The 56,145-nt window shown below is 73.1% G+C and carries 51 protein-coding genes (1 of these 51 only partly in view); 21 read left to right on the forward strand and 30 right to left on the reverse strand.

Going from position 1 to position 56,145, the window contains the following annotated elements:
• Positions 1 to 1,182 carry the 3' portion of an acetyl/propionyl/methylcrotonyl-CoA carboxylase subunit alpha gene (locus ACF061_RS07150; protein ID WP_392265802.1) on the forward strand. The gene continues 594 nt to the left of window position 1, outside the view, so only the last 1,182 of its 1,776 coding nucleotides appear in the window; its start codon lies beyond the left edge, outside the window; its stop codon occupies positions 1,180 to 1,182.
• Between the two features lie 190 nt (positions 1,183 to 1,372).
• On the opposite strand, the gene ACF061_RS07155 is transcribed toward ACF061_RS07150, so the two are convergent.
• Positions 1,373 to 2,305, reverse strand: a complete 933-nt coding sequence (locus ACF061_RS07155) for a DeoR/GlpR family DNA-binding transcription regulator (protein ID WP_392265803.1) — start codon at positions 2,303 to 2,305, stop codon at positions 1,373 to 1,375.
• A gap of 205 nt (positions 2,306 to 2,510) precedes the next feature.
• Positions 2,511 to 3,959 (reverse strand): NAD(P)H-quinone dehydrogenase, encoded by a 1,449-nt coding sequence (locus tag ACF061_RS07160; protein ID WP_392265804.1) that lies wholly within the window; start codon positions 3,957 to 3,959, stop codon positions 2,511 to 2,513.
• Between the two features lie 148 nt (positions 3,960 to 4,107).
• On the opposite strand from ACF061_RS07160, the gene ACF061_RS07165 reads away from it, so the two are divergent.
• From ACF061_RS07165 to ACF061_RS07175, 3 genes are all read left to right on the forward strand, one after another.
• Positions 4,108 to 4,545: a gamma-glutamylcyclotransferase gene (locus ACF061_RS07165; RefSeq protein WP_392265805.1), complete on the forward strand. Its 438-nt coding sequence runs from the start codon at positions 4,108 to 4,110 to the stop codon at positions 4,543 to 4,545.
• 115 nt (positions 4,546 to 4,660) lie between these two features.
• Positions 4,661 to 5,485: a purine-nucleoside phosphorylase gene (locus tag ACF061_RS07170; RefSeq protein ID WP_392265806.1), complete on the forward strand. Its 825-nt coding sequence runs from the start codon at positions 4,661 to 4,663 to the stop codon at positions 5,483 to 5,485.
• A 359-nt stretch (positions 5,486 to 5,844) separates the two neighbouring features.
• Positions 5,845 to 7,476, forward strand: coding sequence for a phospho-sugar mutase (locus ACF061_RS07175; protein WP_392265807.1), 1,632 nt, complete (start codon positions 5,845 to 5,847; stop codon positions 7,474 to 7,476).
• 509 nt (positions 7,477 to 7,985) lie between these two features.
• Here ACF061_RS07175 and ACF061_RS07180 read toward each other — a convergent pair.
• Positions 7,986 to 8,702, reverse strand: a complete 717-nt coding sequence (locus tag ACF061_RS07180; protein WP_392265808.1) for a PH domain-containing protein — start codon at positions 8,700 to 8,702, stop codon at positions 7,986 to 7,988.
• Between the two features lie 241 nt (positions 8,703 to 8,943).
• Here ACF061_RS07180 and deoC point away from each other — a divergent pair, with 241 nt between their 5' ends.
• From deoC to ACF061_RS07195, 3 genes are read left to right on the forward strand one after another with little or no spacing between them, the layout of a single operon-like run.
• Positions 8,944 to 9,933 (forward strand): deoxyribose-phosphate aldolase, encoded by a 990-nt coding sequence (gene deoC / locus ACF061_RS07185; protein WP_392266171.1) that lies wholly within the window; start codon positions 8,944 to 8,946, stop codon positions 9,931 to 9,933.
• Positions 9,934 to 9,938: 5 nt separating this feature from the next.
• The gene (locus tag ACF061_RS07190) at positions 9,939 to 11,378 is read left to right on the forward strand and encodes an aldehyde dehydrogenase family protein (protein WP_392265809.1); all 1,440 of its coding nucleotides are present in this window, start codon (positions 9,939 to 9,941) and stop codon (positions 11,376 to 11,378) included.
• A complete protein-coding gene (locus ACF061_RS07195) occupies positions 11,368 to 12,273 on the forward strand; it encodes an aldehyde dehydrogenase family protein (RefSeq protein ID WP_392265810.1) in 906 nt (301 codons plus the stop codon). The genes ACF061_RS07190 and ACF061_RS07195 overlap by 11 nt, the downstream gene beginning before the upstream one ends.
• Before the next feature lie 148 nt (positions 12,274 to 12,421).
• On the opposite strand, the gene ACF061_RS07200 is transcribed toward ACF061_RS07195, so the two are convergent.
• Positions 12,422 to 12,820 (reverse strand): hypothetical protein, encoded by a 399-nt coding sequence (locus tag ACF061_RS07200; protein ID WP_392265811.1) that lies wholly within the window; start codon positions 12,818 to 12,820, stop codon positions 12,422 to 12,424.
• A 160-nt stretch (positions 12,821 to 12,980) separates the two neighbouring features.
• Between ACF061_RS07200 and ACF061_RS07205 the strand changes: the two genes are divergently transcribed.
• On the forward strand, positions 12,981 to 13,583 hold the full coding sequence (locus tag ACF061_RS07205; protein ID WP_392266172.1) for a uridine kinase: 603 nt from the start codon (positions 12,981 to 12,983) through the stop codon (positions 13,581 to 13,583).
• A 281-nt stretch (positions 13,584 to 13,864) separates the two neighbouring features.
• Here the strand turns inward: ACF061_RS07205 and ACF061_RS07210 are convergent, their stop codons facing one another.
• A complete protein-coding gene (locus ACF061_RS07210; RefSeq protein ID WP_392265812.1) occupies positions 13,865 to 14,638 on the reverse strand; it encodes a SigE family RNA polymerase sigma factor in 774 nt (257 codons plus the stop codon).
• Between the two features lie 193 nt (positions 14,639 to 14,831).
• Here ACF061_RS07210 and afsQ1 point away from each other — a divergent pair, with 193 nt between their 5' ends.
• The 5 genes from afsQ1 to ACF061_RS07235 all read left to right on the forward strand — a co-directional run bounded on the left by afsQ1 (position 14,832) and on the right by ACF061_RS07235 (position 18,849).
• Positions 14,832 to 15,509 carry a two-component system response regulator AfsQ1 gene (afsQ1, locus tag ACF061_RS07215; protein WP_392265813.1) on the forward strand — a complete coding sequence of 226 codons (678 nt, stop codon included), beginning with the start codon at positions 14,832 to 14,834 and terminating at the stop codon, positions 15,507 to 15,509.
• Complete coding sequence (locus ACF061_RS07220; RefSeq protein ID WP_392265814.1) at positions 15,506 to 17,125, forward strand: sensor histidine kinase; 1,620 nt, start codon at positions 15,506 to 15,508, stop codon at positions 17,123 to 17,125. The genes afsQ1 and ACF061_RS07220 overlap by 4 nt, the downstream gene beginning before the upstream one ends.
• A complete protein-coding gene (locus ACF061_RS07225) occupies positions 17,122 to 17,757 on the forward strand; it encodes a hypothetical protein (RefSeq protein ID WP_392265815.1) in 636 nt (211 codons plus the stop codon). The genes ACF061_RS07220 and ACF061_RS07225 overlap by 4 nt, the downstream gene beginning before the upstream one ends.
• A 239-nt stretch (positions 17,758 to 17,996) precedes the next feature.
• Entirely contained in the window at positions 17,997 to 18,578 is a 582-nt protein-coding gene (locus ACF061_RS07230; RefSeq protein WP_392265816.1) for a VanZ family protein, read from the forward strand.
• Between the two features lie 67 nt (positions 18,579 to 18,645).
• Complete coding sequence (locus ACF061_RS07235; RefSeq protein WP_392265817.1) at positions 18,646 to 18,849, forward strand: PspC domain-containing protein; 204 nt, start codon at positions 18,646 to 18,648, stop codon at positions 18,847 to 18,849.
• 132 nt (positions 18,850 to 18,981) lie between these two features.
• On the opposite strand, the gene ACF061_RS07240 is transcribed toward ACF061_RS07235, so the two are convergent.
• Both ACF061_RS07240 and ACF061_RS07245 read right to left on the reverse strand, forming a co-directional pair.
• Complete coding sequence (locus ACF061_RS07240) at positions 18,982 to 19,305, reverse strand: ATP-binding protein (protein WP_392265818.1); 324 nt, start codon at positions 19,303 to 19,305, stop codon at positions 18,982 to 18,984.
• A 129-nt stretch (positions 19,306 to 19,434) separates the two neighbouring features.
• Positions 19,435 to 20,598 carry an adenosine deaminase gene (locus ACF061_RS07245; RefSeq protein ID WP_392265819.1) on the reverse strand — a complete coding sequence of 388 codons (1,164 nt, stop codon included), beginning with the start codon at positions 20,596 to 20,598 and terminating at the stop codon, positions 19,435 to 19,437.
• 149 nt (positions 20,599 to 20,747) lie between these two features.
• Between ACF061_RS07245 and ACF061_RS07250 the strand changes: the two genes are divergently transcribed.
• Positions 20,748 to 21,509, forward strand: coding sequence for an alpha/beta hydrolase family protein (locus tag ACF061_RS07250; RefSeq protein WP_392265820.1), 762 nt, complete (start codon positions 20,748 to 20,750; stop codon positions 21,507 to 21,509).
• 178 nt (positions 21,510 to 21,687) lie between these two features.
• On the opposite strand, the gene ACF061_RS07255 is transcribed toward ACF061_RS07250, so the two are convergent.
• Positions 21,688 to 22,659: a LysR substrate-binding domain-containing protein gene (locus ACF061_RS07255; protein WP_392265821.1), complete on the reverse strand. Its 972-nt coding sequence runs from the start codon at positions 22,657 to 22,659 to the stop codon at positions 21,688 to 21,690.
• 62 nt (positions 22,660 to 22,721) lie between these two features.
• Here ACF061_RS07255 and ACF061_RS07260 point away from each other — a divergent pair, with 62 nt between their 5' ends.
• Together ACF061_RS07260 and ACF061_RS07265 are read left to right on the forward strand one after the other, a co-directional pair.
• Complete coding sequence (locus ACF061_RS07260; protein WP_392265822.1) at positions 22,722 to 24,032, forward strand: MFS transporter; 1,311 nt, start codon at positions 22,722 to 22,724, stop codon at positions 24,030 to 24,032.
• A gap of 182 nt (positions 24,033 to 24,214) precedes the next feature.
• Complete coding sequence (locus tag ACF061_RS07265; RefSeq protein ID WP_392265823.1) at positions 24,215 to 25,231, forward strand: sigma-70 family RNA polymerase sigma factor; 1,017 nt, start codon at positions 24,215 to 24,217, stop codon at positions 25,229 to 25,231.
• Here ACF061_RS07265 and ACF061_RS07270 read toward each other — a convergent pair.
• On the reverse strand, positions 25,115 to 25,507 hold the full coding sequence (locus ACF061_RS07270) for an STAS domain-containing protein (protein WP_392265824.1): 393 nt from the start codon (positions 25,505 to 25,507) through the stop codon (positions 25,115 to 25,117). The two genes, ACF061_RS07265 and ACF061_RS07270, sit on opposite strands and share 117 nt — an antisense overlap.
• Positions 25,508 to 25,655: 148 nt before the next feature.
• Here ACF061_RS07270 and ACF061_RS07275 point away from each other — a divergent pair, with 148 nt between their 5' ends.
• Positions 25,656 to 26,576, forward strand: coding sequence for an AEC family transporter (locus tag ACF061_RS07275; protein WP_392265825.1), 921 nt, complete (start codon positions 25,656 to 25,658; stop codon positions 26,574 to 26,576).
• 8 nt (positions 26,577 to 26,584) lie between these two features.
• Here ACF061_RS07275 and ACF061_RS07280 read toward each other — a convergent pair whose 3' ends face one another.
• From ACF061_RS07280 to ACF061_RS07340, 13 genes are all read right to left on the reverse strand, one after another.
• On the reverse strand, positions 26,585 to 27,169 hold the full coding sequence (locus ACF061_RS07280; RefSeq protein ID WP_392265826.1) for a Uma2 family endonuclease: 585 nt from the start codon (positions 27,167 to 27,169) through the stop codon (positions 26,585 to 26,587).
• A gap of 96 nt (positions 27,170 to 27,265) precedes the next feature.
• Entirely contained in the window at positions 27,266 to 28,549 is a 1,284-nt protein-coding gene (locus ACF061_RS07285) for a thymidine phosphorylase (protein ID WP_392265827.1), read from the reverse strand.
• A gap of 122 nt (positions 28,550 to 28,671) precedes the next feature.
• Positions 28,672 to 29,076 carry a cytidine deaminase gene (locus ACF061_RS07290; RefSeq protein ID WP_392265828.1) on the reverse strand — a complete coding sequence of 135 codons (405 nt, stop codon included), beginning with the start codon at positions 29,074 to 29,076 and terminating at the stop codon, positions 28,672 to 28,674.
• Entirely contained in the window at positions 29,073 to 30,335 is a 1,263-nt protein-coding gene (locus ACF061_RS07295; protein WP_392265829.1) for an ABC transporter permease, read from the reverse strand. The genes ACF061_RS07290 and ACF061_RS07295 overlap by 4 nt, the downstream gene beginning before the upstream one ends.
• On the reverse strand, positions 30,332 to 31,465 hold the full coding sequence (locus ACF061_RS07300; RefSeq protein ID WP_392265830.1) for an ABC transporter permease: 1,134 nt from the start codon (positions 31,463 to 31,465) through the stop codon (positions 30,332 to 30,334). Before ACF061_RS07300 ends, ACF061_RS07295 begins: the two co-directional genes overlap by 4 nt.
• On the reverse strand, positions 31,462 to 33,057 hold the full coding sequence (locus tag ACF061_RS07305) for an ABC transporter ATP-binding protein (RefSeq protein WP_392266173.1): 1,596 nt from the start codon (positions 33,055 to 33,057) through the stop codon (positions 31,462 to 31,464). Before ACF061_RS07305 ends, ACF061_RS07300 begins: the two co-directional genes overlap by 4 nt.
• A 246-nt stretch (positions 33,058 to 33,303) precedes the next feature.
• Entirely contained in the window at positions 33,304 to 34,356 is a 1,053-nt protein-coding gene (locus ACF061_RS07310) for a BMP family protein (RefSeq protein ID WP_392265831.1), read from the reverse strand.
• Positions 34,357 to 34,836: 480 nt separating this feature from the next.
• Positions 34,837 to 35,868, reverse strand: a complete 1,032-nt coding sequence (locus ACF061_RS07315; protein WP_392266174.1) for a BMP family protein — start codon at positions 35,866 to 35,868, stop codon at positions 34,837 to 34,839.
• Positions 35,869 to 36,244: 376 nt separating this feature from the next.
• Positions 36,245 to 37,501, reverse strand: coding sequence for an amidohydrolase (locus ACF061_RS07320; RefSeq protein WP_392266175.1), 1,257 nt, complete (start codon positions 37,499 to 37,501; stop codon positions 36,245 to 36,247).
• A gap of 320 nt (positions 37,502 to 37,821) precedes the next feature.
• Complete coding sequence (locus ACF061_RS07325; protein ID WP_392266176.1) at positions 37,822 to 38,976, reverse strand: hypothetical protein; 1,155 nt, start codon at positions 38,974 to 38,976, stop codon at positions 37,822 to 37,824.
• A gap of 293 nt (positions 38,977 to 39,269) precedes the next feature.
• Positions 39,270 to 40,205, reverse strand: a complete 936-nt coding sequence (locus tag ACF061_RS07330) for an N-acetylneuraminate synthase family protein (protein WP_392265832.1) — start codon at positions 40,203 to 40,205, stop codon at positions 39,270 to 39,272.
• 11 nt (positions 40,206 to 40,216) lie between these two features.
• Positions 40,217 to 41,539: a cytidylyltransferase domain-containing protein gene (locus ACF061_RS07335; protein ID WP_392265833.1), complete on the reverse strand. Its 1,323-nt coding sequence runs from the start codon at positions 41,537 to 41,539 to the stop codon at positions 40,217 to 40,219.
• 32 nt (positions 41,540 to 41,571) lie between these two features.
• Positions 41,572 to 42,942 (reverse strand): DUF6716 putative glycosyltransferase, encoded by a 1,371-nt coding sequence (locus tag ACF061_RS07340; protein WP_392265834.1) that lies wholly within the window; start codon positions 42,940 to 42,942, stop codon positions 41,572 to 41,574.
• 199 nt (positions 42,943 to 43,141) lie between these two features.
• On the opposite strand from ACF061_RS07340, the gene ACF061_RS07345 reads away from it, so the two are divergent.
• Together ACF061_RS07345 and ACF061_RS07350 are read left to right on the forward strand one after the other, a co-directional pair.
• A complete protein-coding gene (locus ACF061_RS07345) occupies positions 43,142 to 44,119 on the forward strand; it encodes a glycosyltransferase family 2 protein (protein ID WP_392265835.1) in 978 nt (325 codons plus the stop codon).
• Positions 44,116 to 45,453, forward strand: a complete 1,338-nt coding sequence (locus tag ACF061_RS07350) for an alpha-2,8-polysialyltransferase family protein (protein WP_392265836.1) — start codon at positions 44,116 to 44,118, stop codon at positions 45,451 to 45,453. Before ACF061_RS07345 ends, ACF061_RS07350 begins: the two co-directional genes overlap by 4 nt.
• Before the next feature lie 86 nt (positions 45,454 to 45,539).
• Here the strand turns inward: ACF061_RS07350 and leuE are convergent, their stop codons facing one another.
• Together leuE and ACF061_RS07360 are read right to left on the reverse strand one after the other, a co-directional pair.
• Positions 45,540 to 46,193: a leucine efflux protein LeuE gene (leuE, locus tag ACF061_RS07355; RefSeq protein WP_392265837.1), complete on the reverse strand. Its 654-nt coding sequence runs from the start codon at positions 46,191 to 46,193 to the stop codon at positions 45,540 to 45,542.
• Between the two features lie 88 nt (positions 46,194 to 46,281).
• Entirely contained in the window at positions 46,282 to 47,862 is a 1,581-nt protein-coding gene (locus tag ACF061_RS07360; RefSeq protein WP_392266177.1) for a methylmalonyl-CoA mutase, read from the reverse strand.
• Between the two features lie 256 nt (positions 47,863 to 48,118).
• Between ACF061_RS07360 and ACF061_RS07365 the strand changes: the two genes are divergently transcribed.
• Positions 48,119 to 49,003, forward strand: a complete 885-nt coding sequence (locus ACF061_RS07365; protein WP_392265838.1) for a peptidoglycan-binding protein — start codon at positions 48,119 to 48,121, stop codon at positions 49,001 to 49,003.
• A 247-nt stretch (positions 49,004 to 49,250) separates the two neighbouring features.
• Here the strand turns inward: ACF061_RS07365 and ACF061_RS07370 are convergent, their stop codons facing one another.
• The 6 genes from ACF061_RS07370 to ACF061_RS07395 form a co-directional block, all read right to left on the reverse strand.
• Positions 49,251 to 50,411 (reverse strand): extensin, encoded by a 1,161-nt coding sequence (locus ACF061_RS07370; RefSeq protein ID WP_392265839.1) that lies wholly within the window; start codon positions 50,409 to 50,411, stop codon positions 49,251 to 49,253.
• The gene (locus tag ACF061_RS07375; protein ID WP_392265840.1) at positions 50,411 to 51,073 is read right to left on the reverse strand and encodes an RNA polymerase sigma factor; all 663 of its coding nucleotides are present in this window, start codon (positions 51,071 to 51,073) and stop codon (positions 50,411 to 50,413) included. Before ACF061_RS07375 ends, ACF061_RS07370 begins: the two co-directional genes overlap by 1 nt.
• A gap of 298 nt (positions 51,074 to 51,371) precedes the next feature.
• Positions 51,372 to 52,121, reverse strand: a complete 750-nt coding sequence (locus ACF061_RS07380) for a hypothetical protein (protein WP_392265841.1) — start codon at positions 52,119 to 52,121, stop codon at positions 51,372 to 51,374.
• 40 nt (positions 52,122 to 52,161) lie between these two features.
• Positions 52,162 to 52,779: an RNA polymerase sigma factor gene (locus ACF061_RS07385; protein WP_392265842.1), complete on the reverse strand. Its 618-nt coding sequence runs from the start codon at positions 52,777 to 52,779 to the stop codon at positions 52,162 to 52,164.
• A 204-nt stretch (positions 52,780 to 52,983) separates the two neighbouring features.
• Positions 52,984 to 53,376, reverse strand: a complete 393-nt coding sequence (locus tag ACF061_RS07390; RefSeq protein WP_392265843.1) for a hypothetical protein — start codon at positions 53,374 to 53,376, stop codon at positions 52,984 to 52,986.
• Between the two features lie 274 nt (positions 53,377 to 53,650).
• Complete coding sequence (locus ACF061_RS07395; RefSeq protein WP_392265844.1) at positions 53,651 to 55,276, reverse strand: glycoside hydrolase family 20 protein; 1,626 nt, start codon at positions 55,274 to 55,276, stop codon at positions 53,651 to 53,653.
• Between the two features lie 180 nt (positions 55,277 to 55,456).
• Between ACF061_RS07395 and ACF061_RS07400 the strand changes: the two genes are divergently transcribed.
• Complete coding sequence (locus tag ACF061_RS07400) at positions 55,457 to 56,065, forward strand: 2-oxo-4-hydroxy-4-carboxy-5-ureidoimidazoline decarboxylase (RefSeq protein WP_392266178.1); 609 nt, start codon at positions 55,457 to 55,459, stop codon at positions 56,063 to 56,065.
• Positions 56,066 to 56,145 lie beyond the last annotated feature (80 nt).

Below are 56,145 nucleotides of genomic sequence, written 5' to 3' on the forward strand. Positions count from 1 at the left end.
GAGCGCTACCTCGACCGGCCCCGCCACGTGGAGACCCAGTGCCTGGCCGACAGCCACGGCAACGTCGTCGTCGTCTCCACCCGCGACTGCTCCCTCCAGCGCCGCCACCAGAAGCTCGTCGAGGAGGCTCCCGCCCCGTTCCTGTCCGAGGAGCAGGTCGCCGAGCTCTACCGCGCCTCCAAGGCCATCCTGAAGGAGGCCGGCTACGTCGGCGCGGGCACCTGCGAGTTCCTCGTCGGCCAGGACGGCACGATCTCCTTCCTGGAGGTCAACACCCGCCTCCAGGTCGAACACCCGGTCACCGAGGAAGTCTCCGGCCTCGACCTGGTCCGCGAGATGTTCCGCATCGCCGACGGCGAGGAACTCGGCTACGACGACCCGCCGCTGCGCGGCCACTCCTTCGAGTTCCGCATCAACGGCGAGGACCCCGGACGCGGCTTCCTGCCCGCCCCCGGCACCGTCACCCGTTTCGACGCCCCCACCGGCCCCGGCGTCCGCCTCGACGCCGGCGTCGAGGCCGGCAGCGTCATCGGCCCCGCCTGGGACTCCCTGCTCGCCAAGCTCATCGTCACCGGCGCCACCCGCGAACAGGCCCTCCAGCGCGCCGCCCGCGCACTGGAGGAGTTCCAGGTCGAGGGCATGGCCACCGCCATCCCCTTCCACCGGGCGGTGGTGCGCGACCCCGCCTTCGCGCCCGAGCTGACCGGCAGCACCGACCCGTTCACGGTCCACACCCGCTGGATCGAGACCGAGTTCGTCAACGACATCAAGCCCTTCACCGCCGTCGCCGACGCCGACGCGGACGAGGAGTCGGCCGGCCGCGAGACGGTGGTCGTCGAGGTCGGCGGCAAGCGCCTGGAGGTCTCCCTCCCCACCTCGCTCGGCATGTCCCTGGCCCGCACCGGCCTCGCCGCCGGCGCCAAGCCCAAGCGCCGCGCCGCCAAGAAGTCCGGCCCCGTGGCCTCCGGCGACACCCTCGCCTCCCCGATGCAGGGCACCATCGTCAAGATCGCCGTCGAGGAGGGCCAGGAGGTCAAGGAAGGCGACCTGATCGTCGTCCTGGAGGCCATGAAGATGGAACAGCCCCTCAACGCCCACAAGAACGGCACCGTCAAGGGTCTCAGCGCCGAGGTCGGCGCCTCCATCACCTCCGGCGCCGCGATCTGCGACATCAAGGACTGACACCTCACGCGACACGGCACAGCGCCGAGGCGCCCGGACGACCGCGACAGCGGATCGGCCGGGCGCCTCGGCGCTGTACGGGAAGTGGAGGTCCGTACCGCGCGGCACCCGGACGGGCCCGCGCACCGGAACCGCCCGGCGCGCGTCCCGCGGGACCTCCGCTCGCCCCGTCCGCCGTCCCGGAGCGGGCTCACCGCCTCCGCAGATCCGCCACCCGGGCCCCGCGCTCCGGTCCGGGCTGGTCGGCCGCGCCGAGTGACGTGGAGCGCAAGGGGGTGGCCGGGCCACCGGGGACCTGGCCGCGGCGCGGGCCGGGGAGGGGAACGTCCCGGCGGCGTTCGCCGCGGGCCGGGGGCTGGTCGGCCACCGGGTGGCCCGACGGGCCGGCCACGGCGATCTGGACCCCCTGGTCCGCCAGGGCCTGGAGCTCGGTGCCCGCGCGCTCGTCGTGGACCGGGGGCTCGTCGGTCACCAGCCGGGTGATGAGGTCGGTCGGCACCGTCTGGAACATGGTGTCCGCGCCGAGCTTGCCGTGGTCGGCGAGGACCACCACCTCCGCGGCGGCCTGGACCAGGGCCCGGTCCACCGAAGCCGACAGCATGTTCGACGTGGACAGGCCCCGCTCCGCCGTGAGGCCACTGCCCGAGAGGAAGGCCTTCGACACCCGCAGCCCTTGCAGCGACTGCTCGGCCCCCGACCCGACGAGGGCGTAGTTGGAACCGCGCAGGGTGCCGCCGGTCATCACGACCTCGACGCGGTTGGCGTGGGCCAGGGCCTGGGCGACCAGCAGGGAGTTGGTGACGACGGTCAGACCGGGCACCCGGGCGAGCCGGCGCGCCAGCTCCTGCGTGGTCGTACCGGCCCCGACGACGATGGCCTCGCCCTCTTCGACGAGGCCCGCGGCGAGGTCGGCGATGGCCGTCTTCTCCGCGGTCGCGAGATGCGACTTCTGCGGGAAGCCCGACTCCCGCGTGAACCCGCCGGGAAGTACCGCACCGCCGTGCCGGCGGTCGAGGAGTCCTTCTGCCTCCAGCGCGCGCACGTCCCGCCGTACGGTCACTTCGGAGGTCTGGACGACGCGGGCGAGTTCACGGAGCGACACGGCACCGTTCGCTCGCACCATTTCGAGGATCAATTGGCGACGTTCAGCAGCGAACACGAAACTGACAGTAACGCCAGCGACCGTCTGCTTTCAGCAGTTTGCGCCGATTAACAGAAGTTGTTCGCACAGCAGGGCAGCAGGTGGTATACGGACCTGACCCTGCCGCGCGCGTCGTACCGGTGGCCGCCCGTGACCGCCGCGGAGCCGTCCCGCCGCCCGGACCGCCCTACGCCTCGCCCGTCGCCTTGCGCGTGTGGAGCTGCCGGGCCACCTCGGCGATCGACCCCGACAGGGAGGGGTACACGGTGAAGGCGTTCGCGATCTGTTCGACCGTCAGATCGCTGTCGACGGCGATCGAGATGGGGTGGATCAGTTCCGAGGCGCGCGGTGCCACGACCACGCCACCGACCACGATGCCCGTGCCCGGCCGGCAGAAGATCTTGACGAAGCCGTCCCGGATGCCCTGCATCTTGGCGCGCGGGTTGCGCAGCAGCGGCAGCTTCACGCAGCGGGCGTCGATCTTACCGGCGTCGACGTCGGCCTGGGTGTAGCCGACGGTGGCGATCTCCGGGTCGGTGAAGACGTTGGAGGAGACGGTCTTGAGGTTCAGCGGGGCCACCGCGTCGCCGAGGAAGTGGTACACGGCGATGCGTCCCTGCATCGCCGCCACCGACGCCAGGGCGAAGACTCCGGTCACGTCACCGGCCGCGTACACGCCCGGAGCGGTCGTCCGCGACACCTTGTCGGTCCAGATGTGACCGGAGTCGCGCAGCTTGACGCTGGCCTCCTCCAGCCCCAGCCCGGCGCTGTTGGGGACGGCGCCGACCGCCATCAGGCAGTGCGAGCCGGTGATGACCCGCCCGTCGGCGAGCGTCACCTCGACCCGGTCGCCGACCCGCTTGGCCGCCGCGGCCCGCGAACGCGCCATGACGTTCATGCCGCGCCGCCGGAAGACGTCCTCCAGCACCGCGGCGGCGTCCGGGTCCTCGCCCGGCAGCACCCGGTCGCGCGAGGACACGAGCGTCACCCTCGACCCGAGCGCCTGGTAGGCGCCGGCGAACTCGGCGCCGGTGACACCGGACCCCACCACGATGAGTTCCTCGGGCAGTTCGGTGAGGTCGTAGACCTGGGTCCAGTTGAGGATGCGCTCGCCGTCCGGCTGGGCGTCGGGCAGCTCGCGCGGGTGACCGCCGGTTGCGATCAGGACGGCGTCCGCGGTGAGCGTCTCCTCGCTGCCGTCGGCGGTGGTGACGACGACCTTGCGCGAGCCGTCCAGGGCCTGCATGCCCTCCAGCCGGCCGCGCCCGCGCATGACCCGGGCCCCTGCACGCGTCACGGAGGCGGTGATGTCGTGCGACTGCGCGAGCGCCAGCCGCTTCACCCGCCGGTTGACCTTCCCCAGGTCCACGCCCACCACCCGGGCGGCCTGCTCCAGCGGCGGGGTGTCGTCGGCGACGATGATCCCCAGCTCCTCGTACGAGGAGTCGAAGGTGGTCATCACCTCGGCCGTAGCGATAAGAGTCTTCGACGGCACGCAGTCGGTCAGCACCGACGCCCCGCCCAGACCGTCGCAGTCGACGACGGTCACCTCCGCGCCGAGCTGAGCGGCGACCAGCGCCGCTTCGTATCCGCCGGGTCCGCCACCGATGATCACGATCCGAGTCACGTACTCCATTGTCCCGCACTCCTCAAAGTGCCACTGCCCCGGGGCGTCGGCCCGGGGCCCGTGTCGCCCACGCGACTCGCGGGAGGCGCCTCCGGGACGGGTGAACCGCCCTCCCGGTACGGAGGCGGCGCCCCGTCCCTGCCGTACGCTTCGCTCCATGTCGCTCTACGCCGCGTACGCCGGCAATCTCGACGCGCGGCTGATGACCCGCCGCGCCCCGCACTCGCCGTTGCGCGCCACGGGCTGGCTGAACGGCTGGCGACTGACCTTCGGCGGCGAGCACCTGGGCTGGGAGGGGGCGCTCGCGACCCTCGTCGAGGACCCGATCTCTCAGGTCTTCGTCGCCCTCTACGACATCGCCCCCATGGACGAGGAGTCGCTGGACCGCTGGGAGGGCGTCGGCATGGACGTCTACCGGCGCATGCGGGTGCGCGTCCACACCCTGGACGGCGAGGAGCCCGCCTGGGCATACGTCCTCAACGCCTACGAGGGCGGCCTCCCCTCCGCCCGCTACCTGGGCGAGATCGCGGACGCCGCGGAGTCGGCGGGCGCGCCCCACGACTACGTCATGGAGCTGCGCAAACGTCCCTGCTGAGGCGGCCCGCGGGCGCACGTGCGCGGGCTCTCGTCGGAAACGACAAGACAACGATCCCATTCCCGTGAGCTCCGTCATCTACGCGCGTAGGCCGAGAGCGGCTACTCTCGTCGGCGTGAACGCATCTCTTCTTCCGGACGACATCCAGGGCGACCCCTACGCGGCCGCCGACGCCGCCGCCGCTCGCCTGCGGGAACTCACGGGCGCGGAGACCCACGACGTCGCCCTCGTGATGGGCTCCGGCTGGGCACCGGCCGTCGACGCCCTGGGCGCGCCCGACGCCGAGTTCCAGGTCACCGAGCTGCCCGGATTCCCGCCGCCGGCGGTGGAGGGCCACGGTGGCAAGATCCGCTCCTACACCATCGGGAGCAAGCGGTCCCTGGTCTTCCTCGGCCGCACCCACTATTACGAGGGCCGCGGTGTGGCCGCCGTCGCCCACGGTGTGCGCACCGCCGTGGCGGCCGGCTGCAAGACGATCGTGCTGACCAACGGCTGCGGCGGCCTGCGCCAGGGCATGCGTCCCGGCCAGCCGGTCCTGATCAGCGACCACATCAACCTCACCGCCACCTCCCCGATCGTCGGCGCCAACTTCGTCGACCTGACCGACCTCTACTCCCCGCGCCTGCGCGCCCTGTGCAAGGAGGTCGACCCCAGCCTGGAGGAGGGCGTCTACGCCCAGTTCCCCGGCCCGCACTACGAGACCCCGGCCGAGATCCGCATGGCCCGCGTCATCGGCGCGGACCTGGTGGGCATGTCCACGGTCCTGGAGGCGATCGCCGCACGCGAGGCCGGCGCCGAGGTCCTCGGCATCTCCCTGGTGACCAACCTGGCCGCCGGCATGACCGGCGAACCCCTCAACCACGAGGAGGTCCTCCAGGCGGGCCGGGACAGCGCCACCCGCATGGGCTCCCTGCTGGCCCAGGTCCTGGACCGCCTGTAGGACCACGCGCGGCCGGCGGCTTGCGGCGCAGAAGCGGGAACCCCCGGCGGTGACACGACCGCCGGGGAAGGGATCACCCCCCGCAGTCGCGGCAGCCGCCCCGCCCCCCATGCCCGTCCCCGGCACCACGGCGGGCAAGCCGCCGGACGTACGGGAGCGGGCCGTGGGGGCGCGTCCGAGGTCCGCCGCGCACCGCGGCCCCTCCTCGTTCCACCGAGGAACCGCGGACCGCGCGTCAGTGCGCGGCGGGCTGGACGCACCCCCCATGGCCCCGAACCACACTGACCAGTGGGCGCCGCGAACGCACCGCACCACACCGCAGGCGCCGCTCCGACACAGCACGAGAGGCTGACGCAGACGTGCACGACGACCTCATCGCACGGGCCAAGGCGTGGCTGGCCGAGGACCCCGACCAGGAGACCCGCGAGGAGCTCTCCGCGCTCATCGACGCGGGCGACGTCGAAGAACTCGCCGACCGCTTCGCCGGCACCCTCCAGTTCGGCACCGCCGGCCTGAGGGGCGAGCTCGGCGCCGGCCCCATGCGCATGAACCGCTCCGTCGTCATCCGCGCCGCCGCCGGCCTCGCCGCGTACCTGAGGAAGCAGGGCCACGCCGACGGCCTCGTGGTCATCGGCTACGACGCCCGGCACAAGTCCGCCGACTTCGCCCGCGACACCGCCGCCGTGATGACCGGCGCCGGTCTGCGCGCCGCCGTGCTCCCGCGCCCCCTGCCCACCCCCGTCCTCGCCTTCGCCATCCGGCACCTGGGCGCGGTCGCCGGCGTCGAGGTCACGGCCAGCCACAACCCGCCCCGTGACAACGGCTACAAGGTGTACCTGGGCGACGGCTCCCAGATCGTCCCGCCCGCCGACGCGGAGATCGCGGCGGAGATCGACGCGATCGCCACCCTCGGCGCGGTCGCCCGCCCGGACTCCGGCTGGCACACCCTCGGCGAGGACGTCCTGAACGCCTACCTCGCGCGCACGGACGCCGTCCTCGCCCCCGGCTCCCCGCGCACGGCCCGCACGGTCTACACGGCGATGCACGGCGTGGGCAAGGACACCCTCCTGGCCGCCTTCGCCCGCGCGGGCTTCCCCGACCCCGTCCTCGTCACCGAGCAGGCGGACCCGGACCCGGACTTCCCGACCGTCGCCTTCCCCAACCCGGAGGAGCCCGGCGCGATGGACCTGGCCTTCGCCCGGGCCCGCGAGACGGACCCCGACCTGATCATCGCCAACGACCCGGACGCGGACCGCTGCGCCGCGGCGGTGCGGGACGGCGGGGAGTGGCGGATGCTCCGGGGCGACGAGGTGGGCGCGCTCCTCGCCGCCCACCTGGTCGCCCGCGGGGCGCGGGGCACCTTCGCCGAGTCGATCGTCTCCTCCTCCCTGCTCGGCCGTATCGCCGGGAAGGCGGGCCTGCGCCACGAGGAGACCCTCACCGGCTTCAAGTGGATCGCCCGTGTGGACGGCCTGCGCTACGGCTACGAGGAGGCCCTCGGCTACTGCGTCGACCCGGACGGCGTTCGCGACAAGGACGGCATCACCGCTGCCCTGCTGATCACGGAACTGGCCTCCGAGCTGAAGGAGCGGGGCCGCACCCTGCTCGACCTCCTCGACGACCTCGCCGTCGAGCACGGTCTGCACGCCACCGACCAGCTCTCGGTGCGCGTCCAGGACCTCTCCCTGATCGCGGACGCGATGCGCCGCCTGCGCGAGCAGCCGCCGGCCGAGCTGGCGGGCCTGGCCGTCACCCGGGCCGAGGACCTGACCCGGGGCACGGACGAGCTGCCGCCCACGGACGGCCTGCGCTACACCCTCGACGGCGCCCGGGTGATCGTCCGCCCGTCGGGCACCGAGCCCAAGCTGAAGTGCTACCTGGAGGTCGTGATCCCGGTGGCCTCCCGCGCCGACCTCCCGTCGGCCCGGACGAGGGCCGCCGCCCTCCTCGCCACGATCAAGCGGGACCTCTCCACGGCCCTGGGCATCTGACCCGAGCCCGCCCGGTCACGGACGGGGACGAGTGGGGGATCCGGGCCGAGCGACCCCGGCCCGGATCCCCCACTCACACCTCAACGCCCCCGGCCCGGCACCGGGCCACCGGCCGACACCACGACACACCCGGCACCCGTCACCGGCGTCCTCGCCCCGGGGCCCAGCCCCGGCCCGAGGACCCGCGTCCGGCACCGTCACCAACCCGGGCGCGACGCCCGGCACCCGGCACCCGGCACCCGGCGCTGACCCTGGCGCGACATCCGGCACCCGGCACCGGCCCGGCGCCCCTGCCCCGGCCCGGCACCCGACATCGAGCCCGACACCACGGGCCCGGCACCGCACACCCACCCGGACCTCCGCCACCGGCCCGGAAACCCTGCTCCTGGCATCCCGCCACCGGCCCCGCGCTCACCGGCTCACCACCGGCCCCACAGGCCCGGCGCCACCCCCTGGTCCAGGGCTCCGGAGCCACCGCCCCGGTGCCCGGGCACCACGGTTCGCCCGGCTCAGCCCACCGCGAGCAGGACCGCCAGCACCACCGCGCCCGCCACCGCCGGGCCGACGATCTCGTAGGCCCAGCGGACCGTCACCTCGCCCTGGGCGGTCTCGGCGCTCTCCCGTGCCTCCTGGAGTTCGCGCAGCTCGACCATGAACTGGTCGGCCTCGGCGCGGATCGGCTCGCCGGCCGCGCCGCCGCCGAGGCCACGGCCGAGACCGCCCCGGCCGAAGGCGCCCCCGCCGAACGAGCCCCCGCCGAGGCCGCCCCCGCCGACCGCTCCGCGTTCTCCCGCGGTGGCGGCCCGCGCCTCCGCCCGGGCCGCCCGCTTGCGCGCCCGCAGGGAGACCGGCACCGCCCACAGCTGGTACTTGCCGCCGGACTTGGTGACGGCCTCGTTCGAGTAGCCGGAGCGCAGGAGGGCGACCTGGGCCCAGGGCAGCACGATCACGCGGAAGGGGTTGCGGACGCGCAGCCGGTTCTCGTTGACGTACACGGCCGGGCGGAACGTGAAGGCGACCACCAGCGGCACCACGAGGATCATCCCGGCGAGCGCCAGCCACGGGGTGCGGCCGCCGCCGGTGAACATCGCGTCGAAGCCCAGCCACAGGACGACGGCGAGCAGCAGGACTCCGCACGCGATGCCGCCGGACGACCGGCGGACCCGGTCGTGGTACTCGGGGGCCGGTGGCTGCGGCGCGGGGGACTCGTGCTCGGGCGTCGTCATGGTCCCGATTCTGCACGACGCTCCGGAGGAAGCTCATCCGCGGTGCCCGGCAAGCGGCGCCGACCACGGGAGTCCCGCGGCGAGCACGGACCGCCGGACACGGACCGCGCGACGCCCGCGGGAAGCGGGCGGGGGCGGCCGGCCGGGGCGGAGCACGGGCGGCGGGCACCGCCGGATCGTGCGCCGGAAGCTCCGGGGGGTGTACAGCCGCTACGCGCGTAGATATGCTCGTCTGGTGACCATGCCCACCACTGCACCCACCTCCCCCACCGCTGAACGCGTGGGCGGTACCCCCATGGCTCCGGCCGACGTCACCTCGTCCGACAGCACGCTGCGCCGCTTCCTGCACGGGCTGCCCGGCGTCGACGCGGTCGGCCTGGAGGCGCGCGCCGCGGCGCTCGGCACCCGTTCCATCAAGACCACCGCGAAGGCGTACGCCATCGACCTCGCCATCTCGATGGTCGACCTGACGACGCTGGAAGGCGCGGACACCCCGGGCAAGGTCCGGGCGCTCGGTGCCAAGGCGGTCCACCCCGACCCGACGGACCGGACGACGCCCACCACGGCCGCGGTCTGCGTCTACCCCGACATGGTGGCCGTCGCCAAGGAGGCCGTCGCCGGCTCGGGCGTGAAGGTCGCCTCGGTCGCCACCGCCTTCCCGGCGGGCCGCGCGTCGCTGGCCGTCAAGCTGGCCGACGTGCGCGAGGCGGTCGCGGCGGGCGCCGACGAGATCGACATGGTCATCGACCGCGGGGCGTTCCTCGCGGGCAGGTACCTGAAGGTGTACGACGAGATCGTCGCCGTGAAGGAGGCCTGCGGGAGGTCCGCTCGCCTGAAGGTCATCTTCGAGACCGGCGAGCTGTCGACGTACGACAACATCCGCCGGGCGAGCTGGCTCGGCATGCTGGCGGGCGCCGACTTCATCAAGACCTCCACCGGCAAGGTCGCGGTGAACGCGACCCCCGCCAACACCCTCCTCATGCTGGAGGCCGTGCGCGACTTCCGGGCGCAGACCGGGGTCCAGGTGGGCGTGAAGCCGGCCGGCGGCATCCGCACCACCAAGGACGCGATCAAGTTCCTCGTCCTGGTCAACGAGACCGCCGGCGGGGACTGGCTGGACAACCACTGGTTCCGCTTCGGCGCCTCCTCGCTCCTGAACGACCTGCTGATGCAGCGTCAGAAGCTGGCCACCGGCCGCTACTCCGGCCCCGACTACGTGACGGTGGACTGATCACCATGGTTTCCCCCTTCGAATACGCCCCGGCTCCCGAGTCCCGGTCGGTCGTCGACATCGCGCCGTCCTACGGTCTGTTCATCGACGGCGAGTTCGCCGAGGCGGCCGACGGCAAGGTCTTCAAGACGGTCTCCCCCAGCACCGAGGAGGTGCTGTCCGAGGTCGCGCAGGCCGGCGAGGCCGACGTGGACCGCGCGGTGAAGGCCGCCCGCAAGGCCTTCGCGAAGTGGTCGGCGCTGCCCGGTTCGGAGCGCGCCAAGTACCTGTTCCGCATCGCCCGCATCATCCAGGAGCGCAGCCGTGAGCTGGCGGTCCTGGAGACGCTGGACAACGGCAAGCCGATCAAGGAGACCCGCGACGCGGACCTCCCGCTGGTCGCCGCGCACTTCTTCTACTACGCGGGCTGGGCCGACAAGCTGGAGCACGCCGGCTTCGGCGCGAACCCGAGGCCGCTGGGCGTGGCCGGCCAGGTCATCCCGTGGAACTTCCCCCTGCTCATGCTGGCGTGGAAGATCGCCCCGGCGCTGGCGACCGGCAACACGGTGGTGCTGAAGCCCGCCGAGACGACTCCGCTGTCCGCGCTCTTCTTCGCGGACGTCTGCCGCCAGGCGGGCCTGCCCAGGGGCGTCGTCAACATCCTTCCCGGTTACGGCGACGCCGGCGCCGCGCTCGTCGCGCACCCGGACGTGAACAAGGTCGCGTTCACCGGTTCCACGGCCGTGGGCAAGGAGATCGCCCGCACGGTCGCGGGCACGGACAAGAAGCTCACCCTCGAACTGGGCGGCAAGGGCGCCAACATCGTCTTCGACGACGCGCCGATCGACCAGGCCGTCGAGGGCATCGTGACCGGCATCTTCTTCAACCAGGGCCAGGTGTGCTGCGCGGGCTCCCGGCTGCTGGTCCAGGAGTCGATCCACGACGAGCTGCTGGACGCCCTCAAGCGCAGGCTCTCCACGCTCCGCCTGGGCGACCCGCTGGACAAGAACACCGACATCGGCGCGATCAACTCCGCCGAGCAGCTGGCCCGGATCACCGCGCTCGCCGACCAGGGCGAGGCGGAGGGCGCCGAGCGCTGGTCGCCGGCCTGCGAACTGCCCGCGTCCGGCTACTGGTTCGCCCCGACGCTGTTCACGGGCGTCACCCAGGCGCACACCATCGCCCGCGACGAGATCTTCGGCCCGGTGCTCTCGGTGCTCACCTTCCGCACCCCGGACGAGGCGGTCGCCAAGGCCAACAACACCCAGTACGGCCTGAGCGCGGGCATCTGGACGGAGAAGGGGTCGAGGATCCTCGCCGTCGCGAACAAGCTCCGCGCGGGCGTGATCTGGTCCAACACGTTCAACAAGTTCGACCCGACCTCGCCGTTCGGCGGTTACAAGGAGTCGGGCTTCGGCCGCGAGGGCGGCCGCCACGGCCTGGAGGCGTACCTCGATGTCCGATAAGACGGAGACGACCGAACCGCGGCTTTCGGTCTTCAAGACGTACAAGCTGTACGTGGGCGGCAAGTTCCCGCGTTCCGAGAGCGGCCGGGTGTACGAGGTGACCGACACTAAGGGCAACTGGCTGGCGAACGCTCCGCTGGCGTCCCGCAAGGACGCCCGGGACGCGGTCGTGGCGGCGCGCAAGGCGTTCGGCGCGTGGTCGGGTGCGACGGCGTACAACCGGGGCCAGGTCCTCTACCGCGTCGCGGAGATGCTGGAAGGCCGCCGCGAGCAGTTCGTGCGCGAGGTCGCCGAGGCCGAGGGGCTGTCGAAGTCCAAGGCGGCGGCGCAGGTCGACGCCGCGGTCGACCGCTGGGTCTGGTACGCGGGCTGGACCGACAAGATCGCCCAGGTGGTCGGCGGCGGCAACCCGGTGGCGGGTCCGTTCTTCAACCTCTCCACTCCGGAGCCGACCGGCGTCGTGGCGGTCCTCGCCCCGCAGGAGTCGTCCTTCCTGGGCCTGGTCTCGGTGATCGCCCCGGTGATCGCGACCGGCAACACGGCGGTGGTGATCGCGAGCGAGAGGTCACCGCTCCCGGCCCTCTCCCTCGGTGAGGTGCTGGCCACCTCCGACCTGCCCGGCGGGGTCGTCAACCTCCTGACCGGCCGTACGGCCGAGATCGCGGCGCCGCTCGCCGCCCACCAGGACGTCAACGCGATCGACCTGGCGGGTGCCGACGAGGCGCTGGCGAAGGAGCTGGAGATCGCCGCGGCCGACAACCTCAAGCGGGTGCTGCGTCCACAGCCTGTGGATTACGCGGCGACGCCCGGCACCGACCGGCTGACCGCCTTCCTGGAGACCAAGACGGTCTGGCACCCCACGGGGTCCCTGGGCGCGTCGGGTTCGGCGTACTGAGGCAACCCGGGGCGCCCGGGGCGGCCCGGGACCCTCGGAACGGTCCGGTCCGCCTCTGAGCGCCCCCGCGGGCGCTCGCGCGGACGAGAGCCGCGCCTCCCCTCCGTCCGGGGGAGACGCGGCTCTCTCCTGTGCGCTCGGGCGTGCGTCAGCGCAGCGCCCCGGCCGCCTGGCCGACGACGGGCATCGCGCCGACCGACGGCGCCTCGGCCACCGGTGCGGTGATCGCCTTCGAACTCACCGGCCGGAAGTCGGCGACCTGGGTGCCGACGCCGTTGTCGAGCGGGTCGACCCCGGTGCCGGCGAGGGGGTTGGGCTTGAGCCCGGTGACCGGTCCGGTGGCGTGGCCGACCGTGCCGGTCAGCGTCCGCGTGGCCGCGCCCGGGCTGAACTCGCCCGGAGTGACGGTCTCGTGCGTCTGGTTCCCGGCCGGGGCGGCTTCCGCCACCGCCGTCGTCGCGCCCGCGCCCAGGGCGGCCCCGGCGGTCGCGACGGCGACCAGGACGCGCCGTGCGGTGGACTGGGGGAAGGACCCGTGTCGAGCCATTTCTGGTGCCGCCTTCTGCTGCTCTGGGTAACGGAGACAGCGCACAGGGTAGTTGAGGGGCGACCCACGTTCCAAAGCCGACCCGCGGGGTCGGCAGTCGGGCCACCATGCGTCAAACTGGTGTTCCGTGAGCCTTCATCCCCCGTCACCCGCCCGTGTCGTGCTGCTCTGCGGCCCCTCGGGCTCGGGCAAGTCCCTGGTCGCCGCCCTTGCCGGGCTGCCCGTGCTGCGCCTCGACGACTTCTACAAGGAGGGCGACGACCCGACGCTGCCGCTGGTGGAGGGAAGTTCGGACATCGACTGGGACCACCCCGGGTCGTGGGACGCGGAGGTCGCGCTCGCGGCGATCGGCCGGCTGTGCGCCACGGGCAGCACCGGGGTGCCGGTGTACGACATCGCACGCAGCGCCCGTACCGGCGAGGACACCCTGCACATCGGCCGTACCCCGCTGTTCATCGCGGAAGGAATCTTCGCCGCCGAGATCGTGGAGCGCTGCCGCGAGCTGGGGGTGCTGGCCGACGCGCTGTGCCTGACCCGCGGACCGGTCACCACCTTCCGCCGGCGTTTCCTGCGGGACCTGAAGGAGGGCCGCAAGTCGGTGCCGTTCCTGTTGCGCCGCGGATGGCGGCTGATGCGTGCCGAACGGTCGATCGTCGCCCGGCAGGTCGCGCTGGGCGCGCACGCCTGCGACCGGGAGGAGGCGCTGGGCCGACTGGCGGCCGCGGCGGCGGGCCGGCAGACCCAGGCGCCTTCGGCCGCCTGACCCCGGCGCGCCCGGCCGCCCGGCCCCGGCCGCCGCGTGCCGGCGCCGGCACGTCCGGCGGCTCGCCGGCGCCGGCGAGCGGGGCGGCAACGCGCGCACGCGGAACGGGACCGGACGGCCCCCCAGCCCTCCGGTCCCGCTCCTTCGTGCTCCCCCACTTCCCCCGTGGCGGTGCTCCCCCAGGGTCCCCCCGTGGGCCCCCTCGGTACCGTTCCCCGCGTTCCCCCGTGGGGTCCCCCCGGTACCGCTCCCCCGTTCTTCCCCCCGTACCTCCGGCTTGCTCAGGCGACGAGCTCGCCGAAGGACTCCTCCTGGTCACGGCCGAAGCTGAGGACCTCGTCCTCGCGCAGCCGGCGCAGCGAGCGCCAGATGCTGGACTTCACCGTGCCGACGCTGATGCCGAGGATGTCGGCGATCTCCGGGTCCGTGCGGCCCTCGTAGTAGCGGAGGACCAGCATGGTGCGCTGGAGTTCGGGCAGCCGGGCCAGTGCCTGCCACAGGACGGCGCGCAGTTCGGTGCCGCGCATGGCGTCCGTGTCGCCGGGCGTCTCCGGCAGTTCCTCGGTCGGGTACTCGTTGAGCTTGCGGCGCCGCCAGGCGCTGATGTGCAGGTTGGTCATGGTGCGGCGGAGGTATCCGCCGACGGCCGCCTTGTCGCTGATCCGGTCCCACGCCCGGTACGTCGAGAACAGCGCGCTCTGCAGCAGGTCCTCGGCCTCGAAGCGGTCGCCGGTGAGGTGGTAGGCGGTTGCGTACAGGGAGGCGCGGCGCTCCTGGACGTAGGCGGTGAACTCCGCCTCCGACCGGGCCCGACGCTCCCCCGAACCCTCCCCGTACGCGGTTCCCCCGTGCGTTTCCCCCGTGTGCTCGTCAACCACCGACATCCAAGCGGTGTGCTGACGCCCGCTACCGCGAGCGCACCCCCGTCCTCCCCCACGCTCGAACACGCTCGCGCGGGAGGGACCCCCCTCGGCGCCGGACTTCTCCGGTCCCCGGGCCACGTCGTGCAGACGCGTGACCACTGCGCTGGTGCTGGTGCTGTGCAGCGTGTTCATCTCGCGCCCCCCGTCGTGGAGTTCCGGTGTCCGTCCTGCGTTCCTGCCTGTGCCGAGAATCCTTCCGCCGTGACTTCATGGCCGTGTCCGCCGACTGTCACAGACCTGTCACAGGGGTAACGGGCTCCCCGTCACGCGCAGGTAGCCGTGGGGGTGTCGAAAGCCCGACCCCGGATGGGCCAGAATGAGGCCCGTGCCTTCCCTGTTGCTGATCGAGGACGACGACGCCATCCGGACGGCCCTGGAGCTCTCACTGACCCGCCAGGGGCACCGGGTGGCCACCGCTGCCAGCGGCGAGGACGGTCTGAAACTGCTGCGCGAGCAGCGGCCGGACCTGATCGTGCTGGACGTGATGCTGCCCGGCATCGACGGCTTCGAGGTGTGCCGGCGCATCCGGCGCACGGACCAGTTGCCGATCATCCTGCTGACCGCCCGCAGCGACGACATCGACGTGGTGGTGGGTCTGGAGTCCGGTGCCGACGACTATGTCGTCAAGCCCGTGCAGGGACGGGTGCTGGACGCCCGGATCCGGGCCGTGCTGCGACGCGGCGAGCGGGAGGCGACCGACTCGGCGACGTTCGGCGGCCTGGTCATCGACCGTTCGGCGATGACGGTCACGAAGAACGGCGAGGACCTCCAGCTCACGCCCACCGAGCTGCGGCTGCTCCTGGAACTGAGCCGGCGGCCCGGGCAGGCGCTGTCCCGGCAGCAGTTGCTGCGGCTGGTGTGGGAGCACGACTACCTCGGCGACTCGCGCCTCGTGGACGCGTGCGTGCAGCGGCTGCGCGCCAAGGTCGAGGACGTGCCGTCGTCCCCGACGCTGATCCGTACCGTGCGCGGAGTCGGATACCGCCTGGACGCGCCTCAGTGACACGACGGCGAGGGGGGCTCCGCGGCTGGGCCGCGGGGCGCGCGAAGGCACTGTCCCGGCTGCGCTTCACCAGTCTGCGGCTGCGACTCGTGGTGGTCTTCGCGCTGGTGGCGCTGACCGCCGCGGTGTCGGCGTCCGGGATCGCCTACTGGCTCAACCGCGAGGCGGTGCTCACCCGTACCCAGGACGCGGTGCTGCGCGACTTCCAGCAGGAGATGCGCAACAGGGCGGGCACGCTGCCCGTGCACCCGACCCAGGACCAGTTGCAGCACACGGCCGGTCAGATGGCCAACAGCAGCCAGCGGTTCAGCGTGCTGCTGGTGGGCCAGGACGCCGACGGCCGGGCGGTGTACGGCAACTCCGGCGGCCTGAGCGGTTTCGCGCTGGAGGACGTGCCCCGGTCGCTGCGCACCGCGGTGGACAAGCGGCAGCCGCTCGACGCGGCCAACAAGTCGCCCTACCACCTGTACTGGCAGCGGGTCACCGAGCACGGCACGCCGTATCTGGTGGCCGGCACCCGGATCATCGGCGGCGGCCCGACCGGCTACATGCTCAAGTCGCTGGAGCCGGAGGCCAAGGACCTCAACTCGCTGGCCTGGTCGCTGGGGGTCGCCACCGCGCTCGCGCTGGTCGGCGCCGCGCTGCTGGCGCAGGCCGCCGCCACGACCGTGCTGAAGCCGGTGCACCGGCTCGGCGTCGCCGCGCGGCGACTCGGCGAGGGCAGGCTCGACACCCGGCTGAGGGTGTCCGGCACGGACGAACTGGCCGACCTCTCACGCACGTTCAACAACGCGGCCGAGGCGCTGGAGAAGCGGGTCGCCGACATGGCGGCCCGGGACGAGGCCTCGCGACGCTTCGTGGCGGACATGAGCCACGAGCTGCGTACGCCGCTGACCGCCATCACCGCCGTGACGGAGGTGCTGGAGGAGGAGCTGGAGTTCGAGGGCGGCGGCATCGATCCGATGATCGAACCCGCGGTCCGGCTCGTCGTCAGCGAGACCCGGCGGCTGAACAACCTGGTCGAGAACCTGATGGAGGTCACCCGCTTCGACGCGGGCACCGCCCGCCTGGTCCTGGACGACGTGGACATCGCCGACCAGATCACCGCCTGCATCGACGCCCGCGCCTGGCTGGACGCGGTGGAGCTGGACGCCGACCGGGGCATCCACGCCCGCCTGGACCCGCGCCGCCTGGACGTCATCCTCGCCAACCTCATCGGCAACGCCCTCAAGCACGGCGGGTCGCCGGTGCGGGTCTCGGTGCGCGAATCGGCCGGGGAGACGGCCGGGGCCGCGCAGATCGTCATCCAGGTGCGCGATCACGGGCCGGGCATCCCGGAGGACGTCCTGCCGCACGTCTTCGACCGGTTCTACAAGGCGAGTGCCTCACGGCCCCGCTCGGAGGGCAGCGGTCTGGGCCTGTCCATCGCCCTGAACAACGCGCACATCCACGGCGGTGACATCACCGCCGCCAACTCGCCGGAAGGCGGGGCGGTGTTCACGCTGCGGCTGCCGCAGGACGTCTCCGACCTCGCCGCGGAGCCGGGCGCGGACGCCGGCGGCGACGTCCGGGCGAAGGACGGCGCGGACGGCGGATCGAAGGGGGGCGCCCGATGACGGCACGAGACGGACGCGGGCGCGGCGCGGTGCTGCGCCACTGCCTGCCGGCGCTGCCCGCGCTGGCCCTGCTGCTCGCCGGGTGCGGCATCCGCCCCACCGAGGTGCCCACCGACTTCGGCGGCGCGCCCTCCCGGGTGCCCTGCTCGCTGACACAGCCCGACCTGGCCACGCAGACCTCGCGCGGCGTGCCCGTGCAGGTGTTCCTGCTGTGCGGTTCGTCGCTGGTGACCGTCGACCGCACGGTGCGGGTGCCCGAGGGCACGGCGGACGCGCGGCGGCGGATGATCGTGGCCCAGGGGCTGCTGGAGCAGCTCGCCGCCGTGCCCTCGGCCAGCGAGAAGGCGGCCGGGTACACCACACACGTGCCACGTGGCCTGACCGTCGCCGGGCCGCGCCCCAAGGACCCCGAGGACACCCTCCGGCTGAGCACCGCCCCGGCCGCCCTCGACTCGTACGCGCTCGCGCAGATCGTCTGCACGCTGTCCGACTCGGCGGCGGCCGAGGGCGACGGTTCGGTCGTCCTCGGCGGGCCCGCCGGCGCCGGTCTGCGCCGCTACGAGTGCACCGACGACCTCCGCACCCGGCCGGGCACGACGCAGCCCCCGTCGACGGAGGTGACGGCGGGCTGACGCGCCGGGCGCCCGGCGCCCGCCGAGGCCCCCGGGGCACCCGCCGCGCCCCCCTGGCACCCCCCGCGCCCTCCTCGCGCCCGCCGTGGCCGCGCTGGTCGCGCCCGCCGGAGGGGCGCGCGAGTCCCGCCCAGGTGGCCGCGCCCACCCGGACGGGGCGGGGATGTGGCGCGTGCCTCATTCCGCCGGGTCCGGGCGGTCCCGGAACCGACCGCGCCGGAAGGCGCGTCTACGGGGGCGTGCAGCGTCAAGGCTCCATCGGCGGCAGCGCCGTGATCCGCGTCCGCGTGACAGGGGGTGTCCTCCTCGTCGCCCATCTCGCGCTCGTCGCCTGGCTGATGCTGCGGCCGCTGGACGTCCCCTGGGTGATGCCGGCCAACTTGCGTCCGTTCGCCACCGTCCGCGCCGACCTGGCGCTGGGCGGGGCCGAGGCCGTCCGGCGCATCGGCGAGGGACTCGGCCTGCTGGCCCCGCTGGGTGTGCTGCTGCCCCTGGCACACGGCAGGCTGTGTGTCTCCCCGCTCGCCTCCCTGGTCCGCACCGTCGCCGCGGGCGCCCTGATCTCGCTGGGCATCGCCCTGTTGCAGACCGGTGTGCCGGGCCGGGTCGTGGACGTCGACACGCTGCTGCTGAACACGCTGGGGGTCGCCGTCACCCACCTCGCGGCCGTTCCCGCGGCCCGTGCCGGCCTCCGTCGCAGGGCCGGGCGCCGGGACGTCCCGGCCGTCCGCCAGGAGGACCCGGCTCAGGGTCGGACCCCGACGATTCCCAGGGTCGGTATCGCCCCTTGGAGCGACGTTTTGCCCCCTTCGTCTCCGTAACGTGGGTGTCAGACGGGGTCGCCGACGGGGAGGCCCCGCACCACCGACGGTTCACGGAGGCAACACGATGAACGCCCTTGCCCGCCCCACCCACGGCCGCGTGATCGGCGGAGTGTGCGCCGCGCTGGCCCGGCGCTTCGGTACCTCCGCGACCACGATGCGGGTGATCTTCCTGCTGTCCTGCCTGCTGCCGGGCCCGCAGTTCCTGCTCTACCTCGCGCTGTGGATCCTGCTGCCCGCCGAGGGCAAGCCCGCCCGCACGGCCTGGTAGCCGCTGACGCGGTCACCGTGCGCGGACGCCGTCGGGGCGCACCCTGAAGCAGGATCAGGGGTGCGCCCCGACGGCGTGTCGAAGCCGCTGTCGATGCCGCTGTCGATGCCGGCTTCCGGCGACGGCGCCGGTTCAGCTCAGCGGGAGGCTGCCCACCTGCATACCCTTGATCGGCATCCCGCCGAGCAGGCCCGCGCGCGGACCGGACCGGCCGCGCTGGACGTCCCGGGCGGTGGCGAGCCCGGACCGGAGCGCCGGCTTGGCCTGGTTCAGCGTCTCACCGGTTCCCGGCAGCTGCTTGGCGACACTGTCCGTCGGGATCTCCCTGGCGACGGCGCCCAGCGGCTGACCGGCGTCCGGGACGGCCGGCGCGGCGTTCGCCGCGCCCGCGCCGACTGCGGCGAAAGCGGCGCCGAGAGCGGCGACACCGAGGGTCTTGGCGGCAGACTGCTTCATGAGAACGCGTCCTTGAGTGGAAGGCGGGGGGACCGAGCGGTGACCGACCGTAAACACGCCACAGCCCCGGCCGCAAACGCCCGATCGCGGACGGGAATGTGAAGGAGACGAGCGCCCGGTCTTTTGCGATCAGCCGTCCGAGGTCGCGGAACCGCTGGTGGACGCCGTCTGGTTAAACAGCCATTCGGATTTCAGCGCCGCGTATCCGGGCTTGATCACGTCGTTGATCATCGCCAGACGTTCATCGAAAGGAATGAACGCCGACTTCATCGCATTGACGGAGAACCACTGCATGTCGTCGAGTGTGTAACCGAAGGCCTCGACGAGGTGCTCGAATTCCCGGCTCATGCCGGTGTGGGACATGAGACGGTTGTCCGTGTTGACCGTGGCGCGGAAATGGAGCCGGCGCAGCAGCCCGATCGGGTGATCGGCGTACGAATCCGCCGCGCCGGTCTGGATGTTGGAGCTGGGGCACAGTTCCAGCGGGACGCGCTTGTCCCGGACGTAGGAGGCGAGCCGCCCGAGTTCCACCGTGCCGTCCTCGTGGACGGTGATGTCGTCGATGATCCGCACCCCGTGGCCGAGCCGGTCGGCGCCGCACCACTGCAGGGCCTGCCAGATGGAGGGCAGACCGAAGGCCTCGCCGGCGTGGATGGTGAAGTGGTTGTTGGCCCGCTTCAGGAACTCGAAGGCGTCCAGGTGCCGGGTGGGCGGGTAGCCGGCCTCGGCGCCCGCGATGTCGAAGCCGACGACCCCCGCGTCCCGGTACCGCTCGGCGAGTTCGGCGATCTCCAGGGAGCGGGCCGCGTGCCGCATGGCGGTGAGCAGGGCGCCGATCCGGATGCGCCGGCCGGCGTCGAGGGCGAGGCGTTCCCCTTCCCGGAAGCCCTCGTCGACGGCCTCGACGACCTCCTCCAGGGTCAGCCCGTCGGTCAGGTGCTGCTCGGGGGCGTAGCGCACCTCGGCGTAGACGACGCCGTCGGCGGCGAGGTCCTGGGCGCACTCGCGGGCGACCCGGACGAGAGCGTCCCGGGTCTGCATGACGCCGACGGTGTGGGAGAAGGTCTCCAGATACCGTTCCAGGGAGCCGGAGTCGGCCGCCTCGCGGAACCACAGGCCGAGTTTCTCCGGGTCGGTCTCGGGGAGTTGGGAGTACCCGGCGTCCCGGGCGAGTTCGACGACGGTGGCCGGGCGGAGACCGCCGTCGAGGTGGTCGTGCAGCAGGACCTTGGGGGCCCGGAGGATCTGGTCCGAGCTCGGTGCGGTCCCCTGATGGGCAGTCTGGCTCGTCATTTCCGCACTCTAACTCCTACGCGCGTAGAAAGCGCCGTGCGGGAACGGCGGCGCGCGCGGCCGGTTCACGCCGTGCGCGCTCGGGTCGATACGTAACAGTGACCGCGCGGACGGGTGGCGTACACCGACGCTTCTGACACTGTTCTGTCATGGCACAGCAAGCGACGCCGGTTCGCACGGCCCGGCTGGGGAGGACGCTCGGCCCGGAGCCGACGGCGGTGAGCGGAGCGGTGCTGCTGCTCCCGGGCGGCCGGGAGGTGTCGGGCCGCAGACCCTCGGCGGTGCTGGCGGCCGCCTCCATGCGCGCCCTGGGGCGCCGGCTGGCCCGCGCCGGCCGTGACGAGGGCCTGGCCACCCATGTGGTGCACTACCGCTACCGCGGCTGGAACGGCAGCCAGGCGCATCCCGCCCGCGACGCCGCGTGGGCGGTGGACGAGATCGTACGGCGCTACGGCGACGTTCCGGTCTGCCTCGCCGGGATGGACATGGGCGGCCGGGCGGCGCTGCACGCGGGCGGACACGAGGCCGTCAGCTCCGTGGTGGCGATAGCCCCCTGGCTGCCCGAGGACGATGTCGCCGCCTCCCCCGAACCGGTGAAGCAGCTCGCCGGGCGCCAGGTGCTGATCGTGCACGGCACCAACGACGAGCGGACCGACCCGGAGCTGTCCTTCCGGTTCGCGGCACGGGCGAAGAAGGCGAACCGGGAGGTGTGCCGGTTCGAGGTCCACACCGACGGGCACGGGCTGCGCCAGTACCGCGACGAAGTCACCGCGCTGGCCGCGGACTTCATGATGGGGACGCTGTTCGGGCGGGCGTTCTCCCGGCCGGTCCGGGACGCGCTGGCCGCGCCCCCGCCGCTGGGACTGCGGATGCCGCTGGCGGCGGGGTTCGGGAAGACCCTGCGTCGGTAGGGCCCGCCGCAGCGGGTCCCGCCGTTCCCGGGCCCGCCGCAGCGGGTCCCGCCGTTCCCGGATCCGCCGCAGCGGGTCCCGCCGTTCCCGGGCCTGCCGCAGCGGGTCCCGCCGTTCCCGGGGCTGCCGCGCGGGTCCTGCCGCGTCCCGCCGTGTGCGTCCCGCCGCCACCGGCCGGTCACGGCAGCAGCCTGCCCCGGCGCGAGAGCAGGAACCTCTTGAAGGCGGCCACCGGCGGTGTGTCCGGGTGCCCCTCCAGCCAGGCGACGCCGATCTCGCGGGCCGCGCGCGGAGCGGTGACCGTCAGCTCGGCCACGCCCGGCCGGGGCACGGCCGGCGGCGGCAGCAGGGCCACCCCGAGGCCGGCCGCCACCAGGCCCCTCAGCGTCTCGGCCTCCTCGCCCTCGAAGGCGACGCGCGGCTTGAAGCCGGCCTCGCGGCACAGGTCGTCGGTCATGCGGCGCAGCCCGTACCCGGGCTCCAGGGTCACGAAGGATTCGTCGGCGGCCTCGGCGAGTCGGACCCGGCGGCGGGCGGCGAGCCGGTGGTCGGCCGGGACGACCAGGCGCAGCTTCTGCTCGTCGAGACGGCGCGCGACGAGGTCGGGGGCGTCCGGGACGGGTGAGGTGAGGCAGAGGTCCAGTTCGCCGGCGCGCAGCCGCTCCAGCATGGCCTCGCCGTAGTTCTGGACCAGGCTGAAGCGGACCCGGGGGTGGTCGGCGCGGAACGCCTGGATGAGTCCGGGCACGGTCTCGGCGCCCATGGTGTGCAGGAAGCCGAAGGCGACCTTGCCGGTGGCCGGGTCGGCGTCGGCGCGCACCTCTTCGGCGGCGCGCTCGACCTCGGCGAGGGCGCGTTCGACGGAGGCGAGGAAGGTGCGGCCGGCGGGGGTGAGGGAGACGGTGCGGCCCCGGCGGGCGAAGAGGTCGACGCCGAGGTCCTGTTCGAGCCGGACCATGGCCCGGGACAGGGTGGACTGCGGGACCCGCATCTCCCGCGCGGCCCGGGTGACGTGCTCGGTGCGGGCGACCCCGGCGAAGTGGGCCAGGCGCGGGGCGAGCAGCAGGGCGACCTCCTCACCGCTCCTGTCGATGACTTCTGTGTCACCGGCCGGTGACAGGCGAGCTCGTGACCTTTGCTGATGCACCATGGGAACGATTATGGCGAGTCCGTGCATTGGACGGATGACCGTCGTCTTCCTAACGTCGAAGCATGTCTCCCGCCGATACCGGGGCGTCCACCGTCGTGGGCGCCGCACCGGAAGCCACCGCTCCCGCCGCTCCCGCCGTTCCCGTCCCCGAGGCCGCCGACTCCCGGATGGCCCCGGGCGGCCCCGGCTACCGCCGGATGAGCCTCGCCCTCTTCCTCGCCGGGGTCGCGACCTTCGCGCTGCTGTACTCCACGCAGGCGCTGCTGCCGCTGATCTCCGGCGAGTACGGGGTGGCGGCGAGCGAGGCGAGCTGGACAGTGGCGGCGGCGACCGGCGGTCTGGCCCTCTTCGTCCTGCCGATGAGCGCCCTGTCGGAACGTTTCGGCCGCCGTACGGTGATGACGGCCTCGCTGGCCGTCGCGGTGGCCGTCGGTCTGCTGGTGCCGTTCGCGCCGTCGCTGGGCACGCTGGTGGTGCTGCGGGCGTTGCAGGGCGCCGCGCTGGCGGGTCTGCCGGCCTCGGCGCAGGCCTATCTGGCGGAGGAGGTCCGTCCCAGGGCGCTGGTCACGGCGATCGGCCTGTTCGTGGCGGGCAACAGCGTGGGCGGCATGAGCGGCCGGGTCGTCACCGGCTGGGTGGCACAGGAGTGGGGCTGGCGGGTCGCGGTCGGGGCGGTCGGCGTGATCGCGGTGGTCTGCGCGGTGGCGTTCCGGATGCTGCTGCCGGCGCCGAGGCACTTCACGCCGGGCTCGCTGCGCCCGCGGGTACTTGCGGGCACGGTACGCGACCACCTGTCCGACCCGCTGCTGCGCCGTCTGTACGCGATCGGCGCGCTGTTCATGACGGTGTTCGGCGGTGTCTACACGGTGATCGGCTACCGCCTGACCGAGGCCCCGTTCTCGCTGCCCCAGGGCGTCATCGGCTCGATCTTCCTGGTGTACCTGGTGGGCACGGTGTCGGCGTCGACGGCGGGCCGGCTGGTGGGCCGGCTGGGCCGCAGGGGCGCGCTGTACCTGGCGGGCGCGACGACGGCGGCCGGTCTGCTGCTGTCGCTGCTGGACTCGGTCCCGCTGGTGCTGCTGGGTCTGGTCCTGATCACCGCGGGCTTCTTCGCCGGTCACGCCGTCGCCTCCTCGGCGGTCAGCAGGACGGCCACCCACGGCCGCGCCCAGGCCTCCGCCCTCTACCAGTCCGCGTACTACATCGGCTCCAGCGTCGGCAGCACGGTCGGTGCGACGGCCTTCCACGCCGAGGGCTGGTCCGGCACGGTCGGGGTCGGCCTGCTGGCGGTCCTGGGCGTGGTGACCATCACGGTCGCCGGGTCGCGGGCCGCCCGGGCGGCGGCGCGGCGGGAGCCGGCGGCCGCCCGCTGACCGCCCGCTCCCTCCGGGCGCGTGGTGGCCGGCCGGTGCGGGGACCGGCCGCCGCCACGCGCCCGGCCTGCGTCGTCCGCGCTCCCCCGGGCGATTGTCAGTGCCCTGCGATAGCTTCCGCGGTGCTGGGTGCGACGACCGGCATCCGGCACCGGAACGGCCGCAGGGGTGGGTGGACGACGATGGGCGACGGTACGGCGACGACGACGGACCTGGACATGGAGTTGGAGAGGTACCGGGTCGAACTGACCGGTTACTGCTACCGCATGCTCGGTTCGTCCTTCGAGGCGGAGGACGCGGTCCAGGACACCCTGGTACGCGCCTGGCGCAGCCACGACAAGTTCGAGGGCCGTTCCAGCCTCCGGTCCTGGCTGTACCGGATCGCGACCAATGTGTGCCTGGACATGCTGACGGCGGGCAACAAGCGGGCCCGGCCGATGGACCTGACCGAGTCGACCCCGCTGGCCCAGGCGGCGCTGTCGCCCCGCCCGGACAGCACCTGGCTGGAGCCGATGCCGGACGGCCGGGTGCTGCCGGCGGTCGAGGACCCCGCCGAGGCGGCGGTCGCCAAGGAGTCCGTGCGGCTCGCCTTCATGGCGGCCCTGCAACGGCTTCCGCCCAAGCAGCGGTCGGTGCTGATCCTGCGTGAGGTGCTGGCCTGGAAGGCGAGCGAGGTCGCCGAGCTGCTCGGCACCTCGGTCGCCTCGGTCAACAGCGCGCTCCAGCGGGCGCGCGCCACCCTCGCCGAGCGGGCGGACGGCCACGCCGAGGGGGCCGTGTCCGACCCGCTGGACGCGGAGCAGCAGAGACTGCTGGAGCGCTATGTGCGGGCGTTCGAGGGGTACGACATGACCGCGCTGACCACGCTGTTGCACGAGGACGCGGTCATGACGATGCCGCCGTTCGACCTGTGGCTGTCTGGTCCGGCCGACATCACCGGCTTCATGACGACCCTGGGCGCCTCCTGCGCGAACTCCCGGCTGCTGCCGGTGCGGGCCAACGGACTGCCCGGCTTCGCCCATTACAAGCCGGACCCGGAACGGGGCGGCTTCGTCCCGTGGGCGGTGCAGGTGCTGGAGATCTCAGACGGCCGGATCGCCGGGTTCCACTGCTTCCTCGACACCGGGCGCTGGTTCCCGCTGTTCGGGCTCCCCCTCCACCTCGAAGGCGAGGCCGACCAGGCCGAGCAGGGCGAGTAGCGCGGGTCCCGGAGCGCGCAGGCGGACCCGGCCCCGCGCGCGCCGGGCGGCGAGCTGCAACCGCGCCAGGAGGTCCACGGCGCCGAGGTCGGGGGTCCGCAGGGCGCCCACGTCGCACACCACGACCCGGGCGCGGCTCAGCGCGACCAGCCCGCGCACGTCGTCGCACAGTCCCCTCGCCTCCTCCCGGGTGACGGGTCCGGTGAGCACGAGTACGGGCGGGGCGGGTCTCTTGGCGTCCACGGTCTGCAGACCGCCCGCCCGGACGCAACTCATCGGCGGCCGTGCGCGAGCCGGGGGCAGGGCGGCCGACGGAGATCACATTGACCCGTTCCCCTCCCGCCCCGGAGGGTGACCGCATGTCTCACGGATCAGCACCGTCCCGGATACCCGACGGCCTCCTCCCTCCGGTCGAGGAGGCCGTGTGCGGGGGGTGCTGACGGGGTTCGCGGTCATCGCCGTCGTCATCGGCGTCGGCTATGTGATCGGGCGGCGCGGTTCCCTCGGCGACCAGGGCCGCGAGGTGCTGACCGGGCTGGCCTTCCAGGTGGCGACCCCGGCGCTGCTCTTCACCACGCTCGCCCGGGCCGACCTGTCGGCGGTCTTCTCCAGCCGGCTGCTGGTCACGGCGATGAGCACCGCGGCCGCCGCCGGCGTCTTCGTGGCGTTCGGCGCCGTACGGCGCTGGGGCGTGGGCCGCACCACGATCGGCGCCCTGTGCTCCAGTTACGTCAACTCCGGCAACCTCGGCATCCCGATCGCCGCCTACGTCCTCGGTGACGCCTCGCTGGTGGCCCCGGTGCTGCTGTTCCAGCAGGTGCTGGTCACCCCGGTCGCGCTGACGGTGCTGGACCTGTCGGGCGCGGGCGACAAGGGCCCCTGGTGGCGGCGGCTGCTCACACCGTTGCGCAACCCGGTCGCGGTGGGCGCGCTGACCGGTGTCCTGGTCTCGGCGACCGGTCTGCGGGTGCCCGGCCCGGTGCTGGAACCGCTCACCCTGATCGGCAACATGTCGGTCCCGGCCGTCCTGCTGGCCTTCGGCATCGCCCTGCGCGGCAGCGCGGCCCCCGGTCGTGGCCGTGACCGGTGTCCGGTGCTGCTGTCGGTGGCGTTGAAGTCGGTGGGCCAGCCGCTGGCCGCCTGGGCGCTGGCGACGGGTGTGTTCGGCCTGCGCGGTGCGCCCCTGCTGGACGTCGTGGTGACCTCGGCGCTGCCCGCCGCGCAGAACCTGTTCACCTACGCGAGCCGCTACCGGGTGGGCGAGTCGCTGGCACAGGAGTCGATCCTGCTGTCGACGGTGCTGTCGGTGCCGGTGCTGGTGGCCGTGGCGGCGTCGCTGGGGTGAGGACGCCGTCAGTCCACCGGGAACTCACCGGTGTCGATCACCAGGTCGAAGGGGGCCGGGAGTTTGACGGGCTCGCCGAACTTCGCGGTGCTCAGTGGGCGGTAGACGTCGCCCTGCGGCTCGCCGTAGAGGGTGACGGTGGGACCGTCGGGGGCCCAGCGGTCGACCAGGAGGTACAGCGGGATGCCCGCGGTGGCGTAGGCGGCGGGCTTGCTGACGCGGTCGTGGCGCGCGTTGGACTTGGAGGTCACCTCGACGACGAGTTCCGCGACGGCGGCCGGAACGTGGGTGTCCGATTCCGCGCAGTCCGGCAACGGAGCCACCACGAGGTCCGGGATGAGCATGCCCAGACGCGACGGCACGGAAAGGGCCAGTGTCTGGAAGATCTCCCAGTCCTCGGGAATCACGGAGTAGAGGCGACGCTGGATGCGAGCCGCGATGACGTTGTGGCGGGGTGCGGGAGCAGGTGACACGGTGACGATCCCCTCGATGATCTCCACCTTGCTGCCCTCGGGCCACTCCATCTCCTCCCAGAACCGGACGAGGTCGTCCCAGCTCCGCTCGGGGTCCTGGCTCACGGTGAGTGCGCTCATGGCGGTTCTCCCATCGGTGCGTCACCGATCCCAGCATGCCGAACGGGACCGGCGGCGGTCCACCGATCCCGTTCACCCGAATGGGGAAACCGCAGGTCAGGCGATACGCTCCAGCACCACCGGCGAGGCGGTGAAGTCGGTGTCGGCCGACGCGACGTCGTAGCAGCCCTCGACCGCCTGGAGCGCGTAGTCGAAGCGCTCGGGGGTGTCCGTGTGCAGGGTGAGCAGGGGCTGGCCGGCGGTCACCGTGTCGCCGGGCTTGGCGTGCAGTTCCACGCCCGCCGCCGCCTGCACCGGGTCCTCCTTGCGGGCGCGGCCGGCGCCCAGGCGCCAGGCGGCGACGCCGATGTCGTAGGCGTCCAGGCGGGTCAGGACGCCGGTGGAGGCGGCCGTGATCACGTGCTGCTCCTTGGAGGTGGGCAGGGGCGCGTCCGGGTCGCCGCCCTGGGCCGCGATCATCCGGCGCCAGACGTCCATCGCCGAGCCGTCGGCCAGCGCCTTGGCCGGATCGGCGTCCTTCAGGCCGGCCGCGTCCAGCATCTCGCGCGCCAGGGCGAGGGTCAGCTCGACCACGTCCGCCGGGCCGCCGCCGGCCAGGACCTCCACCGACTCGCGGACCTCCAGGGCGTTGCCCGCGGTCAGGCCCAGCGGCGTCGACATGTCGGTCAGGAGCGCCACCGTCCGCACGCCGTGGTCGGTGCCCAGGCCGACCATCGTGGACGCCAGCTCCCGGGCGTCGGCCAGGGTCTTCATGAAGGCGCCGGTGCCGACCTTGACGTCGAGGACCAGCGAGCCGGTGCCCTCGGCGATCTTCTTCGACATGATGGAGGAGGCGATCAGCGGGATCGCCTCGACGGTGCCGGTCACGTCGCGCAGCGCGTACAGCTTCTTGTCCGCCGGGGCAAGGCCGTCGCCGGCCGCGCAGATCACCGCGCCGACGCCGTCCAGCACCGACAGCATCTCCTCGTTCGAGAGCAGCGCGCGCCAGCCGGGGATCGACTCCAGCTTGTCCAGCGTGCCGCCGGTGTGGCCCAGGCCCCGGCCCGACAGCTGGGGAACGGCGGCGCCGCACGCGGCGACCAGCGGGGCCAGCGGCAGGGTGATCTTGTCGCCGACGCCGCCGGTGGAGTGCTTGTCCGCGGTGGGACGGGACAGGGAGGAGAAGTCCATGCGCTCGCCGGAGGCGATCATCGCGGCGGTCCAGCGGGCGATCTCCCGGCGGTCCATGCCGTTGAGCAGGACGGCCATCGCGAGCGCGGACATCTGCTCGTCGGCGACCTCCCCGCGGGTGTACGCGTCGACGACCCAGTCGATCTGCTCGTCGCTGAGCGCGCCGCGGTCCCGCTTGGTGCGGATGACGGAGATGGCGTCCATGGCCATGGTGTTCGGTTCCTTCCGGGGTGCGAAGGGTGGTGGAGAGAGGGTGCGAGAGGGTGCGAGGGGGTGCGGGAAAAGCGGCGGCCCCCCTGGGCCGGGACGGGCTCAGAGGGGCCGCTCGGGTGTCACTTGGCGAGATGGTCCGGGCCGAAGGCCTGCGGCAGCATCTCCGACAGCGGCAGGATCCCCTCGGGGGTCTCCAGCAGCAGGTCCGGCCCGCCGAACTCGTAGAGCAGCTGGCGGCAGCGCCCGCACGGCACGAGGATGTCGCCGCGGCCGTCCACGCAGGTGAAGTGGGTCAGCCGGCCGCCGCCGCTGTTCTGCAGCTGCGAGACGAGTCCGCACTCGGCGCACAGGCCGATCCCGTAGGAGGCGTTCTCGACGTTGCAGCCGGTGACGGTCCGGCCGTCGTCGACCAGGGCGGCGACGCCGACCGGGTAGCCCGAGTAGGGGGCGTAGGCGCGGCACATCGCCGCCCGCGCCTCCTCGCGCAGCGCCGCCCAGTCGACCGTCGTCGTCTCCGTGGTCACTTGCCCTGTCCCTTCCGGTACGGCAGACCGTCCGCCTTCGGCATCCGCAGGTGCTGCGCGGACAGCGACAGCACCAGCAGGGTGACGATGTACGGGGTGGCGGTCACGACCTGCTTCGGCACGTCGTCGGTGCCGGCGTACCAGACGAACATCAGCGCCGAGACCACGGCCGTGATCACGGCCGGGACGAGCCGCTTCTTCCACACCAGGTACGCCACCCCGAACACCAGCAGGATCGCCAGCAGCAGGATCAGCGCGTGGACGTTGGTGGTGCCGCCGCGCAGGTTCAGGCTGTCGGTGTAACCGAACAGGCCCGCGCCGAGGGCGAGGCCGCCCGGCATCCAGTTGCCGAAGATCATCGCCGCGAGGCCGATGTAGCCGCGGCCGGCGGTCTGGCCGTCCAGGTAGACGTTGGAGGCCACGATGGACAGGAACGCGCCGCCGAGGCCGGCGAAGCCGCCGGAGATGAGCACGGCGAGGTACTTGTACTTGTAGACGTTGACGCCGAGCGACTCGGCGGCCACCGGGTTCTCGCCGCAGGAGCGCAGCCGCAGTCCGAACGCGGTGCGCCACAGCACCCACCAGGAGAGCGGCACGAGGGCGACGGCGACGACGGTCAGCGGCGACAGGTCGGTGATCAGGCCGCCGATCAGGCCGGCGACGTCGGAGACCAGGAACCAGTGCTTGTCGTTGAGGGTGTGCAGCCAGTCCGACAGCCCCGGGATGTCGAAGGTGCCCAGCGAGTCGATCGGCGGGGACTGCTTGGAGGAGCCCTGCGGGACGCCCTCGAAGGTGAACTTCGACAGGTAGCGGGTGGTGCCCAGGGCCAGGATGTTGATGGCCACACCGGAGACGATGTGGTTGACGTTGAAGGTCACCGTGGCGACGGCGTGCAGCAGGGCGCCGAGGGCGCCGCCGACGATGCCGAAGACGACACCGGTCCACGGGCCCCACTGGTAGCCGGCCCAGGCGCCGAACCAGGTGCCGAGGATCATCATGCCCTCGAGGCCGATGTTGACGACGCCCGCGCGCTCGGCCCACAGACCGCCGAGGCCGGCCAGGCCGATCGGCACGGCCAGGCGCAGCGCGGTGGACATCTGTCCGGTGGAGGTGATCTCGTCCGCGCCGGTGATCAGGCGGACGACCGACGTGAGCACCAGTACGCCCGCGATGATCAGCAGGAGTACCGGCAGGGAGTACCGGCGGCTGGCCCTGCCGGGCTGCTTCGCCTGCGGCTTGGCGACGGTCGCGGTGGTCATCGGGCCGCCACCTCCTTCTTCTCGGAGTTGTTCTGGGCGGCGGCGGCCGCGGCGAGTTCGGCGCCGACCTGCTTCTGCTGGCGGCGCAGGCCCCACTGGCGCACGGCCTCGTAGGAGATGACGACCGCGAAGACGATCAGGCCCTGCATGATGGTGGCGATCTCCTTCTCGTACGCCACCGGGGTGGCGTAGTCGAGGGCGGGAGAGGCCTTGTCGAGGAAGGCGATCAGGAGCGCGGCGAACGCGATGCCGACCGGGTTGTTGCGGCCGAGCAGGGCGATGGTGATGCCGGTGAAGCCGAGGCCGGTGGGGAAGCTCAGGCTGTAGGTGTGGGCGTCGCCGAGCAGCAGCGGCAGGCCGGACAGGCCCGCGACCGCGCCGGAGATCAGCATGGCGGTGAGCACCATCCTCTTGGCGTCGACGCCGGAGGCCGCGGCGGCGGACTCGGACTCGCCGGTGGCGCGCAGGTCGAAGCCGAAGCGGGTGCGGTTGAGGACGATCCAGTAGACGACGCCCATGGCGATGGCGAGGAAGACCAGGCCGTAGATCTCGCCGACGTCCGAGCCGAGGTCGATGCCGGGGAACCAGCCGGAGTTCTTCATGATGCCGGTGGTCATGTTGTTGCCGACCTGCACGCCCCACACGTTCGACAGGGTCAGGTAGCCGATGAGGCTGGTGGCGATGGCGTTCAGCATGATCGTGGCGACGACCTCGCTGACGCCCCGGGTGACCTTCAGGACACCGGCGATGCCGGCCCAGAAGGCGCCGGTGAGCATGCCGACGACGAGCAGCACCGGGATCTGGAGGAAGGACGGCAGCGCGAGGTGGGCGCCGACCACGGCGGTCATCATCGCGGCGAGCCGGTACTGGCCGTCGACGCCGATGTTGAACAGGTTCATGCGGAAGCCGACGGCGACCGCGAGCGCGGCCAGGTAGTACATCGACGCCTGGTTCAGGATCAGCACCTGGACGTCGGAGTAACCGGCCTGCTGGAGCATCAGCGTGTACGGCTCGATCGGGCTCTTGCCCGAGGCGATCAGCACGACCGAGGTCAGCACGATCGCCGCGACGAGCGCGATGACCGGCCCGGCCACCGCGAGGAGCACCCGCTCCTTGTCGAACTTCTTCATCGGGCCTCGTCCTCCGGACCGGCGTCGTCGTCGGTGGTCTCTACGTGTTCCAGGTGGCCGGAGGCGGCGCCCGTCATGGCCGAGCCGAGCTCCTCCGGGGTGATGGTGGCCGGGTCGGCGTCGGCGACCAGGCGGCCGTTGTAGATCACCCGCAGGGTGTCGGACAGACCGATCAGCTCGTCCAGGTCGGCGGAGATCAGCAGCACGGCCAGGCCCTCGCGGCGGGCCTCGCGGATGTGGTCCCAGATCGCGGCCTGCGCGCCGACGTCCACGCCGCGGGTGGGGTGGGCGGCGATCAGGAACTTCGGGCTGTGGCTCATCTCGCGGCCGACGATCAGCTTCTGCTGGTTGCCGCCGGACAGGGAGGCGGCGGTGACGTCGATGCCGGGGGTGCGGACGTCGTACGCCTCGACTATGCGGCGGGTGTCCTCCTGCGCGCCCTTGGGGTCGAGCCAGAAGCCCTTGGCGTTGGGGCGTTCGGTGACGTGCCCGAGGATGCGGTTCTCCCACAGCGGGGCCTCCAGCAGGAGACCGTGGCGGTGGCGGTCCTCGGGGATGTAGCCGACGCCGGACTCGCGGCGCCTGCGGGTGGGCCAGAGGGTGATGTCCTGGTCCCCGAGGGTGATGGTGCCGGAGTCGGCGTGCTTGAGACCGATGAGGGCCTCGATCAGCTCGGTCTGGCCGTTGCCCTCGACGCCCGCGAGGCCGAGGACCTCGCCGGCGTGGATGGTGAAGGTGATGTCGTCGAGGACGGCACGGCCGCCCTCGGCCTCCAGGCGCAGCCTGTCGACGGTGAGGACAGGCCGGTCGGTGACCGTCGACTCGGCCGTCTCCGGGGTCGGCAGCTCGCTGCCGACCATCATCTCGGCGAGCTGGCGCGGGGTGGTCTCGGACGGTACGGCGGTGCCGACCGTGGTGCCGCGGCGTATGACGGTGATGTCGTCGGCGACGGAGAGGACCTCGCCCAGCTTGTGGGAGATGAAGATGACGGACAGGCCCTCGGACTTCAGCTCGCGCAGGTTGTCGAAGAGCGCGTCGACCTCCTGCGGGACGAGCACGGCGGTCGGCTCGTCGAGGATGAGGGTCCGGGCGCCGCGGTAGAGGACCTTGAGGATCTCCACGCGCTGGCGGTCGGCGACGCCGAGGTTCTCGACCAGCGCGTCGGGGCGCACTCCGAGCCCGTAGCGGTCGGAGATCTCCTTGATCTTCCTGCGGGCGCCGCCGCCGATGCCGTGGAGCTTCTCGCTGCCGAGGACGACGTTCTCCAGCACGGTCAGGTTGTCGGCCAGCATGAAGTGCTGGTGGACCATGCCGATGCCGCGGACGATGGCGTCGGCGGGGCTGTTGAAGGCCACCTGCTCGCCGTCGACCGCGATGGTGCCCTCGTCCGGCTTCTGCATGCCGTAGAGGATCTTCATCAGGGTCGACTTGCCGGCCCCGTTCTCGCCGACGAGGGCATGCACGGTGCCCTTGCGGACCGTGAGGTGGATGTCGTGGTTGGCGACGACTCCGGGGAACCGCTTGGTGATGCCCGCGAGCTCTACCGCGACTGTCGACCGAGCGGTGAGCGGAGGGCTGCTGGACGCGTCGATGGCGCACTCTCCTCAGGAAAGGGGCCGCTCTACGCGCGTAGCGCCCCTGCTTTAAATAGTGCCCGGACCTGATCGATCTTGACTTGCTTCCGATCCGTTCCGAGCATTCTGCCGCGCGAACGGGGTGCGAGATCCGTCATGCCTCCCACACCCCGTTCGGTGGCCGCAACGCTGCCATTGCAGCGTCCTTTTGACCATGCCTACGACAGGTTCACCACCGGCCGCGGCGGGCTCACGACCGTCCGGTCAGGAGGACTTGACCTGGATGGTGCCGCTCTTGATGCCTTCCTCGGCCTTCTTCAGCGCGGCCTGGAGGGCGGCGTTCTTCTGGAAGACGGGGTTGGAGTCGGCGAGGCTCACACCGCCGGTGGCGAGGCTGGCGCGCACCTCACCGGTCTGCGGCTTGCCGTCCTTGACCGACTTGGCCAGGTTGTACACCGCGCCCGCGACGTCCTTCATGGCCGAGGTGAGGATCGAGTCCTTGTACTTGGCCAGCGCGTCCTGCTTGTACTGGTCGGAGTCGACGCCGATCGCCCAGATCTTGTGGGCGGCGGCCGCCTTGATCACGCCCTGGCCGGACAGGCCCGCGGCGGCGTAGACGACGTCGGCACCGGCGTCGATCTGGCCGTTGGCCGCGTTCTCGCCCTTGTCCGGGCTGGCGAAGCCGCCCTCGGCGGCCGTCTCGGTCAGGTACTGCGACTTGACCTTGACGCCCTTCTTGGTGTCCGCGACGCCCTGCTTGAAGCCCGCCTCGAACTTGTGGATGAGCGGAACGTCCACGCCACCGATGAAGCCGACGGTGTTCGACTTGGTCGTCTTGGCGGCGGCGACACCGGCCAGGTAGGAGGCCTGCTCCTCGTGGAAGACCAGGTCGGCGACGTTGCTCGCCTTGATGGTGTTGTCGTCGACGATGCCGAAGGTGGTCTTCGGGTACTTCGCCGCGACCTCCTTGACGGCGGGCGCGTAGGCGAAGCCGACGCCGACCACCGGGTTGTAGCCCTGCTTGGCGAGGGTCTCCAGACGCTGCGCCTTGTCGGCGTCCGACTCGCCGTCCTGCGGCTCGACGGCGGCGCTCTTGTAGCCGTACTCCTGGTCGGCCTTCTCCATGCCGGCGGTGGCGGCGTCGTTGAAGGACTGGTCACCCTTGCCACCGACGTCGTAGGCCAGGGCGAGGCCCAGGTTCTTCTTGGCGCCGTTGCCGGCCGACTCGCTGGACGAGCTGCTGCCACAGGCGGAAACGGTGACGGCGAGAGCTGCGGTTGCAACGCCCGCAACCGCGATACGGGACACCCGGCGCATGGAACGAGACTCCTTTGTGCAAGCGCCCAAACCAGGCGCTGGTTCCGCCGCAGCGTAACGCGCGTAGACCAGACGGAAAACCCCTTCTGTCCGGTCCGTTATCGACCTGTGGCCACACTCACGGCCCGCCCTTACCGACAGCGCCGCGCCCCTCGCGGAAGGCGAGGGGCGCGACGGCGGGCGAGGATTCGGGGTGGGGCGGAAGGCCGTGGGAGGAGCCGGGCGGGGGCGCCGGACGACCTCCGGGCGGCGCCGACCGGGGCCGCGACACCCGGTCGGGGGCGCCCCCCACCGGCCCCGGAGGTCCGGCCGGACGCCGCGTGGGAGCGGGACGTCCCGCCGAACGACTCACGCGGGCCGGGACGTTCGCAACGTACGCCGAGCGGCCGGGACGCCGGACCGGACGCCGAGCGCGGGCGGGAGATCCGGCCGGACGCGAGCGGGGCCTTCGGGCCCGCCCGGCGTCCGGCCGGCCGGACGTCACTTCGTGGCGACCGTGACCTTGCCGTCGGTGATGTCCTGCTTGGCCTTGTCGACGGCGGCGACGACGTCCTTCATGGCCTGGTACTTCGGGTTGGAGTCGGCGAAGCCGACGCCGCCCGACTTCAGGTCGCCGCGCACCTCTCCGGTCAGGGGCTTGCCGTCGACGACGGACTTGGTGAGGTCGTACACCGCGCCGCCGACGTTCTTCAGGGCCGAGCCGAGGATCCAGTCCTTGTAGCCGGCCAGGGCGGACTGCTGGTACTGGTCGGAGTCGACGCCGATCGCCCACACCTTGTGCGCGGCGGCGGACTGGATGACGCCCTGACCGGACAGGCCGGCCGCGTGGTAGATGACGTCCGCGCCCTTCTCGATCTGGCCGTTGGCCGCGTCCTTGCCCTTGTCGGGGCTGGAGAAGCCGCCCTCCTGGGCGGTCTGTGTCAGGTACTGCGACTCGATCTTGATCTTCGGGTTGACCGACCGGGCGCCCTGGTCGAAGCCGGCCTCGAACTTGTGGATGAGCGGGATGTCCACGCCTCCGACGAAGCCGATGTGGTTCTTCTTGGTGGCCTTGGCCGCCGCCACACCCGCGAGGTACGAGGCCTGCTCCTCGTGGAAGACCAGGTCGACGACGTTGCCCGCCTTGACGGTGTCGTCGTCGATGATGCCGAAGGTGGTCTTCGGGTACTTCGCCGCGACCTCCTTGACGGCCGGCGCGTAGACGAAGCCGACGCCGATGACCGGGTTGTAGCCCGCCTTGGCGAGCTGCTCCAGGCGCTGCACCTTGTCGGCGTTGGACTCGCCGTCCTGCGGCTCGATGTCCCGGCCGCCCAGGCTGAAGTCCTTCTGGGCCTTCTCGAGCCCGGAGAAGGCCGCGTCGTTGAAGGACTGGTCGCCCTTGCCGCCGACGTCGTACGCCAGGCCGATGCCCTTGCCCGAGTACTTCCCGGACTCGGAGGAGGAACCGCCGCCGGAGTCGGTGCTGGACTTGCCGCACCCGGCGGCCGCGAGCGCGACGACCGCGACGGCCACCGCGGCCTTGGAGAACCTGGTCCTCCGGGAGTTCGTACGCACAGCAAGCACCCCTTCTCGCCCACGGCGCCGTCATCGGCCCGCATCCCCTTGAGCCGCCTCAGGTGGCGATTCCGGCGCACAGTAACGCGCGTAGAAGGACAGGGGAACGGTCTTTCTCCGGGCCGTTACCGAACCGTGCCGACAGCGGGTGACGGTCATGTGTCCCCGATGACGACACGGTGAAGCACCCGGACGAAACGGCACCTTTCCCCATGGCCGGCGCCGCCGCACCCGGTGGGCGGGTGGAGCGCCGCGAACCGGGGCGGGAGGCGGGACCGGGTGGCCGCGCCTCCCGGCCGTGGCGGGAGTCCGCCGCTCGCCCCCTTCGCGGTTCTCAGTGCGCCGGGTGCAGGAGGGCGGCCGCCGTGAAGAGCTCCACGCCCACCCTGATCGCGGACTCGTCGGCGTCGAAGTCGCCCTGGTGCAGGTCGCGCAGGGTCCGCTCGCCCGGGGTGCGCACCCCGAGCCGGGCCATGGCGCCGGGCACCTGTTCGAGGTACCAGGAGAAGTCCTCGCCGCCGAGGCTCTGCTCGGTGCTCTCCACGGCAGTCTCGCCGCGCCGCGCGACCATGGCCGCCCGGAGCAGTTCGGTCACCACCGGTTCGTTGACGACCGGCGGCACCCCGCGCACGTAGTTGATCTCCGACTTGGCCTTGTGCAGGTTGGCGACCTCGTCGATCGCGGCGACCACGATGTCGGGCGCGTGCCGCCAGGCGTTGATGTCCAGGCAGCGGACGGTCCCGGCCAGCTCGGCGTGTTGCGGGATGACGTTCGGGGCGTGCCCGGACTCGATCCGCCCCCAGGTCACGGCGAGCCCGGCGCGGGTGTCGACCCGGCGGCCGACCAGCGCGGGCACGTCGGTGACGACCCGGGCGGCGGCGGTGACGAGGTCGGTCGTCAGGTGCGGCCGGGCACTGTGGCCGCCCGGGCCGTCCAGCAGGACCTCCAGCCGGTCGCAGGCGGAGGTGATCGCGCCCTGGCGCAGACCGATCATCCCGGCGTCCACCCGGGGGTCGCAGTGCACGGCGATGATCCGGCTCACGCCGTTCAGCACACCGGCCTTGATGGCCTCGGCGGCGCCGCCCGGCAGCACCTCCTCGGCGGGCTGGAAGACCAGCCGGACCGGCCGGGGCAGCAGCCCCCGGCGGTGCAGGGCGGCGAGGACGAGCCCGGCGCCGAGTACGACGGTGGTGTGCACGTCGTGCCCGCAGGCGTGGGCCCGGTCGGGGACGGTGGAGCGGTAGGGGCAATCGCTCTTGCTGTCCGGGATGGGCAGCGCGTCGATGTCGGCGCGCAGGGCGAGGATGCCCTGCGGCCCCCCGTCGCCGCCGGTCGCGCCGTGAGCGTCGGCCGCGCCGTCGGTGCCGATGTCGCAGACGAGCCCGGTCCCGGAGGGCAGCACCCGCGGCGCGAGCCCGTCCTTCTCCAGCCGCTCCTTGATCGCGGCGGTGGTGCGGAACTCCTGGTTGCCGAGTTCCGGGTGCATGTGCAGGTCGCGGCGGAAGGCGACGAGTTCGGCGTACAGCGCCTCCGGCAGGGTGCCGGGCAGGGCGGTTTCCGCGGGGAGATCGGCCTCGGACTCTGGGGACATCAGTTGCTTCACCCTCTGAAGGGTATGACGCCGGGGCGGTCAACTGACCCTAGATCAACAAAAGTTCAGTCCGTTAGGGGAAGAAAAACCGGCCGCCGACGCATGGCCGTCGACGGGGCTGGGTACACTCGCCCGCCTTCGCGGGCCGAGCGGATCACGGAATCCCCGGGAGAGTGGCGCCCGCCACTTCCTTGGCACCCGCCCCACTGTTCTTTTCCTCCACGCATACCACGCCTGACCCGGAGCACGCCCGACTTGTCCGTCCGACGGACTCCCCGGGCACACCCGCCGACCAGCCGGATCGGCCCGGAACGACCGGGTCAGCCGGGCTGGCCCGTCCGGGCGAGCCGGTGCACGTCGCGGGCCGTCCCGGTCACCCCGGACAGGAAGCCCTGGGCCCGCGGCGAGGCGTGCGCGGTCAGCCAGCTCGGTTCGATGTCGCAGACGGCGACGCGGACCGGGGTGCCGGACAGGGCCAGCGGGAGCGTGTGCACCACCGTGGAGGGGAAGCTGAGGATCGTACGGCCGATCGGGCCGCGCCGGGCGATCAGCTCCAGCGGCAGGTCGGGCCGGACCACCTCCAGCCCCGTCCGCACCGCCAGCCGGTGCAGCTTGTCCGCGCTCTCGCGGCGGTGGGCGAAGTAACGGGTCGCGCCGTGCGCCTCGGCGAGGGCGCCGACGGCTTCGAGGTAGCGCTCCCCGTCCACCACGCCGGTCTCGACGAGCGAGGTGCCCACGAGGTCGGCGCCGGCGGTGATGCGGGGCGGTCCGAAGCGGGCGCGGGTCCAGGAGAAGTCGTTCGCGGTGACGCTCACGCCGTCCGGTATGTCGCCGACCGGCATGGCGGAGAAGACCGCCACCCGTCGGCCGCGGCCGCTCGTGCTTGGTGTCAGTCTGCGGCGGGCGGCGGCCGACACCGGGGCGAAGAGCAGGTCCCGCGGGCCCGGCCGGCCGCCCTTGCGGTGCCAGCGCACCAGCCGTTCGCCGCGGGCGAGCTGGGCGACGAACTCCATGGTGGCCGTGCCGTCGTCGACGACCACCAGGTCACGTGCCTTCGTGATGGTCAGCAGCAGTTGCACGTAGCGCGAGAACGGGTCGCCCATCACCACCCGCTCCGCCCGCCGCAACAGCCGCCGCAGCCCGCCGACGGTCCGGAACGGCGCCGTCGCGCCGCCCCGCGCCTCCTCCCACCGGACCTCGTGCCCCTCGTCCCGGGCCAGCTCGGCCATCCGCCGCAGCTGCCCACGGGTCATCGGATCGGTCGGGGACAGCACGACGAGGGTGATCCCCGCTCCGGCTCCCGCCGGGGCGGGCACCCGTCCGGCCCGCGCCGGACCGGGCGCCCGGCGCCTGCGCTGGGCCGGGACCAGCCCGCCGGCCCGCCCGCCGGCCCCGTCGGCCGTCGCGGTCGCGGCGGCGGGAGCGGCGGCGCCGGCCGCGGTGGTGGCGTCCGTCCCGTCGGCCGCTTCGGTCACGGCGACGCCAAGGGACCCGCCGGCCGCGTCAGCCCCCTGGGCCCCGACGCTCGCGGGAGTCTCCGGGGCGGCCCCGTGCTCCGTCACGGCCGCCCGGCCGTCCCCGGCCGGTGGCCACGCCGCCGGGTCGGGGTCCCGCGCGTCCCGCGGATCCCCCGACAGGCCATGGGCGTGGGCCCATTCCAGGACGTTGAGGAGCTGGACGGGGCTCTCGACGAAGGCGAGGGTGTGGGGGCTCATCGACGCACGACCGTTCCGTCGTAAAGGGCGGGTGGGGACCGGCCGGCCCGGCCTCAGACCGCGACCGGCTCGCCCGCCGCGGCGGCGATCTCCGCCTCGGCGACGACCCCGGTGACGCGGCGCAGCTTCTTCATCGGGCCGAGCTCGGAGTCGTAGACCTTCTTCACCCCGTCGCCGAGGGAGGACTCGATGGTGCGGATGTCTCGGACGAGGCGGGCGAGGCCCTGCGGCTCGACGGAGGCCGCCTGGTCGGAGCCCCACATCGCGCGGTCCAGGGTGATGTGCCGCTCGACGAAGACCGCGCCCAGGGCGACCGCGGCCAGCGTGGTCTGCAGGCCGGTCTCGTGGCCGGAGTAGCCGATCGGGACGTTCGGGTACTCCTTCTCCAGCGTGTTGATCACGCGGAGGTTCAGCTCCTCGGCCTTGGCCGGGTAGGTCGACGTGGCGTGGCAGAGCAGGATGTTGTCGCTGCCCAGCACCTCCACCGCGTGGCGGATCTGCCTCGGGGTGGACATGCCGGTGGAGAGGATGATCGTGCGGCCGGTGGCCCGCAGCGCGCGCAGCAGCTCGTCGTCGGTGAGGGAGGCGGAGGCCACCTTGTGGGCGGGGACGTCGAACTTCTCCAGGAAGGCGACGGCCTCGGTGTCCCACGGGGAGGCGAACCAGGCGATGCCCTTCTCCCGGCAGTGCGCGTCGATCCGGCGGTACTCGTCCTCGCCGAACTCCACACGGTGGCGGTAGTCGATGTAGGTCATCCGGCCCCACGGGGTGTCGCGCTCGATGTCCCACTGGTCGCGCGGGGTGCAGATCTCGGGCGTGCGCTTCTGGAACTTGACCGCGTCGCAGCCCGCCTCGGCGGCCACGTCGATCAGCTTGAAGGCGTTCTCGAGGTCGCCGTTGTGGTTGATGCCGATCTCGCCGGTGATGTAGACGGGGCGGCCGGGGCCGGCCTCGCGCGAACCGAGGGTGCGGATGCGGGAGGTGCTCATGGTGGGGGTCCTTACTTGCCGGGGAGCGGTTCGAGGGTGGTGTCGAGCGGGGTCAGCGCGGGGCCGAGGAGCCAGCCGGCGATCTCCCGGATCGCGCCGTCGCCGCCGGGAACGGTGGTGACGGCGCGGGCGGCGCCGCGTACGACGTCGTGGGCGCTCGCGACCGCCACGGGCCAGCCGACGAGGTCGAAGCACGGGAGGTCGTTGACGTCGTTGCCGACGTAGAGCACGCGTTCGGGGGTGATGCCCTGTTCCTCGCACCACTGCTTCAGCGCGAGGTCCTTGTGGTCGATGCCGTGCAGCACGGGCAGCTTCAGCTTCCGGGCGCGGGCGGCGACGACCGGGTTCTGCTCGGTGGACAGGATCAGCAGTTTCAGGCCGCTCCTGCGCAGGGCGGCGATGCCGAGGCCGTCCCCGCGGTGCACGGAGACGAACTCCCGTCCGTCGGAGTCGATCAGCACCCGGTCGTCGGTCTGGGTGCCGTCGAAGTCGAGGACGACCGCGTCGATGTCGGCGCCGGTCGGGAGGGTTCCGACGGGGTCCCCGCCCGCTCGCGCGGCACCCGGGGCCGGGCGGTCCGCGTCGAGGATCGGCGCGAGGGCCCGGGCGCGGGCGAGGTCGTGCGGGTCGTCGATCTCCAGGACCCGCGCCGGGTCGGTGCGGACGAGTGCGGTACGGCCGAAGAAGCGGTGCCGGTGCTCGCGGAAGCCGGTCGCGTCCATCGCGTAGGCGGCGCCGGTCTCCAGCAGGTCCTGGGGCCGGTCCTGGCGGCGCGGACGGAAGGACTTGTCGTGGTTGACGCCGTACCCGCCGCCGGCTCCGGCGGTGCCCGGCACGCTGCCCGCGACCGCCTCGTCCTCGGTGTCCCGCCAGACGAAGCCGTGGAACGGCGCCACGGTCACCGCGGTGTCGGCGCCGTCGTCGACGACGGCGCCGGCGACCCCGTCGACGTCCTCGCGCAGGAGGAACGGGCTGGTGCACTGGACCAGCAGGACGACGTCCACCGGTGCGCCGTGCAGCGCCTCGTGCGTGTCCATGGCGTGCAGCACGGCCGCCTCGGAGGTGGCCGTGTCGCCGGCTATCGCGGCGGGCCGCAGCACCACCTCGGCGCCGGCTTCGCGCGCCGCCGCGGCGATCGCCGCGTCGTCGGTGGACACCACGACGTCCGTGACGAGCCGGGCCGCGCGGCACTCCCGCACCGCGCGCGTGACCAGCGGCGCGCCGCCCACGGCGGCGAGGTTCTTGGCGGGCACGCCCTTGGAGCCGCCGCGCGCGGGGATCACCGCGAGCACCCGGCGCAGCGAGGCGCCCCGGACCGCTTCCGGGTTGGACATGGGGTCTGCTCCTTGACGTGGGATCGGGCGGTTCACAGCTCGCCCATCCGCCGGATGACGGGCGCGACGCGCTGCACGCCGTGCCGGTAGGCGCCGCGCGCCGCCCTGCGCACGATCTGCCGGACCGGGCCGGGTTCCCGGTCGGCGGCCGGGGCGCCCGGCAGCGGGGCGCCGTCGGGGCCGAGGTGGTGACGGGCGAGGATGCCCGGCAGGTAGCCGGGGGCGGTCGCGAGTGTGTAGTAGGGGTCGAGGGGCGGCAGCGGGCCGGGGGCCGCCAGCAGCTCGGCGATGCGCTCACGGGCGGCGTCGAAGGCGGTGGCGTAGGACCCGTCGGCGGCCACGCCCTGCCGGGCCAGCCACGCCTCGTCGGGCGCCGGGCGGTGCCCGGCGTCCAGCTCGTCCCAGGAGGCGAGGCAGCCGGAACCGGTGAAGTGGTGGTTGCCGAGCACCTCGCGCACCCCGAGGTCGGTGAGCACGGCGGTGGGGATACGGCGGTGCAGCGCCTCCAGCGCGGCCGTGGAGCTGACCGTCACCAGCAGGTCCGTCCGGTCCAGGACCTCGCCCATGTGGCCGTAGACCAGGCGGAGGTTGGGCGGCAGTCCGGTCTTCTGGGCCAGCTTCTGGTAAGGGATCTCCTCGATGTGGGTGGTGTGTTCGCCGGGCCGGGAGCGCAGCTTCAGCAGCACCTCGCGGTCGGGGTGCAGCCGGGCGTGCCCGATCAGCCGCTGAAGCAGGTAGGCGCGGTCCGTGCGGCTGGCCGGCACGGAGGGCTGTGCGGCGAACACCACCGTGTACGGGTCGTTCCCGCCGGTGTGGGGGGCGCCGCCGAGGAACGGCAGCGCCACCTCGGTGACCGCCGAGGCGTCGGCGCCCACGCCCTCGTAGACCGCCCGGAACCGGTCCGCGTCCTGACCGGAGTTGGCGAGCACGAGGTCGGCGCCGTGCCGCAGCAGCAGACCGTCGGCGAGCTTCTCGTAGACGACTCCGACGTAGCCGGTGACGACGACGGGGCGCCTGGCCCTTCCTTCCCACACCCGCTTCAGCCCGTGCAGCATCGCCTGCACCCCGCCGCCGACGAGGGCGAGGACGAGGACGTCGTAGGGCTCCTCGCCCGCGGCGCCGCCGTCCATGGCACGCAGGAACTCGACGGCGGTCACCTCGCGGAGCGAGTCCGCGCGGACGCCGACCTCCGTCAGCTGACGGGTGGTGGGGGTGGCTCGGCCCCGCAGGAGGTAGCCGTCGAGACGGATGTCCGGCTCGTCCGGTCCGGAACCGGGCTCCTCGCCCGGACCGCCGGCCCGGGCGGAGACGATACGGCTCGCGGTGAGCGCGCCCCATTTCCACCGGGTGTCGGAATCCGCGAGAACGGCGACCCGCAGGGCCTTCATCGCACTTGCTGGCACGTCGAAGACCGTAGGAAGGCATTTCTAGGTTCCGCCCAACCGGACCGCAACAAAGGGTTAACAGCACGCCGCCGAACGGCGAATCAGGTCCGGATCGGCCCTGTGGGAAGGCCGGTTCACGGCATCGCCACGCGTCGTTCACCCAAGGTCAAACCGCGAGTAAAGACGCAGGCGGGGGCCGGGTCCTAACGTCACCTGCGTGGTCAAGCTCTCCGTCATCGTGCCGTTCTACAACGTGCAGCAATACGCGCCCGACACCTTGAGAAGTCTGCACGCGAACGCGCGCGACGACTTCGAATTCGTTCTCGTCGACGACTGTTCGCGCGACGGGACCCCGGACATCCTCGCGCGCGCGGAGCGTGAGCTGCCGGGCGCGGTGTACGTCCGGCACGAGGAGAACGGAGGGCTGGCGACCGCCCGCAACACCGGCATCGACAGGGCGCGCGGCGAGTACCTGACGTTCCTGGACGGCGACGACTGGATCGCGCCCGGCTACTACCCGCGGCTGCTCGCCGCCGTCGAGGAGCTGGGCTGTGACTTCGTGCGCAGCGACCACGTGCAGTGCACCGGACGGACGCGCACCCTGCACCGGGTCCCGCTCGGCCGGCGCGGGGTGGTGCTGGACCCGCGGGCGGCGATCCTGCCCGCCGACCGCACCACCTCGGTCGACTACCCCTACGCCTGGGCGGGCGTCTACCACCGCCGCCTCCTCGACCGGGGGCTGCTGCACTTCACCGACGGTCTGCGCACGGCCGAGGACCGGCCGTGGATCTGGAAGCTGCACCGGGAGGCGGAGTCCTTCGCGGTGCTCGGGCTGCTCGGCGTCCACTACCGGCGGGGGGTCGCCTCCTCGCTCACCCAGATCGGCGACGTGCGCCAGCTCGACTTCATCCGCGCCTTCGACCAGGTCGTCGAGGAGACGGCGAAGGACCGGGAGGCGGACCGGTTGCTGCCCAAGGCGGTCCGCACCTACTGCGCGATCCTCTCCCACCATCTGGGTTCCATCGGTAAGTTCGAGCCGCCGGTGGCACGGAGACTGAAGTCGCTCGGCGCGGCCGCCCTGCGGCGCATGCCGCAGGACGTCCTCGACGCGGCGCTGGACTCCATGGACCTGAAGCGCGCGAGCCGGCTGCGCCGGCTGCGCCGCCGCCCGGTGCCGACGGGAGCCGCCGCGTGACCACTCAGATCTTCCTGGCGTCGACGCTGTACGGCGCCGCGACGCTCGCCGCCGCCCTCGACTCCGACCGCTTCGCCCCCGCCGACCGGCGGATCCTGCTCGTCTGCAACAACGCGGCGATGCCGGAGACCACTCCGCCGCTGAACGAGCTGCCGGGCTTCGAGCGGCTGCGGGGGCGGTTCGACGACGTGCTGTCGTGGAACGAGGTCATCTCGCCCTGCCACCCGGGCGGCTGGGCCCCGCGCCCGGACGACGTGCCGCTGTGGGAACGGCACCTGAGACTGCTGTGGAACCTGGGCGACGACGACGTGCAGCTGGCGGTCGAGTCGATCCAGGTCAACCCGGCGCTCGGCTTCTGCCAGATCTTCACCGGCTCGCCCGTCACCGTCTACGCCGACGGCCTGATGAGCTACGGGCCCACCCGCAACAAGATCGACCCGCTGGTGGGAACCTGCGTCGACCGTCTCCTGCACCTGGACCTGGTGCCGGGGCTGAGGCCGGTGCTGCTCACCGAGTTCGGCGTGGCGCCGGAGATCGTGCCGACCGACGCCTTCGTGAAGGTGCTGGCCGAACTCGGCGACGAGGTCGACGCCCTGCCCGTGCTGCCGGACGAACCGGCGCTGCTGCTCGGGCAGTACCTGTCCGCGCTCGGCATCCTCACCGCCGAGGAGGAGGAGGCGCTGCACGTGCGGATGCTGCGGGGAGCGGTCCGGCTCGGCCACACCCGCGTGGTGTTCAAGCCGCATCCGTCCGCGCCGGCCCGCTGGTCGCGGGCGCTGGAGGAGGAGGCCGAGCGGCTGGGCGCCGACCTCACGGTGCTGGCCACGCCCGTCCTCGCCGAGGTGCTCTACCAGCGGACACGTCCCGCGCTGGTGGTCGGCTGCTTCTCCACCGCGCTGTTCACCGCGTCGGCGCTGTACGGGCTGCCGGTCGCCCGCACCGGCACCGGCACGCTGCTGGAGCGACTGACCCCGTACGAGAACAGCAACCGGGTGCCGGTGACGATCGTCGACGCGCTGCTGCCCGATCTGGACGACGACGCGGCGGTGGCCGGGCAGCGGCGGGGTCTGACCGTCGAGGCGTTGACCGAGCTGGTGCGGGCCGTGTCGTTCGCGATGCAGCCGAGGATCCACCCAGGTCTGCGCGTGGCCGCCGAGCGGTACCTCGCCGCCCATCTGGACACGCACACCCGCCGCTACTTCAAGCGCCGCCGCCTCAGCTCCCTGGCGCTGCCCGGCGGCGTCCCGGCGCAGCTCGCCTTCATACCGCGCAACGCGGCAGTACGGCGGATGGCACGCCGCGCCCGCGCACTGGGGCGCGCGATGGGCCGCTGACGCCCGCGTCCGCACCCTCCCGACGGCCCGGACCGGCGACCGGCCACCGGTTCGGGCGGGCCACGGACCCGCCCGGCCGAGCGGGCCTAGGCGCTCGCCAGCGACAGCTTGACCGCGAAGCCCAGGAAGAGCGCGCCCGCCGCCGAGGTGGCCCACGCCGACAGGCGCCTGCGGCGGCGGAAGGCGGCGGCGAGCCTGGTGCCGCCGAAGATGAGGGCGCTGAGGTAGAGGAAGCTGGCGACCTGCGCGAAGGCGCCGAGGACGACGAAGGACAGGGCCGGATAGGCGTAGCCCGGGTCGACGAACTGCACGAAGAAGGCGATGAAGAACAGGATCGCCTTGGGGTTGAACAGGCTGACGACGAGGGCCCGGCGGTAGGGCCGCTCGCCGGTGGTCTCCGGGACGGCCGCGGTCTCCTCCGGGGCCTTCTCGCGCCGCGTCCGCCACATCCCCCAGGCGGCCCGCATCATCCCGATCGCCAGCCAGGTCAGATAGCCGGCGCCGGCGTACTTGACGATCCCGAACAGCACGTCGTTCGCCTTGAGCAGCGAGGCGACCCCGGCGGCCGACAGCGTCATCAGCACGGCGTCCCCGCAGAAGACGCCCGCCGCGGCGGTGTACCCGGCCCGTACCCCGCGCCGGGCGGCCACGGACAGCACGTAGAGCGAGTTGGGCCCCGGGAGGAGCACGATGAGGACGAGTCCCGCCAGGTAGGTGGGGAGGTCGATGACGCCGAACATGGGAAGGAGTGTCGCACGGGAGCGCGACACTCCGGGCGGGAATTCCGGCGGGCGGGACGGCCCGGGCGGACGGGTGGGGCGGACGGGGTCAGAAGGCGTCCGACGGCACGTAGTTGCCCCACACCTCGCGCAGCGCGCCGCACACCTCGCCCACGGTGGCGCGGGCCCGCAGGGCGTCCTTCATCGGGTAGAGGACGTTCTCCTCGCCCTCGGCGGCCTTCTTCAGGGCGGCCAGGGCCGAGTCCACCGCGGCCTGGTCGCGCTCGGCCCGCAGCGTCGCCAGACGTGCCGCCTGCCGGGCCTCGATGGCGGGGTCGACGCGCAGCGGCTCGTACGGCTCCTCCTCGTCGAGCTGGAAGCGGTTGACGCCCACCACGACGCGCTCGCCGGAGTCGGTCTCCTGGGCGATGCGGTAGGCGCTGCGCTCGATCTCGTTCTTCTGGAAGCCGTGCTCGATCGCCGCGACCGCGCCGCCGAGGTCCTCCACCCGCTGCATCAGCTCCAGCGCGGCGGCCTCGACCTCGTCGGTCATCCTCTCGACGACGTAGGAGCCGGCGAACGGGTCCACCGTCGCCGTCACGTCCGTCTCGTACGCCAGCACCTGCTGCGTGCGCAGGGCGAGCCGGGCGCTCTTGTCGGTCGGGAGCGCGATCGCCTCGTCGAAGGAGTTGGTGTGCAGCGACTGGGTGCCGCCGAGCACGGCCGCCAGGCCCTGGACGGCGACGCGGACCAGGTTCACCTCGGGCTGCTGCGCGGTGAGCTGCACGCCCGCCGTCTGGGTGTGGAAGCGCAGCATCAGCGACTTGGGGTTCTTGGCGCCGAACTCCTCCTTCATCACCCGGGCCCAGATCCGGCGGGCCGCGCGGAACTTGGCGACCTCCTCCAGGATCGTGGTGCGGGCGACGAAGAAGAACGACAGCCGGGGCGCGAAGTCGTCGACGTCCATGCCGGCCGCGACGGCCGTACGGACGTACTCGATGCCGTCGGCGAGGGTGAAGGCGATCTCCTGCGCGGGCGAGGCGCCGGCCTCCGCCATGTGGTAGCCGGAGATCGAGATGGTGTTCCACTTCGGGATCTCGGCCCTGCAGTACTTGAAGATGTCGGCGATCAGCCGCAGCGACGGCTTGGGCGGGAAGATGTACGTCCCGCGCGCGATGTACTCCTTCAGCACGTCGTTCTGGATCGTGCCGGTCAGCCTGTCCGCCGGAACGCCCTGTTCCTCGGCCACCAGTTGGTACAGCAGGAGCAGCAGTGCGGCGGGGGCGTTGATCGTCATGGACGTGGACACCTTGTCCAGCGGGATCCCGCCGAACAGCACCCGCATGTCGTCGATCGAGTCGATGGCCACGCCGACCTTGCCGACCTCGCCGTGCGCGATCGGGGCGTCGGAGTCGTGGCCCATCTGGGTCGGCAGGTCGAAGGCGACCGACAGGCCCATGGTGCCGTTGGCGATGAGCTGCTTGTAGCGCGCGTTGGACTCGGTCGCCGTGCCGAAGCCGGCGTACTGGCGCATGGTCCACGGCCGGCCGGTGTACATCGTCGGGTACACGCCGCGGGTGAACGGGTACGCGCCCGGTTCGCCCAGCTTCTCGGCCGGGTCCCAGCCCTCCAGGGCGTCCGGCCCGTAGACCGGCTCGATGGGCAGCCCGGACTCCGACTCCCGCGCCATGGTGTGCGCCTCCACGTTCTCAGGTATCCGTCGGTTACCCGTCGGTACGGCCGACTCCCGCCACGGACTGTAGCGGTGACCGTGCGCCGGGTGGAGTGCCCCGCGCTGGGAGCTTGCTCACAGACCGGTTCCCGCTCCTGTTGTCCCACCTCGCCCCGTGGTTCGCCACCGCTCGGCGATGGGGAGACATCCCGGTGTACGACCGGAACCACGAACGGTGGCGGCGACGCGGCGCCGACGAGACGGCGGGGGCGGTATGCGTACCAGGGGAACGCGGGGGGTGGGCGCGGCCGTGGCCGCGCTCCTGCTGTTGACGGCGATGTGCGGCTGCCGGGTGCAGGAGGCCGGAGCGGGTGCGGGCGGGGCGCCGGGCGCGGGTACGGACGGGCGGCACCGCTCGCCGGCCGGCACCCAGGTCCCGTCCTCCCGGTCGCCCGGCGGCCGCTCCCCCGCCGACGGCCGGCCGGGCACGGCCCCCGGCCCGGCCCGGGGGCGGACCGCCGCGCCCGCGCGCGTCCTGTGGTCCCGCGGCGACACCGGGCGTGACGTCCGCGAGCTCCAGGCCCGGCTGCGGCAGATCGCCTGGCTGTCCGGGGCCCCGACCGGGACGTACGGCGAGCTGACGGAGCGTGCCGTCCGGGGTTTCCAGGCCAGGCGCGGCCTGCCGGCGACGGGCCGGACGGACACCGTCACCTGGCAGCGGCTGCTGGGCATGACGCACGAACCGGGCACGTGGGAGCTGTACCCGATGGGCGGTCAGCCGGCCGGCGCCCCGGACGCGCGCTGTCTGACGGGACGGGTGCTGTGCATCGACAAGACGACCCGGACGCTGCGCTGGATGATCGGCGGGCGGACCATCTCGACGATGGCGGTGCGGTTCGGCACGCAGTACACACCGACGCGGGAGGGTGTGTTCCACATCTACTGGAAGTCGCGCCACCATGTGTCGACGCTCTACCACTCCCCGATGCCGTACGCGATGTTCTTCAGCGGCGGCCAGGCCGTGCACTACTCGTCCGACTTCGCGGCCCGCGGCTACGCCGGCGGCTCGCACGGCTGCGTCAACGTACGGGACGAGAGCGCCATCGCGCAGGTGTTCGCGCAGGTGCGGACGGGCGACAAGGTCGTCGTGCACTGGTGACGCCGTCGGCGGGCGGATTCGGGGCGCGGGCGGGACCGGGGGAACGTGTCCCGCCCGCGCCGGATGCACGAGCCGTAGGTACGGGGGGAACCCCGGCTCTGTGCGACAGCCGATGACCAGTCGGCTCACTCATTACTGCGCCCCGGTCTGCGAAAACGTCACACCTCGCGCCGAGAATTTTTCTACCAGTGGCAAAACCGCAGGTCAGCGGCGTTTTGGGCGGGTGAGTCCGACACGCCGGGGCGGATCACGGCGGGCCGGCCGCGGGACTCGCGGCCACCGCGGGGCCGGGGTCGGACGTGGGGTCCGCGACCGGCGCCGGGGGTGTGGCAACCCGCTTCAGTACGAGCGGACCGAGGGGCGGGGGTACGACGACGTTCACACTGGAGCGGCCGCCGCCCGGGTGACCGCCCTCGTCGTCACCGCCCTGCCCGGCGTTGCCGTCGCCGTCACCGCCGTGGCCGTTTCCCTGCCCGTTCTGGCCGCCCTGGCCGCCGCCCTCCTCCGCACCCGGGCCCTGGCCGCCGCGCCCGGACCCACGGCCCTCGATCGCCTTGAGGATGCCGTCGCAGTACGCCCACACGCGCGCGGGACCGCCGGCCGCGCCCTCCAGCGCACGCTTGCTCACTGTGTCCAGGTCCTTGCCGGCGCGCAGGTCGCGGCAGGCGGCGGTCGGCCTGCCCCAGCGACCGGCGGAGCCGTCGCCCGGCGCGTCCTCGGGCCCGGGGGTGGCGTCGCCGCCGCCCCGGGCGTCGTCGCCGCGGGCGGTGTCGCGGGCAGCGCCGCCGGACGAGGCCGCCGGCGCGCCGCCGGGTGTCCGCGCGCTCTGCTCGCCGCCGGGGGTGCCCGCCGACGAGTGCGTGAGGGACGGGCCGACCGGAGTGGCCCGGTCCGGGACGGACGCGGCGGGTTCGGGGTCGTCTCCGCCGAACGGCGCCGGCAGCACCCCGGTGGTGGCCGCCGCGGCGACCCCGCCCACCGCGCCGGCGGCCAGCGCGGCGGAGAGCACTAGGCGCACGGGACGGCCCCAGCCCGGACGCGAGCGCCCGGCGCCACCGTGCGGCACGCGCGCCCGCCCGCCCGGACGCGGGCGCGTCCCGATGCGGACGGCTCCGTCGTCGGCCGGACCGTCGGCGGCGCGCGGACCGGCGGCCGCGGCCGGTACGTCGGCCCGCTCAGCCCGCGCCTTGCGGAAGGCGGCGAGCGCGGCGGCCTCACCGGCAAGTTCGTCCTGGGGGTCGGCGGCCCGGGAGGAACGGGCGTCGTGTTCGGCGGACAGCGCGTTCAGTGCCTGGGCGAGCCGCTCGGCCCGGTCCCGGACGGCCGCGTCGACGTTGTCCAGTGGCTCACCGCGCAGCAGTCGCTCCGTCGTCTCGCGGTCCAGCCATCGGTGCTGCTCGTCGGCCATCACATGTCCCTCTGCGTCCGTGCGCGCATATGCGTCACACCGGCGGACGTCACCGGGCGGCCCCGCGGTTGCCTCGGGGGCGGCAGCGCGCCGAGCGCGCCGGCGGATTCCGGATCGTCACCCAGCAGTTCCGCGAGCCGTTTCAGGCCCCGGTGCGCCGCGGTGCGCACGGCGCCCGGCCGCTTGCCCAGGGTCTTTGCCGCGGTCTTGGCGTCCAGGCCCACGACCACCCGCAACACCACGGCTTCGGCCTGGTCCTGGGGCAGCTGGGCGATGAGCGAGAGGGCGCGGCCGGTGGCGAGGGACTCGATGGCCTCGCCAGCGGTGTCGGACTCGGCGGCCTTGCCGCTGAGTTCCGTTTCGTCACCGCCGATCGCGGGGCGGCGGCCGCGCATACGTATGTGGTCCAGGGCCCGGTTGCGGGCTATCCGGGCGGCCCAGCCGCGGAACCGGTCGGCGTCTCCGCCGAAGCGCCGCAGGTCGCGGGCGATCTGCAGCCATGTCTCGGACGCGACGTCCTCGGCGTCCGGGTCGCCCACCAGTGTGCGTATGTATCCGAGCAGTCGCGGGTGCACGGCGCGGTACACAGTCCGGAACGCGGTCTCGTCCCCGTCCTGTGCCGCAAGCACCGCGGCGGTCAGCTCCGCGTCGTCCCCCAGCACCCGTGGTTCCTCAGTAGATCGAGCAGCATCGTCACGGCACCGCGGCCGACGATGTGTGCGGTGATCATGCATCTTTCCGCGCCCGGCGCGAAAGGCACGTTACGGCCTGAAACCGTCTCTCGTCCATGACCGTACAACGTGCAACTAACTAATTCCGGGGTGAGGTGTGACGGAAAACGCACCCCCGGCGCTGTAGGAAGTACGGGCCGCCGCGCGGCCCGTGCCGCGCGACGGCCGGGGCCTCTCCTGTGGGGGGTGGCGGCCCCGGCCGTTGCCTCGGCGGCCAACTCCCCGCGGGCTAACGGACCTTGCTCGCACCCTTGCCGGACCGCGCGGCCGCGTGACCGGCCCCGGCCGGCTTCGACCCGGCCTTCGCGTTCCCCTTCCCGGGCTTCGCGTTCCGTTTCTCGCTCTTCGCCGCGGCCTTCGTGCTCTTCTTCCCGGCCTTCTCGTTCTGCCTCGCGGCCTTCGCCGCGGCCTTCGCGTTCTTCTTCCCGGCCTTGGCCGCGGCCTTCGCCGCCTTGTCCGAAGCCCTCTTCCGGGCCTTCTCGGCCTTCTCGGCCTTCTCCCGGTCCCCGTCCGTCCCCCGGCCGGTCACGGCGTGACCGGCCGGGGACGTGGCGGTGGTCCGGCCGGCGGCCGCGCGCGGGTTCCAGACGGAGCCGCCGCCCGGGCCCGTCCGCTCCGGCGCGCTCGAACCCGTCCGCTCCGGCGCGCTCGGTGCGACGGGGCGGTGGGCGGGACCCACCGAACCGGCCCCCGCGACCGCGACTCCGCTCAGGGTGAGGCCGGCCAGCAGCAGCCCGGCCGTGGTCCGCACCGAGCGGCCCGCGCGCCGCCGCCTTCCGGGCCGCCAGTCGTCACGGCGACGGTTCCCGGTCCGCCGCGCCTCCCCCCGCCGTACGGCGCGGAAGGCGGCCACGGCCCGCCCCTCGGCCTCGGGATCGTCGGCCCCGGAGCGCAGGGCGGCGGCGAGCAGTACCTCCAGCCCGGCTTCGCGCGCCGGCCGGTGGTCGTGGGCGCCGCCGGCTCCCCGCTGTCCAGACATGTCCGTCCCGTCCCTGTCCGCGGCTGCGCGCCGCCGCCCGTCACGTCGAATCCCCCAGCGTCCGAGGGCCCTCATCCGTCACACCCTCGGCGGCGAGCTGCCGGGCCAGCCGCTTCAGCCCCCGATGGGCGGCGGTGCGGACGGCGCCCGGGCGCTTGCCGAGGACCCGGGCGGCGGCGGGCCCGTCGAGACCGACGACGACCCGCAGCAGCACGGCCTCGGCCTGGTCGTGCGGCAGCCGGCGGACGAGCGCGAGGGCGCGCTCGGTGGTGATGGCCTCCAGCGCCTGGTCGTGGGTGCTGTGCGGGCCGGGAAGCTCCAGCACGTCCTGTTCGAGGACGGTCCCCCTGGGCCGTACCCGCTGCCGGCGCAGATGGTCCAGCGCCCGGTGCCGGGCGATGGTCGCCGTCCAGCCGCGGAAGCCCGCCCCGTCGCCCCGGAAGCGTCCGAGGTCGCGGGCTATCTCCAGCCAGGCGTCGGAGGCCACGTCCTCGGCGTCCTCGCCGACCAGACCGCGCAGATAGCCGAGGAGTCCGGGCTGCACGAGCCGGTAGGCCACCGCGAAGGCGTTGTCGTCGCCCTCCTGGGCCCGCGCGACGGCCGCGCCGAGCTCCCCGTCGTGCGCCTGTGCGCGGCGGGTTTCCCCTCCCTGGCCCAAGTACCGTCCTCGTCCGTAGCGGGTACCGGGCGTGCGCGCCGCCGGGTGGCCGGCCGTGCCCATGCCCTCACGCTCATCAGCGTCGGCGGCGACCGAAGTGTCACAGCCCGTCAGGTCCTGGCCGACGGCCGGCCGCCGGACCGCCCCGGACCCGGACGGCGAGGGACCCGGGCCGGTGGGGACCCGGCCCACGGCCCGCACCGCTCAGTGCCGGAACCCGCCCAGGGCGTCCCGGCACAGCAGTCGCAGGGATCCGTGGCCGCCGAAGCAGCGCCGGGCCTCGTCGATGGGGTCCCACAGCCGTCCGTCGACGGTGCGCACCCAGTGCTCGCCGCCGGTCGCCCACCACTCCGCGCCGCCCTCCCGGACGATCACCTCGCCGGCGTACGCGCCGAAGCCGCGCAGCACACCGCGCACGGCGGCGTACGGCGTGCCCTCGCGGTGTATCTCCTCGATCACCCGGTCCACCCGCCACAGGCTCCGCGCCGAGTAGTCCAGGCGCAGCCGGGCGCCCTCGCGCATCGCCGCCACGGTGTCCGCCGCCCATCGCACCGGCCGGCCGGCGGCGTGCGGCCTGGTCTGCTGCTGAGTCGTCACTTGCTGCCCTGTCACATAGGAGAGAGCGAGGCGGACGCGTGTTCCGTCACCCGGTTCCGGACGGTTCCCGCAACCGGCGCAGGACCCCCGCACCTCGGCCGCAGGACACCCACAGGATCCCCGCGGCGCGCGGACCCCCGGCCGTCACACCCGTCCGCGGGCCCGGCGCGAGACCACCGCCCGCGGCGCCCTGCGCCCCGCCCCGGCCCGGTCGCGGGACCGGAACAGGACACGAGCCCGGAACAGGCCGCGGCCCCGGAACGGGCGCGGACGGTCAGCCCAGCCGGCCCGCCAGGGTCTTGAAGTCCGCCCAGGACAGTGCCGGCTTCCCGGGGTCCCACAGCTTCTGGACCGTGGCCCTCAGCGGCATGCGGATGCCGGCGGCCACCTGGTCCTGGGTCTGGGAGTTCGCCAGGTCGCACCAGACGGCGAAGGTGCCGCCCAGTATCTGCGCGTCGTACCGGGCGGGGACGGCCTCGGTGCCGCGCAGCACCCGTGGGGTCCACTGCTCGTAGATCCGCTGTCCGGTCGGGTAGACGAAGGTCTGCGGCTGGCCGAGGACGTAGTAGAGGAACTCGTCGTTGTAGTTGATCACCTTGCGGCCGGCGCTCAGGTAGACGTCCGGCAGGCGGGCGCCGAACTCCTTGCCGGTCCAGTAGGCGACCTCGATGTCCTCGGCGGGCCGGACGGAGGTGTCCCGGTAGAAGCCGTCGTTCCAGGCGCGCGGGGCACGGTCGTGCTCGCGGACGGTGGCGGCGCGGTCGTTCAGCCAGCCGGTGGTGAGGTCGGCGACGGTGCCGCCGGAGCCGTAGGCCTTCCGGGCGGCGGCGGCGAGCTGCGGGTAGGAGGTCTCCGGGCTGCGGACGGTCAGCGCCTGGTACTCGTCGCCGCCGAGGTGCCAGTAGCCGCCGGGGAAGACGCCCGCGAACTCGTCGAGGAGGTCGTCGACGATCTCGGCCGACCGGGGCTCGGAGATGTCGATCGCGCCCCTGGTCGCGACGGACTGCGCGTTGCGCAGCTGGAGATCGGGGTGCGCGGCGATCACCGCGCCCAGGTGCCCCGGGGAGTCGATCTCCGGCACGACGGTGATGTGCCGGCCGGCGGCGAGGTCCACTATCCGCTTGACCTCAGCCTTGCCGAGGTGGTCCGGGGAGACGATCTCGGGGTGCGAGTCGGACTGTATGCGGAAGGCCTGGTCGTCGGAGAAGTGCAGGCCCAGCTCGTTGTACTTCAGGTCGCCGAGCTCGCGTATGCGGTCCTCTATCCAGCCGGCCGTGAACGGCTTGCGCGCGATGTCCAGCATGAAGCCGCGGCGCGGTTTGGCCGGCTCGTCGTCCACGACGCCCTCCGGTGCGGCGCCGCCGCCCCGGACCTCCTGCTTCAGGGTGCGGGTGCCGTAGAAGACGCCCGCGTCCGTCGGCCCGCTGATGGTGACTCCGCCGTCGCGCACGGTCATGGTGTACGACTCGGGGTTCTCGCGCCGGCCGCCGCCCAGGGCCAGGCGTACGTCCCCGGCGCGGGTGTCCTTCGCCTGGCCCGCGTACGTCAGGCCGAGCTCCTGCGCCGTCAGCCGCCCCTCGTCGGCCAGGGAGGCGTCGCTCACCACGACCCGCTCCCCGCGGGCCGGCCGCCAGCCGGGGCCGCGCGCCGCGGTGTGGGAGCGCACGGCGGGGATGGTGCGCGGCGCCTGCGACATCGGGTAGCTGCGCGTGGGACCGGGGCTCGTGGGGGGCGGGACCTCGGGCCTGCCGTGCGCCGATCCCGCCGGTGACCCGTCGCCGCCGGACGCCCAGACGCCGAGGCCGACGCCGAGCCCGACCACGGCGAACGCCCCGCCGACCAGTGCGCGCCTGTGCCGCGGCTTCAGCGCCCTGGCCCGGCGCCGTCTGTGCTGACTCACCCGGCCAACGTAAGGCCTGCGCACGACAAAGGCGTCCACCGGCCGTTCTCAAACTCGGCCGACCGGGTGAAATTCAGGCACACGACGGACACGTCATCACCACTGCCGCTAACGTGATGGCGCATCTCTCACACCATCCCCTGCCGACACACACGGGACGCCCACGCCGGGCGCCACCGCATCCCACGCCGAGGACCCACGCTGCCCGCGCAGACCCTGGAGCACTTCAACACCGCCGCGCCCGACGCGGCCCGTCTCACCCTCCTCACCTGCCTGCACAGCCCACGCTGGGCCCACCGCCTCACCGCCCACCGCCCCTATCCGAACCTGCCCGCCCTGCTGGCGGCGGCGGACGAGGCGACGTACGACCTGGAGCCGGGGGACCTCGCGGCGGCCCTGGCGGCGGAGCCGCTGCCGGCACTGCCCGAGGGGACGTACGCGGCCGCCTCCATGGCGCTGACCGCGGCTTCCGCGGCCTACGCGGCCAAATTCGGACACACGTTCGTCATCTGCCTGGAGGGAGCCGCTCCGGACGAGATCCTGGACCGGGTGCTGGCGGCGATCCGGTCACGATTGACGAACGATCCGGAGGACGAACGCGTCGTCGCGCGCGAGGAGCTGCGGTGCCTGGCGGGAGCACGGCTGAGGAGGCTGGTCAGGGGCCGCGGGGCAGCCCTCACCAGCGGCTCCGCCACCCCGCTCGACCAGCGGGGACGCGCTCGTGCCCGGCAGCCGGCCGGGCCCGTCGGCGCCGCGACGGGCACTGGTTGGGCGCCCGCCCCGCGCTAACCCGTCCGTGCACCTTTGAGTGCCAGTTTGATCACACGGGTGGGCCCCCTGTAAGCACCGCGGCGGCACATCGCTACGAT

The organism is Streptomyces sp. NPDC015220 (assembly GCF_043079345.1).
Classification (GTDB): Bacteria; Actinomycetota; Actinomycetes; order Streptomycetales; family Streptomycetaceae; genus Streptomyces.

Excerpts from the sequence above, each read along its gene's own strand:
- ACF061_RS07285 (WP_392265827.1), bottom strand. The coding sequence starts at position 28,549 with ATGGCCATGGACGCCATCTCCGTCATCCGCACCAAGCGGGACCGCGGC.
- ACF061_RS07225 (WP_392265815.1), top strand. The coding sequence starts at position 17,122 with ATGACGGCACGAGACGGACGCGGGCGCGGCGCGGTGCTGCGCCACTGC.
- ACF061_RS07255 (WP_392265821.1), bottom strand. The coding sequence starts at position 22,659 with ATGGTGCATCAGCAAAGGTCACGAGCTCGCCTGTCACCGGCCGGTGAC.
- ACF061_RS07195 (WP_392265810.1), top strand. The coding sequence starts at position 11,368 with ATGTCCGATAAGACGGAGACGACCGAACCGCGGCTTTCGGTCTTCAAG.
- ACF061_RS07320 (WP_392266175.1), bottom strand. The coding sequence starts at position 37,501 with ATGTCCCCAGAGTCCGAGGCCGATCTCCCCGCGGAAACCGCCCTGCCC.
- ACF061_RS07300 (WP_392265830.1), bottom strand. The coding sequence starts at position 31,465 with ATGAAGAAGTTCGACAAGGAGCGGGTGCTCCTCGCGGTGGCCGGGCCG.
- leuE (WP_392265837.1), bottom strand. The coding sequence starts at position 46,193 with ATGTTCGGCGTCATCGACCTCCCCACCTACCTGGCGGGACTCGTCCTC.
- ACF061_RS07240 (WP_392265818.1), bottom strand. The coding sequence starts at position 19,305 with ATGAAGCAGTCTGCCGCCAAGACCCTCGGTGTCGCCGCTCTCGGCGCC.
- ACF061_RS07295 (WP_392265829.1), bottom strand. The coding sequence starts at position 30,335 with ATGACCACCGCGACCGTCGCCAAGCCGCAGGCGAAGCAGCCCGGCAGG.
- ACF061_RS07160 (WP_392265804.1), bottom strand. The coding sequence starts at position 3,959 with ATGGAGTACGTGACTCGGATCGTGATCATCGGTGGCGGACCCGGCGGA.
- ACF061_RS07180 (WP_392265808.1), bottom strand. The coding sequence starts at position 8,702 with ATGACGACGCCCGAGCACGAGTCCCCCGCGCCGCAGCCACCGGCCCCC.
- ACF061_RS07155 (WP_392265803.1), bottom strand. The coding sequence starts at position 2,305 with ATGGTGCGAGCGAACGGTGCCGTGTCGCTCCGTGAACTCGCCCGCGTC.
- ACF061_RS07330 (WP_392265832.1), bottom strand. The coding sequence starts at position 40,205 with ATGAGCACCTCCCGCATCCGCACCCTCGGTTCGCGCGAGGCCGGCCCC.
- ACF061_RS07370 (WP_392265839.1), bottom strand. The coding sequence starts at position 50,411 with ATGGCCGACGAGCAGCACCGATGGCTGGACCGCGAGACGACGGAGCGA.
- ACF061_RS07280 (WP_392265826.1), bottom strand. The coding sequence starts at position 27,169 with ATGAGCGCACTCACCGTGAGCCAGGACCCCGAGCGGAGCTGGGACGAC.
- ACF061_RS07260 (WP_392265822.1), top strand. The coding sequence starts at position 22,722 with ATGTCTCCCGCCGATACCGGGGCGTCCACCGTCGTGGGCGCCGCACCG.
- ACF061_RS07250 (WP_392265820.1), top strand. The coding sequence starts at position 20,748 with ATGGCACAGCAAGCGACGCCGGTTCGCACGGCCCGGCTGGGGAGGACG.
- ACF061_RS07335 (WP_392265833.1), bottom strand. The coding sequence starts at position 41,539 with ATGTCCAACCCGGAAGCGGTCCGGGGCGCCTCGCTGCGCCGGGTGCTC.
- ACF061_RS07165 (WP_392265805.1), top strand. The coding sequence starts at position 4,108 with ATGTCGCTCTACGCCGCGTACGCCGGCAATCTCGACGCGCGGCTGATG.
- ACF061_RS07380 (WP_392265841.1), bottom strand. The coding sequence starts at position 52,121 with ATGTCTGGACAGCGGGGAGCCGGCGGCGCCCACGACCACCGGCCGGCG.
- deoC (WP_392266171.1), top strand. The coding sequence starts at position 8,944 with ATGCCCACCACTGCACCCACCTCCCCCACCGCTGAACGCGTGGGCGGT.
- ACF061_RS07365 (WP_392265838.1), top strand. The coding sequence starts at position 48,119 with ATGCGTACCAGGGGAACGCGGGGGGTGGGCGCGGCCGTGGCCGCGCTC.
- ACF061_RS07210 (WP_392265812.1), bottom strand. The coding sequence starts at position 14,638 with ATGAACACGCTGCACAGCACCAGCACCAGCGCAGTGGTCACGCGTCTG.
- ACF061_RS07270 (WP_392265824.1), bottom strand. The coding sequence starts at position 25,507 with ATGAGTTGCGTCCGGGCGGGCGGTCTGCAGACCGTGGACGCCAAGAGA.
- ACF061_RS07245 (WP_392265819.1), bottom strand. The coding sequence starts at position 20,598 with ATGACGAGCCAGACTGCCCATCAGGGGACCGCACCGAGCTCGGACCAG.
- ACF061_RS07200 (WP_392265811.1), bottom strand. The coding sequence starts at position 12,820 with ATGGCTCGACACGGGTCCTTCCCCCAGTCCACCGCACGGCGCGTCCTG.
- ACF061_RS07265 (WP_392265823.1), top strand. The coding sequence starts at position 24,215 with ATGGGCGACGGTACGGCGACGACGACGGACCTGGACATGGAGTTGGAG.
- ACF061_RS07360 (WP_392266177.1), bottom strand. The coding sequence starts at position 47,862 with ATGGCGCGGGAGTCGGAGTCCGGGCTGCCCATCGAGCCGGTCTACGGG.
- ACF061_RS07190 (WP_392265809.1), top strand. The coding sequence starts at position 9,939 with ATGGTTTCCCCCTTCGAATACGCCCCGGCTCCCGAGTCCCGGTCGGTC.
- ACF061_RS07310 (WP_392265831.1), bottom strand. The coding sequence starts at position 34,356 with ATGCGCCGGGTGTCCCGTATCGCGGTTGCGGGCGTTGCAACCGCAGCT.
- ACF061_RS07235 (WP_392265817.1), top strand. The coding sequence starts at position 18,646 with ATGAACGCCCTTGCCCGCCCCACCCACGGCCGCGTGATCGGCGGAGTG.